Source organism: Parahaliea mediterranea, from assembly GCF_017255185.1.
Taxonomy (GTDB): Bacteria; Pseudomonadota; Gammaproteobacteria; order Pseudomonadales; family Halieaceae; genus JAFKCZ01.
In genome coordinates, this window is sequence record NZ_JAFKCZ010000016.1 from 57,367 (window position 1) to 109,865 (window position 52,499).

Below are 52,499 nucleotides of genomic sequence, written 5' to 3' on the forward strand. Positions count from 1 at the left end.
CACCGATTTCTTCGTGAATCTCACCGACATGTCCAACAGCTGGCACCCGAGCGGCGATGGTCTCTACGAGATCCGTGACCGCGAGAGCGGCAAAGCCAAGTGGACCGCGACCCGCCTGGACCTGGTGTTCGGTTCCAACTCGGTGTTGCGCGCCTACGCGGAGGTCTACGCCCAGGACGATAGCGCAGGGAAGTTCGTGGCGGATTTCGCCGCCGCCTGGACCAAGGTGATGAACGCCGATCGTTTCGATCTGGCGTGACGGGGCCGGCATCGCTCAGCCGCGCGATGCCCCTTCGCCGGCTGCCCACACCGGGGAGCCGGCGACATTATGCGGCAGTGCCGCTTCGGCCTGGCCAGGCTCGGCCAGGCGGCAACCCCCGCCACCTGCGTTCACGGCCTGGGTGTATTCGTGAGCTCCAATGTGTTGCGGTAGATGGATATATCCATGATTTCTCCGGTCATGTGCTGCCCGGCCGGTTGGCGAGCGGGAAGGTAGTTCGACGGATCCGCGGGGAGGGGATGGTCCGGGTCCACGGCCCATATTTTCTCCAACATTGAGCTTTTCGGCTCAAAGAAGATCGCCGCGCCGTTCCGGGCGGTGACACGCAGCGCCTCGCGAACAACGCTCGCCCGATCATTTTCATCGACATGGTGCAATACGCCAAAGAAAAATACCGCGTCAAACTGTTGCGAGCTGAAGGGCATTTTACTGGCGTCGAAGGCCTGGAACTGAATCTTTTCCTGTACGCCAACCTTTTCGGCATTTAACGACCAGTTTTTTCCAGCGTAGGCTGACAGGTCTGTTTCCGGCTCACCCGTAAGGACTTGATAGCCTTGCAATGCAAGGGCGATCGCACAATAGCCATCGCCAGTGCCAACATCCAGAAGCGCCGCATCATGCGGTAGCTCAAGAACTTCCAGCGCGAGAGAGACATCAGCAGAAATAGAAGAAAATATCGGGCCGAGAACAGTTACCATGTCATTACCAAGTATCGAAAGTCATCCATCTATATAGGTGCGTGCGCACGCATATTATTGGGTCGGAACTGATTCTGTCAAGGTATACAATCATGAGCACCTTCCACGAGCTGTTTGATCTCATAGGCGTATTGGCTCACCGCCGATACCGCGCCGCCGAGCGCAACCTTGCTGCGATAGGATTCAATCACTCGGAAGCCCGTATTCTGACGATACTTGGCGGGGAAAGAGAGCTCGCTCAAGATCGCTTGTCGACCATGCTGACGATTGACAGAAGTAACGCTGGCAGGTCGTTGAAGCGGCTTGAGAGCGAAGGCTATGTTGTACGCTATCGATCCAAGCTGGACAAAAGAGCCTATGTTGTGGCGATAAGCGATAAAGGCCTGCAGGCAGTTGCCGAGATCGATAAGGTTAAAGACGGCATAGTTCGTGAATTCTTTGGAAAACTGACCAGGTCGGAAGCCAAGGCCGCGATCGCGCTATTGCAAAAAACCCTCGCCGGGGATGAGACTGCCAAGTAGTCCAGTCGTAGCGTTGGCGCAGAAATCTTGGCCGCGCTGGCAGTGACTGGAAAGTCGTTGAACGTCTCTGTGGCGAGAGCGACTTTGGCGGGAAGCTACGACCCCAATAATGTCTCTGAATTGCGGAGCCTGTATCTGCAGATCAGCGTGTTCAGTATCGCTGTTGGTATTTTCATCGCGGCGATCGGCCCGATGACCAAGGACTGGGAGACAGTAGGGCGAACTTCAAGTTGATGTCGCCAATTTTACGGATGTGCGGCATCAACGATACCGCACATCGACACCCGTCCATCGTCAGGTTTTCAGCTGACCATCCTCCAGTGGGAGTTCGGTGGTGATTTTGATCCGCGATATCGCCGCGTTTGAGTGTATCTCCTGCACCGTGGGCATCTGTGACAGCCTGGTGCGGAACAGCACTTCATAGGCGTCGATATCCCTGGTGACTATCTTCAGCAGGAAGTCGTAGTCGCCCATCACCGTATGGCACTCCAGTACTTCCGGAATGTCGCCGATTTGTTGCTCGAATTCGGGCAGTGATTTTTTACCGTGCGCGGAGAGCTTGACCCGGGCAAAAACCGTGACGTTCAGGCCCAGCAGTCGCTGGTCCAGCAGGGCGACCCGGCGCTGGATCACGCCCGCTTCCTCCAGGCGCTTGATGCGCCGCCAGCAGGGGGGTTGCGACAGGTTGACGCGCTCGGCGATGTCCGACGCGGAAAGGCTGGCGTCCCGTTGCAGCAGGGCCAGAATCTTGCGGTCGGTTTTATCCAGCTTCATACCCCATCCTGTATTCGTGATATTTCGATATGCACGTGCTTTGATGCTCGAAGGTGTCAATATAAGTATAAATAATACTTAAAAATCGGTTTTGGCGCAGCATTTTGCATAAATTTTATCCGCGGCTTTGAATACAGTAATGCAGGTGCCGGCCCGGGCGATCCCCGGGCGGGCGGGAGGCAGCAGGTCCCATCCGGGTTCGCTGCCAGGAACAGGCCGCCCCTCCGTCAAAAGCGCCGGGGCGATTGCAGGGATAACAATATGAATTCATCGGTATCGTCTACCGACGCCGCGCCCGTGGCGTATGCCAGTAAGCTCCACGTGCCCCGGGCTTCTTCGCGCCCGGGGGAGCCCCCCGATTTCCAGTCCCTGATGATTCCCGCGGCGGGCGCTCAGGACAAGCCCGCGTTCGATGTGGCGCCGGCCGCCACCGCTGAGCTGGCCCACGGCCTGGTGCGGGTACTGGACGACGACGGCGCCGCCGTCGGTCCCTGGGCGCCGGCCTTGAGCCCCGCGCGGTTGCGCGATGGCCTGCGCCATATGCTGCACGTGCGTGCCTATGACGATCGCATGTTCCGCATGCAGCGCCAGGGAAAACTGTCTTTCTACATGAAATGCACTGGCGAGGAAGCCGTCGCGGTCGCCCAGGCGATGGCCCTGGACGCCGGCGATATGCTGTTTCCCACCTATCGCCAGCAGGGCCTGCTGTTTGTCCGCGGCCGCCCGTTGGTGGACATGATGTGCCACTGCATTTCCAACGCCGGCGACAATCTCAAGGGGCGCCAGATGCCGGTGTTTTACAGCTGGAAGGAGGGCAACTTTTTCAGCATTTCCGGCAACCTGGCCACGCAGTATAGCCAGGCTGTTGGCTGGGCCATGGCCTCGGCGTACAAGGGTGAGGATCACATCGCCTCGGCCTGGGTCGGCGACGGCAGCACAGCCGAGGCGGATGTGCACAACGCGATGCTGTTTGCCTCGACCTACAAGGCGCCGGTGCTGCTCAATGTGGTCAACAACCAGTGGGCGATTTCCACGCCGCAGAGCTTTGCTTCCACCGGCACCACATTTGCCGCGCGCGGCCTGGGTTTCAACATTCCCAGCGTGCGTGTGGACGGCAACGATTTCCTGGCGGTGTACGCCGTGACCGAGTGGGCCGCCGCTCGTGCTAGGAATGGCCATGGTCCCACCTTTGTCGAACTCCTGACCTATCGCGTTGCCGGGCACTCCACCAGTGACAACCCCGACGGTTACCGCGCCAGTGACGAGGCCGCCGCCTGGCCGCTGGGGGACCCGGTCGCGCGCCTCAAGCAGCACCTGATCCTGTTGGGTGAGTGGAGCGAACAGCAGCACGCCGAGCTGGAAGAGGAACTGAAGGCGTCGGTAGCCGCGGACTGGAAGGCCGCGATTGCCCTGGGCACGCTGGAGGAGGGGCCTCACTGGCCGGTGGCATCGATGTTCGAGGACGTGTTCAAGGAGATGCCCGCATACCTCAAGCGGCAGCAGGCGATCGTGGAGGAGCGGGCATGACGACAATGAGCATGGTGCAGGCGATCAACTCGGCCCTGGACTGCAGTATGGCGCGCGACCCCGGGGTGTTGGTGATGGGGCAGGACGTGGGTTACTTCGGCGGCGTGTTTCGCTGCACCGAGGGGCTTTACGACAAATATGGCGCCCATCGCGCACTGGATACGCCGATCGCCGAGGGCGGTATCGTGGCGGCGGCGATCGGCATGGGTGTTAACGGCTTGCGTCCCGTGGTGGAGATGCAGTTTGCCGATTACATCTATCCGGCCATCGACCAGATCATTTCGGAGCTGGCCCGTTTGCGCCACCGGAGCGGCGGCGAGTTCTGGGCCCCGGTGGTCGTGCGCGCCCCCAGCGGCGGAGGTATCCGTGGCGGGCAGACTCACTCGCAGAGCCCGGAAGGCATCTTTACCCATGTTTGCGGCCTGAAGACGGTCATGCCGTCCAATCCCTACGACGCCAAGGGCTTGCTGATCAGCGCCATCGAGGACGACGACCCGGTGATGTTTTTCGAGCCCAAGCGTATCTACAACGGCCCGTTTTACGGTCACAACAATAGCCACGGAGGGCCGTCCACCTGGGCGACGCACGCCGATGGCGAGGTTCCGGAGGGCCATTACACGGTGCCGCTCGGCAAGGCCAGGGTGGTGCGTGAAGGCCGGGATGTCACGGTGCTGGCCTACGGCACCATGGTTCACGTGGCCGAGGCGGCCATTGCGCACAGCGGCGTTGACGCCGAGTTGCTCGACCTGCGCACCCTGCTGCCGCTGGATGTCGAGAGCGTGGCGGCGTCGGTGCAGAAGACCGGGCGTTGCGTGGTGGTTCACGAAGCGACACGTACCAGCGGCTACGGCGCCGAGCTGGTGGCCGAGGTGCAGGAAACCTGTTTCTGGCATCTGCGCGCGCCGGTGGAGCGGGTGACGGGGTGGGACACGCCCTACCCGCACGCGTTCGAGTGGGAGTACTTTCCCAGCCGGGAGCGTATTTCCGAAGCGCTGAAGCGCGCCGTGGCATGTGATTGAGGAGCTGGTGATGGGAGTGTATTCATTCAAGTTGCCCGATCTCGGCGAAGGTATTGTCGAGTCGGAGGTATCTACCTGGCATGTCAGTGTCGGCGATATGGTTTGTGAGGACGATCCCCTGGCGGATGTACAGACCGATAAAGCCGTCGTGGAAGTCAGCGCGCCCGTTGCCGGTCGCATTGTGGCGCTGGGCTGCTCCGCGGGGGAGGTGCTGGCGGTGGGCGCCGAGCTGGTGTGTTTTGACATCGACGGTGATGGCCCCGGGGCGGAAGGTACCGCGGCCCGGCCCGAGCCAGGCGGGGAAGCCCCTATTGCGGCGCCCCCGGCGAAGTACGCAGGTGCGACACCGTTCCCGGCCACGGACCCGGTCTTCCAGCAGGTGCTGGCGTCACCCTCCCTGCGCAAGCGCGCGCGGGAAGCGGGCATCAACCTGGCCGATGTGCCGGGCAGCGGGCCGAAGGGGCGGATCAGTCATCGCGACTTCGAGGCCTTCCTGGCCGCTGGTGGCGAATTGGCCTCGCGGCCGGGCGAGTCCCGGCAGGCAACGCGCGAGGTCAGGCTCAGCGGCATGCGCCGGGTGATTGCGCGGAAGATGCAGGAGTCCAAGCGCAATATCCCTCACTACTCCTATATCGAGGAGGTGGATGTCACGGAGCTCGAGGCCCTGCGGCAGCACCTTAACACGGAGCGGGAAGACGGGCAGGCGAAGCTGACGCTGCTGCCTTTTTTGGTGTTGGCGCTGGTGAAAATCCTGCCCCGCTTTCCGCACTGCAACGCGCGTTTCGATGACGTGGAACAGGTGCTTACCGAGTTCGACGCGGTGCACGTGGGCGTGGCCACCATGACGGAGGCCGGCCTGATGGTGCCGGTGGTCAGGCATTGCGAAAGCCTGGATGTCTGGCGGGTGGCGTCGGCAATCGGGCGTGTGTCAGCGCTTGCGCGTGACGGCAAGGCGGCGCCCGCCGATCTCGGCGGTTCGACGATTACCATTACCAGCCTGGGAGCCATCGGCGGTATCGCCACCACCCCGGTCATCAACGCGCCGGAGACAACAATCATTGGCGTGAACAAGATGCAGGAACGGCCTGTTGTCCGTGGCGGGAATATCGTGGCGCGCACCATGATGAACCTCAGCGCATCCTTCGATCACCGTATCGTGGACGGTTACGACGGGGCCCAGCTTGTGCAGGCCCTCAAAGCTTCGCTCGAGCATCCGGGCGCCATTTTTGTTTAGGAGTAGGGCATGGAAATCAGATCGCTTGATCTAGGGGCGTACGCGGACTTTGATGCGCACGAACGGGTCGTGGAGTGCAGGGACGGGGCATCGGGGCTGCACGCCCTGATCGCCATCCACAATACCAATCTGGGCCCCGCCCTGGGCGGCTGCCGGATGTGGCCCTATGCGGACCGCGAGGAGGCCGTTCGCGATGTCCTGCGCCTGTCTCGGGGCATGACGTACAAGTCGGCGTTGGCCCGCCTGGCGCTGGGCGGCGGCAAGGCGGTGATCATTGGCAATCCGCACCAGGACAAGAGCCGCGAGATGTTCCTCGCCATGGGGAAATTTATCGATGCGTTGGGGGGTGAATACATCACCGCCGAGGACTCGGGCACTTCGGTCCCCGATATGCAGGTCATTCGCGAGCGCACGGCCCATGCCGCGGGCATCTCGGCGGTCAGTGAGCACGGTGGCGACCCCTCGCCCACGACCGCCTTCGGCACGTTTATCGGCTTGCGCAAGGCGGTCGATTTTCACCTGGGCAGGCGGGATCTTGCCGGTGTCCGGGTCGCCGTTCAGGGTGTTGGCAATGTCGGTTACCATCTCGCCAGGCAGTTGGTGGAGGCGGGCGCGGAGGTACACGTCGCGGATATTCACGCGGGCAATGTCGATCGCGCCGTCGACGATCTCGGGGTAACCGCCGTGCCGGTCGATCAGGTGCACGCGCTGGATGTCGATGTCTTCAGCCCCTGTGCCATGGGCGGCGCCATTAACGACCAGACCTTGCCCGGCTTGCGCGCGAAAGTCGTTGCGGGGGCGGCGAACAACCAGCTGGCCTCGGCCGGGCACGGCGATGAACTCCATCGGCGCGGCATACTTTACGTGCCGGACTATGCGGTCAACGCCGGTGGTATCATCGATATCTACTACCAGCACTGTGGCGGTAATTACGACGATGTGCGCCAGCATGTCGAATCCACCGCCGACACCTTGCTGGAAGTGTTCCGGCGCGCACGCGAGGAAAACCGATCGACGTGCCGTGTGGCGGACGAGCTCGCCGAAGAGCGTTTTTCCCGCCCGAATTCAAGTCCGGCACCATCACTGAGCGAAGCGGGATAACGATCATGCAGCACATCGAAGACAATGTTACCTACCAGAACGTGGGTACCGTCACTGGCGGCCTGTTGACGGACCTGAAGCCGGAGCAGCGAGCGGGGGCCCTGCGCGGCGCGCAATTGCTTGCCAAGGCCTTGCAGGCGGAAGGTGTGGATACCCTGTTCGGGTATCCGGGCGGCGCCAACCTGGAGATCTTTGATGTGCTTCGAGAGTTCGGCATTCGCTGTATCCGGACAGAGCACGAGCAGGGCGCGGTGCATGCCGCGCAGGGGTATGCCCGCGCCTCCGGCAGGGTCGGCGTATGCCTGGCGACCTCGGGCCCGGGCGCGACCAATCTGGTGACCGGTATCGCCGATGCCAACAGCGACTCCACCGCGATTGTCGCAATCACCGGCAATGTGCCTTCCCACCTGCTGGGCAAGAATGCGTTTCAGGAGGTGGATATTGTCGGCATCACCAGGCCGGTGACCAAGAAAAATTACCTGGTGCGCAAGGTGACCGATATTCCGGAAGTGGTCCGCGAGGCGTTTGAGCTGGCGGGCGGCAATCGCCCGGGGCCGGTCCTGATCGATATTCCCAAGGACATCCAGCAGCATTACCCCCGCGATCCCGAGGGCCGCTACGTGGAGCCCAGAATACCGGCGGTGGTGGAGTCTCCCGAGCCCGCCGCGGGCGGCATGACGGCCAACCAGCTGGAGGAGGCTGCCCGCCTGATCGCGGAAGCCCGGCGCCCGGTGATTTACGCCGGCGGGGGCATGATGGCGGGTAACACGCCCGGGCTACTGCTGGCGCTGGCGGAGAAACTGCAATGCCCGGTAACCACGACGCTGATGGGGCATGGCGTGTTTCCCCCCGATCATGCGCTCTTTCTCGATACCCTTGGAATGCACGGCTCCAAGTATGCCAACGTTGCCGTCAACGAGGCGGATTTGGTACTGGCGCTGGGGGTGCGATTCGACGACCGGGTCACGGGCAACGTTGACGCGTTCATCCCCGAAGGGAAAATCATCCATGTCGATATCGACCGCAACGAACTCAATAAAAACAAAACGGTCACCCTGCCGGTCCGCGCGGAGGTGGGTATCGTGCTGCAGCAGTTGTACGACAGCGTGCAGGCAAAACAGCATCAGCCCTGGCTCGACTATCTACAGGGTATTAAACGCGAGTACCCCTATCCGGTTCCGGCCACCAGGGGAATCAGCCCCCAGGAAGCGATAAGACTTTTGAGTGAGATGACGGGTGGGGACGCCATCGTCAGTTTGGGGGTCGGGCAGCATCAAATGTGGGCCATGCAGCACTATCGCTCGCGCCGGCCTCGGTCTTTCCTGTCCAGTTCCGGCTTCGGTACCATGGGCTATGGGTTGCCCGCCGCCATTGGGGCCAAGGTCGCCTGCCCACAGCGGCAGGTTATTGATATTGACGGCGACGGCTCGCTCAACATGACCGTGCACGAGTTGGCGACCTGCCACCGTTTCGGGGTCGGCGTGAAGGTGGTGGTGATCAACAATCAGTGGCTGGGCATGGTCCGCCAGTGGCAGGACATGATTTACCAGAAACACCGGTCCGGCTCGGACCTGTCGGACCCCTGCGCGGTGGGTGAGGGCGACATCTACCCCAACTTCCTGAAAATTGCCGAGGGCTACGGCGTGAAGGCGGAACGGGTTGAAAAGCGCGAAGACCTGGCGGGGGCCTTTGCGCGCCTGCTGGCGGACCCCGACGAACCCTATCTGCTGGATTTGATCGTGGAGGCGGAGGAAAACGTCTATCCAATGATTCCCGCCGGCGGCACCTACCGCGACATCATCATGAACGACAGCGATCTCGCCGGCGTGTCCCGTGACAAGCAGGGGTCCAATGTGTAGCACATGGAGTGCTACCGGCGGGGGTTGGGCGGCGGTGACCGGGATGCGTCTCCCGCTGGCCCCTTGAGTTCCACCACGTTGCCCTCGGGGTCGTTCAGGTAGATCGACGGCCCCTCCCCGCCGGCGCCGTAGCGGGTCTCGACCGGGCCCGGGTCGACCCCGCGCGCGGCCAGCCAGTCGCGCAAGGCTCCGGCGTCGAAAGGGCCGTCGCCAGCGGGCTCAACGCCGAGACAGAAATGGTCGAGATTGCGCCCTTCAATGCCCGGGGCGGCGCCCCCCGCCCGCCCCAGTTTGCCGTCCACCGGCACCAGGTCGATCAGGGCCTCGCCGGCGCGCAGCTGGTAGAGGCCGATGTCGGCCTGCTCCCGTTCCACTGTGCAACCCAAAACCTCGATGTAGAAGCGCTTCATGGCCTCGACGTCGATGACGCGCAGTACCAGGTGATCGAGTCGTTTGAGGGTAAACACGGCCCGGCCTCCTTGCGGGCTCAGCTTTGCCTGGCACCGACCAGCGCAAAGACCGCGCCCTGGGGGTCGAGGCCCTGCAGGGCAAACTCGCCGCCGGGGATTTCGTCGGGACCGTTGAGTACCTGGCCGCCGCCGGCGCGTATCCGCTCGATGGCGACGTCGATGTCGGGCACGCGGAAGTAGTAGTTCCACAGTGGTACCGGAACCTCCTCCGGTTTGGGCATGAGGGCGCCTATGACGCCGTTGTGGCGAATGAACTCGTAGCTGCCGAGCTCACCCAGGGGAATCTCGCCATCCTTGGTCCAGCCGAACTCCGTGCCGTAGAAAGACCAGGCCGCCGCGGGTTCGGGGGTGACCAGTTCGTTCCAGGCACAGTGGCCGGCGCGGGGCCGGTCGAAGGCGAAGGCCAGGCTGGTGGCGTCGCCGACGCCGCGCATGATGTAAAAGGGGGCGCCCTGGGGGTCGCCGAGCAGGGCGATACGGCCGACCTCGGGGATATCAAGGGGGGGCATCAGTACGGTGCCGCCGGCCTCGACCAGGCGCTGGAGGCATTCGTCCACGTTGTCCACGGCGATGTAGCCGAGCCAGGCCGGCCGGGCGCCGCCGTCCTTCATCTCCGCACTCAGGGGCATCATGCCGCCGACCTCGTGTACTTCGCCGCTGTCGCCATCGCGCATCCGCAGCAGCCGGTAATCCATGCCGGGCATGCCGCTGTCTTCGACCTGCCAGCCGAGCAGTTCGCTGTAGAAAGCGGCGGCCGCATCGGCGTCCTCGGTCAGTAGCTCATACCAGATAAATTCGCCGTGTTTGTTGGCCATGGTGGGTCTCCACTGTTTATTGATGGGGCGGGCTGGTCATCGGCGTCAACAGCGCGCTCCCTGGGCGCTGCAAAGCCGTCTGCGTTCCGCGGCGGTTAGTACAGGATAGTCGCGGGCTTGCCGGCTGATTCGACAGGCAGGCAATTTTTTTTGGCAATTTTGTTCAATACGCCACATCGGGTATCGCGCAAGCTGGGCCCATACCCGTCGATGGAAACTCGCAATGACCCTGTCCGCACTGTGGCCGATGGCCGTTTTCGCGCTTGCCGCTTCTATTTCGCCCGGTCCGGTAAACCTGGTGTGCCTCAGCAGCGGTACGCGTTTTCCCGCGGCGCAGGGCCTGGGTTTTGTCACCGGCGCGACACTGGGCTTTATCGCCCTGATGCTGGCGTTATGCCTGGGTCTGCACAATCTGCTGATGTTGCTGCCCGCGTTTGAGGGGGTGCTGCGCTGGTCGGGTGTCGCATTCCTGCTCTACCTGAGCCTGCAACTGGCCCTGGCCGACGGACGGCTGGCCGGGGACGCGGGCGGGGGCGCCCCGGGTTTCCTGCTCGGCGTCGCAATGCAATGGTTGAACCCGAAAGCCTGGCTGGCGATCGTGGCCGGTGTCGGCGCCTATACCGGCGGTCAGTTGTCGCAGGCCCTGGTGTTCGCGGCGCTGTATCTGCCCATTTGCTGGCTGTCGCTGGCCAGCTGGCTGTGCGCCGGCGCTTGGCTGCGCCGGTATGTCCAGCGGCCAGCGGTGTTGGTGGCGGTCAACCGGGTTCTGGCGACGCTGCTGGCCGCCAGTTGCCTGTACCTGATTGCGGGCTAGGCGTCGCGGTACTGGGCCGGCGTCGCCGCGACCAGCCGTTTGAAGGTGCGCTGGAAGTGCGGCTGATCGCTGAAACCGGCGTCCAGGGCAGCCTCGGCGATGGGTTTGCCGGCCTTCAACGCGCGCTGTCCGCGCTGGATGCGGCGATTGACCAGGTAGGCGTGGGGGGTGAGGCCGAAGTGCTGCTTGAAACCGCGGATCAACCGCCCGGCGCTGTAGCCTGAACGCTGGCACAGGGTGTCCAGGGACACCGCTTCGCTGGCGTTGTCATCGAGGTAGGCGGCCACCTCGCGCAGGGCGGCGGGAGGCGGCGTCACCGGCTCCGGCGCCGGGCCCGCCACGGCGGCCATAAAGCCGGACAGGTACTCGACCACCTCGGACTGTTTGTCCAGCAAATCCCGGTCAGGGTCCAGCAGCACCGCGGCGAGTTGGCAATAGCCCGAATACCAGTGCGCGTCGTTGATGGTGGCGGCCGGGATGTCCTCCCAGCGCGGCGCCGCCAGTAGTCCTGCCTCGTGGCGCAGCCGGGTCAGCCACCCGGTCTCGACGTACAGCATGAGGTAGGACCATGGGGTGTCGTCGATCGGGTTGCAGGCGTGTACCCACTGCGGGTTCATCAACACCAGGGCGCCCTCGGCAACGCGGTAGTTGTCATCGCGGTAGCGGAAGGTGCTCACGCCGCCGGTGATGGCCCCCAGTGACCAGTGGGTATGGCTGTGGGGGGCGTAGCAGACCTTGCGCCCGTCCTCGACCTTGCGCAGCTCGACGTGGGGCATTCTCGGGTCTCGCCAGAACAGTGGCTTGTTGGCATCGGCCATGGCGGGCATTTCCGATTGTCTTGGGAGGCACCCATATTGACCGACGGGCGTTTGAAATCAAGCACTTCGGATGCCAGTGGTCCGCGGCGACGAAACCATCGATATAGGGCATGTTGTTCTCCTTGTCTGGGGAATTTACCACCTGGTCGTCCCGCAAGGGGGCGATTCGACAGCGGTGAAGAATTTTCCGGTGTCGTGTAATACAGGTGCCCCCAGGAGCTGGCGTGTCTGCCTGCTTGGTCTAAGATTTGCGTGAGAACCTGCCGACATTCACACTTTGATCAGTGGAGCGAGTCCCCAGTGACACGGTTTGAGAAACAGTTTGAGAAAATGCGCGATGCCAGTGGCTTTATCGCCGCCCTCGACCAGAGCGGCGGCAGCACGCCCAAGGCCCTGCGCCTCTACGGCATCGACGAGGGCGCCTGGAGCAGCGACGCGCAGATGTTCGACCTGGTCCACGCCATGCGCACCCGCATCATGACGGCGCCGGCCTTCGACGGCGACCGCATCCTCGGCGCCATCCTGTTCGAGGACACCATGGAGCGCCAGATGGCCGGGCAGGGCACCGCGCACTACCTGTGGGCGGTGAAGCGCGTGGTGCCCTTCCTCAAGGTCGACAAGGGCCTGGCGGAGGTCGAGCAGGGCGTACAGTTGATGAAGCCCATGCCCGGCCTGGGCGAGCTGCTCGCGCGGGCCAGGGACGCCGGTGTGTTCGGCACCAAGATGCGCTCGTTCATCCGCGAGGCCAATGCCGAGGGTATCCAGGCCGTTGTCGACCAGCAATTCGCCATCGCGCGCGAGATTGCCGCTGCCGGCCTGGTGCCCATCATTGAGCCGGAGGTGGATATCCACTGCCCGCACAAGGCGGCGGCGGAAGGCCAGCTCAAGCGCTGTCTGCTGGCGGCGCTCGATGACCTGGATGACAGTATCCATGTCATGCTCAAGCTGACCCTGCCAGAGGAGGAAGGCCTGCACACAGAGTGCGTGGCGCACCCGCGGGTGCTGCGCGTGGTGGCGCTGAGCGGCGGCTACAGCCGCGACGAGGCCAACGCCCGTTTGCGGCGGCAGCCCGGTGTGGTGGCGAGTTTCTCCCGGGCGCTGACCGAGGGGCTGTCCGTGCACCAGTCCGAGGCCGAGTTCAGCGCCCTGCTGGATGCTTCCATCCAGAGTATTTACGAGGCCTCCCTGACCTGAGGCCGGGGGTCTGCCTCAGAAAAAGCCCAGCGGGTTGACGTCGTAGCTCACCAGCAGGTTCTTGGTCTGCTGGTAGTGTTCCAGCGCCACCTTGTGGGTTTCACGGCCGACCCCGGATTTCTTGTAGCCGCCGAAGGCCGCGTGGGCGGGGTACTGGTGATAGCAGTTGGTCCACACCCGTCCGGCCTGGATGCCGCGGCCCATGCGGTAGGACAGGTTCATGTCCCGGGTCCACACGCCGGCGCCCAGGCCGAAGTCGGTGTCGTTGGCGATGGCCAGCGCCTCCGCCTCGTCGCTGAAAGTGGCGGTGGACACTACCGGGCCAAAGATTTCCTCCTGGAACACGCGCATCTTGTTCATGCCCTTGAGCAGGGTGGGCTGGATGTAGAAGCCGCCCTCGTAGCCGCCGGCGACCTTTTCCGCCTCGCCGCCCATCAGCACGGTGGCGCCCTCCTGCTTGCCGATCTCGATGTAATTGATGATCTTCTCGAACTGCTCCTGGGAGGCCTGGGCGCCGACCATGGTGTCGGTGTCCAGCGGGTTGCCACGCTGGATCTGTTGTGCGCGCTCCATTACCCGGCCGATGAAGTCCTCGTAGATGGATTCCTGTACCAGCAGCCGCGACGGGCAGGTGCAGACCTCGCCCTGGTTGAAGAAGGCCAGCACCGCCCCTTCCACGCACTTGCTGACGAAGGCGTCTTCCTGGTCGAGAATGTCCGCGAAGTAAATGTTGGGGGACTTGCCGCCCAGCTCCACGGTGGAGGGAATGATATTCTGGGCGGCGCAGCGCAGGATGTGCGAACCCACCGGCGTGGAGCCGGTGAAGGCGATCTTGGCGATGCGCTGGCTGCTGGCCAGGGCCTGGCCGGCTTCCCCGCCGTAGCCGTTGACAACGTTAAGCACCCCGGCGGGGAACAGGTCGCCGATCAGTTCCATCAGCAGCAGGATGGTCGCCGGGGTCTGTTCGGCGGGCTTGAGCACCACGCAGTTGCCCGCGGCGAGCGCCGGCGCCAGCTTCCAGGCCGCCATCAGGATGGGGAAGTTCCAGGGGATGATCTGGCCCACCACCCCCAGGGGTTCGTGGAAGTGGTAGGCCACGGTGTGCTCGTCCACCTCGCCGATGCTGCCCTCCTGGGCGCGGATGCAGCCGGCGAAGTAGCGGAAGTGGTCCGCCGCCAGCGGGATGTCCGCCGCCAGGGTTTCGCGCACCGCCTTGCCGTTGTCCCAGGTTTCGGCCACCGCCAGTTGTTCGAGGTTGGCCTCGATGCGGTCGGCCACCCGTAGCAGCGCGCGCGAGCGCTCCGCCACCGGGGTTTTACCCCAGGCCGGGGCCGCGGCGTGAGCGGCGTCCAGGGCCTTGTCGATATCCGCCGCCGAGGAGCGCGGCACCTGGCAGAATACCGCGCCGTTGACCGGCGAGATATTGTCGAAATAGCGGCCGTCCGCCGGGGGCACCCAGTCGCCGCCGATAAAGTTGTCGTAGCGCGGCTTGAAATTGACCACGGCGCCGTCGGTGTTGGGGTTGCTGTAGATCATGATCCGCTCCGCCTTTATTGGAATGAGTGAGAAGCCGATCCTGAGTATAGACCCTCAGCCGGGCAGGCGGTCTCGCGCCCAGCTCGCCAGTGCCAGCTCCCGCGCGGCGGCCACTTCCGGCTCGGGTACCGCGTCCAGCGGCGGCACCGACAGCGGCTCGTCGTGAAAGATGTACAGCCGCGAGGCCAACTGGGGAAAGGGCAGGGAGGACTCGCCGAAGCGCTCGCCGTTGCCCTGGGTGGACACCGTCACCTCCTGGCCCCAGTCCTGGCCGCTGTCGTTGTTGGGGTTGTAGAAATACACCCGCATGGTGCCCGCCTGGTCCAGCGCCACCCGCATCAGCGAGATGGCGTGCCAGCCCACGAAGCGACCCAGGCTGTCGGTCATCGCCAGCCCCGCCGGCTGCGGGTGGATCATCGGCTGGTTGCCGTTGTAGAGCGGGTGGTAGCTGGCGAAGAAGTGGCGCAGGAAGCGGTCGTAGTCCTTGAGCTGGCCGCTGCCCACATCCACCGCGATGGCGAACTCGCGGCCCACCCACCAGCCGTGGAATTCGGGGTTGATCCAGCAGTGGGGGTCTTCGCCGCGGCCGGCGCAGCGCTGGCCCATTTCGTGGTAGATGCGGTCCAGGTGCGGCACCAGCAGGGTGGACACCGGGTCGTTGTCGATCGGCACGCTGAGCCCCAGGCCTGCCGCCAGGGTGCCGGAATTGATCGCCTGGCCCTCGAAGTGCATCAGCAAACTGTCGAAGCGGGCGACCTGGGCGATCATCTGCAGCAGGTAATCCGGGTCGCTGTAGGCCCACATGGAAATCGCCCGGGCCGACTGGCAGGTGGGATTGTTGCCCTGGCCGACGCCCAGCGGCTGGCCCAATACCGCGATCACCGCGGCCAGCAGGTAGACCCCCGGGGGGTGGGCGGTGCCGAACACCACCGCCAGGGTATTGGCGGCCTGGCCGGACAGGGGCAGGGCGATCTGCCGCCACAGCCCCGGGGCGATCGCGGGCATGTACAGGATGCCGCGCTCCAGCAACATGGCCAGGCCGTAGACGGCCTGGGCGGTCTCGGTGTGGATCGCCTCGGTGATCAGGCGGTAGCTGAGCTCGGAATAGCACTGCAGGCAGTCGCGGCCGGTACTGCTCAGGCCCAGGGCGTCCGCGACCAGTTCCTGGCGGCCCACATTCAGCAGCCAGCGCAGGAAGCTGGCGTGGTAGTCCGACACCAGCCCCACGTCGTGCATGGCCCGGGCGAAACCGCCGGCCTCCTGTTGCAGGGCGTTGAAATCCATCGCCTCCAGGCGCTCGCGGTAGGCGGGCAGGCCCGGGTCGTCGATGCAACCCTGGGTGGGGCCGAACAGGGCGGAGATCAGCCGGTCCGCTCCCAGGCGGGCGTCGCCGATCAGGCCCTCGCTGCGAGTCAGGGTGAGGGCGATCTGGGTGATCATGGCCTTGACGTTCTGCACTTGTAACGGCCGCTGCCCGAGTATGCGCCAGATCTCGTCGCAGAGTTTGCCGAGGATGTCCTCGTAGCCGATGTGCTCGACCAGGAACGCGAACAGTTGATCGACCACCGGGGTCAGTTCACTCTGCCGAAGGCGCAGGACCTCGCTGGCGCTGCCGGCGAATACCCGGTTCAGGTTGTGCGCCATGACCTGGGTCAGGAAATGCCGGGCCTGCTCCGGGGAGTAGCCCGGGCAGATGTGCTCGCCGTTGGCCACGGCCAGTGCCCGCAGCAGGCTGATGCACTCGATGGTGACCGACTGCCGGTCGCCCTGCTCGAAGGTATTGGCCACCAGGCCGGCGAGCAGGGTTTCCGGGTGCTGCCAGTCGCTGCCGTGGAAAATGCCCGCGGCGTCCAGCCTGGGCGCCAGACGGTAGAGGCGCGCGATGCCATCCGGCGCCAGCAGCAGGCGCCGGGCCAGTTCCAGCACCGAGGGCGCCATGCCCGGCTTGGCAAAGGGGCGCGCCCGTTCCAGGCGCTGCACGGCGGATTCAATGGAGCGCTCCAGCGAATCCACCGGCGCCGCAGCCTGTCGGCTGCCAGTTTCTTCAGACATAGAAGTCCAGACTCTCCTGGTGCTTGAGCAATTCCCGCATACGATAGGGGTCGTCGCCGAAGAAGTACACCAGGCCCCAGTGGGTGCCGAAGGCGGTGCGCTTGGTGACCTTGTTTTCCAGCGGCGCCTGCAGCTCGTGGTATTCGAAGAAGGGGTCCTGTTCGGTCTCCTCGGGAATCACCAGCTCGCTGACCACCCGGCGGCGGGGGTACACGCCGAAGCAGCCCGCGTGGCCGGTGGCGTCCACTACCTCCTTGGGGAAGAAGTCGGTAATTTCCTCTTCGGTGGTGTGCGGGTCGAAGCACAGCACGGTCGCCTGGTAGGCATTGAAGCCGTAGGCGCGCTCCAGCAGCTCGAACACTTTGAAGCCCGGCGGGCGGTAGGCCACTTCGCCGAAGTACATTTTGCCGTCGCTGGTCACGAAGTACTCCGGGTGGATGAGACCGAAGGAAATGTCGAAGGTATCGATCAGTTTCTCGATCTCCTCGGTGATGCGCGGGCGCCACTTTTCCAGCTCCGGGGAGGCGGGCACGAACACCGAGTACCCCAGGGTGACGTATTCGCTGATGTTGAGGAAGCGGATCTTGCCGTCGTGAATCCAGGCCTCCACCGCGAACTCCCAGCCGTCCAGGTGGCTCTCCATGAGCGAGGGAAATTCCTCGTCGGGGATGCTGTCGACCTCGTCGGGGGTGCGGATCACCCGGTGGCCCAGGCAGCCGGCCTTGTCGAAGGCCTTGAGGTGGATCGGGTCGTTGGGGTCGCCGTCCAGCTTCAGCAGGGCCTGGTTGACCCGCTTGAGAAAGCGGATGACGTCGCTTTTGTCGTGGGCTTCCTCGAAGATGCCCACGCGGATGCCGCCCAGCTGCGCGCGGCGCTTCATCAGCGCCTTGTCGCGGAACAGCAGCGACTGGCCGAGCAGGCGGGGGTTGTCCAGCAGCACCGAGTTGATGGCGCCGGCCCACTCCACGGTCTCCTCAAATAGGGGGATGGCCACGTCCACGCCCTCCTCCTTCAGGCGTTCGGCCAGCTCCACCGAGCGGTCGTTGATGCGCTCGAAATCCCAGGAAATGAAGGGGATGTTGTTGCTTTCGGCGTATTCCCGGGCCCACTCCGGGGCCACCACCACGTAGCGGCGGTCTTCCATGCGGTCCACTGCGTCGATGGCGTTGAGTACCCAGCCCAACAGTGCCACGTAGCCTTTGTTGCCCTTGCTGTTTGCCATACTCGCCTCCTGCTCATTGCGCCAGCGAGCCTGAAGGCATGTCGGCAGGACGCTGGCTCCAGTGATGTGTTACCGGCGCATAGCGGGAGTTACCACCCCTGCATTGCGCACGGGCCCTACAGTCTCTCGCAGTGGGTCTGGATACGCAAATCGGTGGCCGTGAGCCGCCCGGCAAATCGCCGGGCGCCGTGGCCGCCGACTGTGCTACATTGCCGCTGCGTAAATCGCGCTAATCGGGAATTCTTTGATGACAGAACGACGCTGGCCCGCGGAATGGGAAGCCCAGGACGCGGTGCAATTGACCTGGCCCCATGCCGACATGGAGTGGGGCGGCAACCTGCCCGCGGTGGTCGATTTGTACGAACAGCTGGTCGCGCGCCTGGTGACCGCCGGGGCGGTGGTAATCGCGGCGCCGCCGGCGAGTGTGGACGGGTTGCGACGGCGCTTTGCCGACCTGCGGCTGCCCACGGCGCGCATCCGCTGCTACCCGGCGGCCAGCAATGATGTCTGGGCGCGGGATCACGGGCCGATCACGGTGCTGGGCCAGGACGGTCCCCGCCTGCTGGATTTTTGCTTCAACGGCTGGGGCGGCAAGTACCCGGCGGAGCACGACAACGCGATTACCGCCCGGCTGCACCAGCTGGGCGCCTATCCGGGCGCTGAGCTGGAATCTGTCTCGCTGGTGCTGGAGGGCGGCGCCATCGAGAGCGATGGTCGCGGCACGCTGTTGACCACCGAGCGCTGCCTGCTCAACCGCAACCGCAATCCGCGGTTGGACCGGTCCGCCGTCGAGGCGGCGCTGGGCGCCGCGCTGGGGCTGCGCCATGTCAACTGGCTGCGGCACGGCGCGCTGGAAGGGGACGACACCGACAGCCATGTCGATACCCTGGCGCGGCTGTGCCCCGACAACATCATCCTGTACCAGGACTGCGACGACAGCGCGGATAGCCATTACGCGGAGTTGTCGGCGATGGCGGAGGAGCTGCGCGGTTTGCGCGATGCCGACGGGCGCCCCTACCGCCTGCTGCCACTGCCCTGGCCAATGGCCCAGCACGACCCCGACGACGGCCACCGCTTGCCGGCCACCTACGCCAACTTCCTGGTGTTCAACGACCTGGTGCTGGTGCCCACCTACGACGATCCGCGGGATGCCGAGGCGCTGAAACAGGTGAGCCGCGCCTTCCCCGGCCGGCGCATTCAGGGGCTGGATTGCCGGCCGCTGATTCGCCAGCACGGTAGCCTGCACTGTATTACCATGCAATTGCCCAGGGGGGTACTGGCCGCGGGCCAGCCCTCGGGCGGGAGTGAACAACCATGAGCAAGCTGAGTGTCGGCATCGTGCAGCAGGCCTGCGGGGATGACCCCGCGGCCAACCTGCAGCGCAGCATTGACGGCATCCGCGCCACCGCGGCGCGGGGCGCCCGCCTGGTGGTGTTGCAGGAACTGCACCGCAGCCGCTATTTCTGCCAGCAGGAGGACACCGCGGTGTTCGACCTGGCCGAGTCCATTCCCGGGCCGTCCACCGAGGCCCTCGGCGCGGTGGCCCGGGAGCTCGGCGTGGTGCTGGTGACCTCGCTGTTCGAGCGCCGGGCGGCGGGCCTGTACCACAATACCGCGGTGGTCCTGGAAACCGACGGCAGTATCGCCGGCATCTATCGCAAGATGCACATTCCGGACGACCCGGGCTATTACGAGAAATTCTACTTCGCCCCCGGCGACCTCGGCTTCGAGCCGATCCAGACCTCGGTGGGGCGTCTCGGCGTGCTGGTGTGCTGGGACCAGTGGTTTCCCGAGGGCGCCCGCCTGATGGCGATGGCCGGGGCGGAGCTGTTGATCTACCCCACGGCCATTGGCTGGGACCCCAATGACGACAGCGCCGAGCAGGCGCGCCAGCGGGACGCCTGGATCACCATCCAGCGCTCCCACGCGGTGGCCAACGGCCTGCCGGTGATCAGCGTCAACCGCATCGGCCACGAACCGGACCCGGCGGGCGGTGCCGGGGCGCAATTCTGGGGTTCCAGCTTTGTCGCCGGGCCCCAGGGCGAGATTCTGTGGCAGGCCGATGATCACTCGGAGACTTTCCAGGCCGTCGAGGTCGATCTCGCCCGGGGCGAATCGGTGCGCCGGATATGGCCCTACCTGCGAGATCGCCGCATCGACCACTACGGCGACCTGACACGCCTTTACCGCCGCTGAAGGGCCGCTACACCAGCTCCAGCAGGGCCAGCAGGATGGCGTAGCGGGCGCCCTTGCCCGCGCAGGTCAGGGCCAGGAAGACGCTGAAACGGACCCGCATCATGCCGGCGATGAAGGTCAGGGCGTCGCCGCCCACCGGCAGCCAGGCGAACAGCAGGGACCACACCCCGTAGCGCTGGAACCAGCGTTGGGAGGCCCCGAGCTTATCCCGGCGAAAGGGAAACCAGCGGCGGTCCTGGAAGTGCAGCAGGTAGCGTCCCAGCACCCAGTTGACCGCGGAGCCGAGGGTGTTGCCGGCGGTGGCCCAGGCCCACAGCGCCAGGGGGTCGTGGCCGGCCCGCAGCAGGGCGGCGAACACCACTTCCGACCAGGCCGGCACCAGGGTGGCGGCCAGGAAGGCGCTGGCGAACAGCCCCAGGTAGGTCGCCATCAATCCTCGCTGTTGTCAGGTGCCTCGACCAGCGCGCCGAGGGTCTCGCGGGCGTCGCCGGACTGGTTGCGCAGGCGTTCGAGGATATCCCGCTCGGCGGAGGTGAACGATTGCTTCCCCAGGTGTCGGTCAATCAGCTCCGCGAGACGCTGTTCCGCCTCCAGGCGCGGGCGCAGCAGCGCGCGCGGGCTGCCCCCGTCCACCAGCCAGCCGCTCACCCGGTCGACAAATTCCTCCAGGGTCTCGCGGTCGCGGTCCGGCAGTACCGGCAATTCCCCGGCGCGGCGCACCGCCGCCGCCAGCTCCTCGAGCAGGTCGCGCTTGGCGGTGGCGAGGGCGGCCAGGGGCCGCTCCAGCGCCGGGTTGTCGATGCTGGTGGCGAGTTCATCCAGGTGATCCACGCAGGACCAGCCGCTCTCCAGCACTTCCTGGCGCGCTACGGAACGGTCGTCGCGCAGTATGCTCATATCTCGGTCTCCCGTGGGGCGATCACTTCCAGCGCCTCAGGCAGCACTTCCATCTCCGCCGGTGTGTGGGTGGCGGGCTCGCCGTCGGTGTACATTTCCAGGCTCGGCGAGGTGCGAATGCTGAAGCGCCGGCCGGACACGGTGAAGGTGTTGGCCGACTGACGGTGCCTGCCGTTGCGCCACAGGGGCGCCAGCAACAGCAACTGCCAGAAGCCCTGCGGCTCGATACTGTATAGGTGCAGCAGGCCTTCGTCGATCGCGGCTTCTTCGTGAATGACATTGCCGCCGCCGTAAAAACGGCCGTTGCCGACCGCGAGCTGGATCGAACGCAGGCGGAAATGCCGGCCGTCGACATCCAGCGATACGCGAAAGGACTTGCTGCGCGAGAGCGATTCGAGCAGGGCCTTGAGGTAGCTCAATACGCCGAGGTCGCGCTTGACCTCGGCGGTGAGCGAGCGACTGACCTGTACCCCCAGGCCCACGCTGGCCGCGTTGAGGAACAGCTTGCCGTTGACCCGCCCCAGATCGACCAGGCGGCTGTGCCCCCCGGCGATCACCTCGAAGGCCGGCTCCAGTTCAAGTGGAATACCCAGTGATCGGGCGAAGTCGTTGCCGGTGCCCAGGGGCAGCACCGCCAGGGGCAGCTGGCAGCGGTGGAGGACGTCGACGGTGCTGTGCAGGGTGCCGTCGCCGCCCGCCAGGATCACCATGTCGGTGGTGGTCTGCTGGGCCTCAATGGCGTGGATGCTCTGCGCGGGGTTGTCGGATTCGACGCAGTTCACCGTCAGCCCGGCCGCTTCCAGCCGGGCAATGCCCTTCTCCATGTCGGCGCTGTCCGCGGACCGGCTGTTGGGGTTGACGATCAACAGTGCGCGCTTGTGGCTCAATGGGTGCTGCCTCTGTTGCGCAGTGGCGGGTGGGCTTGTTTGTTGCTCGTCGCGGCTGTGGCCGCGAGCCAGCTGTGGAAACTATCGGCCCTATCGCCGTGCCAAGTCAAATCTCCGTGCGCCCCGTCGTGCCCGGGCGCCGGTCTCAACCGGGTTCCGGGTACTGCCGCAGAATAAGCGTGTCGCCGCGCTGGGTAAACTCGATGTGCTTGAGGAAGGACATGCCCAGCAGCACCTCTTCCATCGCCAGCCCGGGGGTTATGGTGGCGGGCACGTTGTCGAGGGCGATGTCGCCCACGCTCACCCGGTCCAGGCGGGTGGCGTAGGCGGTGGCCAGGCCGTTGGCGGTGCGGGTGGTCAATTGACGCCCGGGCTCCAGGTCGAGGGCGCGGGCCAGGTCCTGCGGGACCGCAATGCCGGTGGCGCCGGTATCGAGCATGAACACCACCGGGTGGCCGTTGATGGCGCCGGCGGTCAGGTAGTGTCCGCTGCGGCTGCGCTTGAGCACCACCTCGCGCGCGCCATCGTCCAGATAGTGGGTATCGACGCGCTGGTTGGGGTTGTATTGCCGCTCGAGGCGGCCCGATATCCAGGCGCCCACCAGCGCCATGAATACGACCCAGGCCAGGGCCTGCATTACCAGGCCCATGCGTTTGTGCTGGTGTGACTCGCTATCCAAGGGCTTGGGGGAGGGCGCCTGCGCGCTCAGTGCAGGGCCGTTGTCGGCCCGGCCCGGCCCGGGTCGCCCTCGGGGAACAGGTAATCCAGCCGCAGGCATTCTTCCGCCAGCTGCCGGGTGCCCTCCATGGTCATCACCACGAAGGCGGTAAACTGGTCCCGGGTGAGGCCCGCGCTGGTGGGCAGGAAGCCGGCGATAACCAGTTGCGGGGTGGCGTCGTCCACCACGTCCAGGAATATCTTGAGGGTGGGGAAGTCCATGTTCAGCCGGGTGAGGTCGGCGGACAGGGGCAGCAGGGCCATGGGGCGCACTTCCAGGCCGGTGGAGAACACCAGGCCGTAGTGCTCCAGCATGATGCGGCTGTCCACCACCCCGTCAAGGGCCTGCAGGGCGCGCACGTGCAGGCCCTCGCACTGGCCGCAGAGCTCGAAGTCGACGCGGGTTTCCTTCAGCCAGCGTTCGAGCAGGGGGCGATCGGGTTTTTCGATGGAGGGCATAGCGTAATGGGGTCGGTGAATCGTGCTGCGATTCTACGACAGCGCCCCTCCCGCTGTCACACCGGATCGGCAAACCCGGGGCTTTTCGCGCCCCGGGGCATCCGGGATCGTTCAGCGGGAAATGGTATAACCCAGCTGTTCCAGCACGAAGCGGTCTTCGTCCATGTTCCAGCCGCCGGTGATCTGGTTGTCGTCGTTGAACTCAAAGCGCGTCACGGTCCGGTTGACGTAGGTGATGCCGGTGTCATCCTCGGTTTCAGTGAACTCGTCGACCACGTAGACCACCCGGCCATCGCCGATGACCTCGACGATCCTGCCCTCGTCGACCGGCCACTCGTCGGCATCGCCGAAGGCAATGTTCTCCAGCACGTCGGCCTTGCTGCTCTTGCGGTCGATGACGCCGCGGCGCACCTCGATGGGTATTTCCTTGCCGTCGCGCTTGATCACCGCGGGCACCGGTTCGCCGGGTTTGCCGCGGAAGTTCAAGCGCTCCCGGTTGTCGTCGGTGGCCGGCACACCCGCCACGGAAACGAACACGTCTCCCGCGCGCAGCACCTCCGAGGCCGGGGTGCCCGGTATGACTCCGGCAACCACCACCTGTTCATCGTTTTGGGGGTCCAGGTAGAAGCCGAGGCCAACATAGCGGTCGGGGCTCCAGGAACCGTCGCTGGCCATGTGTTTCTCGACATAGGCGGCGAACGGGGCCTTGCCGGCGTGGGCGGCCTCGACCCAGCCGCGGGCGATCGCCTCGCGATCACTCGCGTCACCGGCCCGGGCGAGCCCGGCGGCGGCAACCAGGACTACGGGTAACAACCACTGATAGCGCTTATTCATGCTCTGCTCCTTGTGAACAGATACCAGATACAGCCGCGGAGGGAATGCCCCGTGGCGGGGCGTCTATGGAGTGTAGACCGGCTTTAAGTGAGCGCAAGCTAGTGGATCGCGCGCATGCTATCCAAGGGTTCGACCCTATTTAATGCCGGACTCGAGAATAAAGGCCTCGAGCTCCTTGTCGATGCCCATGACATGGCGCAGGAACCACTCGGTGAGGAAGGTGGACGCGGCGGGCAGGAAATCGGGGGCGTCGGGGCCGTGGCTGTGGAACAGGCTGTCCACCTCCCGCTGGAAGCGGCGGTGGGCGCGGATATGCTCCTCCAGCCCGGGATAGCCGAGCGCGCGCATGTACTCCTCCTCCAGGGCGAAATGGGTGTTGACATAGTCCTGCAGGCGCTGCAGTACCTCGCGGCCGGCCCCGGGCCGCGCCATCATGTCGAGTGTTTCGAACAGGGCCCGGTGCTGGGTGTCCTGCCAGAGGATATCGCTGGTCTTGGGGATCGTGGACAAAGCCGTCCTCCGCGACCGGGTCGCGTTGCAGTGGGGACAGTCCCCAGCCTGTCAGCAACAGGCCGGGGATGCATTGACCTCGATCAAGGTGCCTACTTGACTTCGATATGTCGTTGCTGCGGCGCCTTTTCCTCCGCCTTGGGCGCCTCCAGGGTCAGTACGCCGTCCTTGAAGCTGGCCTTGATGTCCTCCTGGTGAACATCGCCGCCGAGGTTGAAGCTGCGCAGGAAGCGCCCGTAGCGCCGCTCCTGGCGAATGACCCGGCCCTCTTTTTCCTCCTTGTCTTCCTGGTTCAGCTCCGCCTCGATGGTGAGCAGGCCATTGTTGACGCTCACCTTGATGTCCTTCTTGTCGACCCCCGGCAATTCCGCGGTGATCTCGTAGTGCTTGCCTTTCTCGCGGATGTCGACCCGGGGCGAGAAAAAGCTGCCGACGTTCTGCTCGCGGTTGGCGGGCGCCCAGAAATCGTTGAAGAAACGGTCGATGTCGAACAGGCTATCGCGTGGTATCAGAGACATGTCGCACCTCCAGGGTTGGGTTGATGACCTCTGCCTACCACTATAAATAATGTCTTTGGTGCCGGATTCAATCCCTCCCGCAACGCTGTTTGACCTGGGTCAAGCCCGGGCTGCCGAAAGTGTCGACCTTGGTCGGATGGCAACACCCGTCGCCCGGGGTTACAGTGTCCGGATCGCGTAAAAACGCCGGAGGTTAACAGCATGGCTTATCGGGATGACTATCGCCGTTCCATCGAGGAGCCCGCGGCTTTCTGGGCGGAGCAGGCCGCCGCGCTGGACTGGTTTACGCCGCCGCAAACCGTACTCGGCCGGGACGACAACGGCGTGGACCGCTGGTTTGTCGACGGCGAGCTGAACACCTGCCACCTGGCCCTCGATCACCATGTGGCGCAGGGGCGGGGCGGGCAGGTGGCGGTCTACTATGACTCGCCGGTCGCCGGCGCCAAGCGGGCAATCACCTACGCGGATTTGCAGCGCGAGGTGGCGCGCTTTGCCGGCGCACTGGCCGCCCTCGGCGTGAACAAGGGCGACCGGGTGCTGATCTACATGCCGATGGTGCCCGAGGCCGTCGTGGCGATGCTCGCCTGCGCGCGGCTGGGGGCCATTCACTCGGTGGTGTTCGGGGGCTTCGCCGCCCACGAGCTGGCGGTGCGTATCGACGACGCCCAGCCGGTGGTGGTGGTGTCGGCGTCCTGTGGCATCGAGGTGGACCGGGTCATTCCCTACAAGCCCCTGCTCGACGCCGCGATTGACGCCGCTGCCCACAAGCCGGCGCACACGGTTGTGTTGCAGCGTCCCCAGGCGATGGCCGACCTTCAGGCGGGGCGGGATTTCGATTGGTCGGCGTTGACGCGGGACGCGGAACCCGCGCCCTGCACGCCGGTACTCGCCACCGATCCCCTGTATATCCTCTACACCTCTGGCACCACCGGCCGGCCCAAGGGCGTGGTGCGCGACAACGGCGGTCACGCGGTGGCGATGCACTACAGCATGAAGGCCATCTACGACATGAACCCGGGGGAGGTGTTCTGGGCCGCCTCGGATGTCGGCTGGGTGGTGGGGCACTCCTACATCGTGTACGCGCCGCTGATCGCGGGCCTGTCCACCGTGCTGTACGAGGGCAAACCGGTGCGCACGCCCGACGCTGGCGCCTTCTGGCGGGTGGTGAGCGAATACCGGGTCAAGGCCCTGTTCGCGGCGCCCACCGCCTTTCGCGCCATCCGCAAGGAGGACCCGGAGGGGCGGTGTCTCGCCGATTACGACCTGTCCTGCCTCAAGACCCTGTTCATGGCCGGCGAGCGGCTCGATCCGCCCACCTATCACTGGGCCAGGGACCTGCTGGGGGTGCCGGTGGTGGACCACTGGTGGCAGACCGAAACCGGCTGGGCCATCTGCGGCAATCCCATGGGTATCGAGCCGATGCCCACCAAGGCCGGTTCCGCCACCGTGCCCGCGCCCGGTTTCGACGTGCGGATTCTCGACGGCCGCGGCGAGTCCCTGGGGCCGGGGGAGCAGGGCAGCGTGGCCATCAAGCTGCCCCTGCCGCCCGGTTGCCTGCCCACGGTCTGGGGTAATTTCCCCCGCTTTCGCGACGGCTACCTGTCCACCTATGCCGGCTACTATGTCAGCGGCGATGGCGGCTACCGCGACGAGGACGGTTATGTCTTCATCATGGGCCGCACCGACGATGTCATCAACGTCGCCGGGCACCGCCTGTCCACCGGCGAGATGGAGGAGGTGCTGGCCGGCCACCCGGCGGTGGCGGAGTGCGCGGTGATCGGCGTGCACTGCGCGCTCAAGGGCCAGAAACCCCTCGGCCTGATCCTGTTGCGGGATGACGCCGATATCGACCCGAAGCAGCTGCGGGACGAGCTGGTGGCGCGGGTGCGGCAGGAAATCGGTGCGGTCGCCAGTTTCAAGGAGGTGCTGGTGGTGCCGCGCCTGCCCAAGACCCGCTCCGGGAAAATCCTGCGCAAGGTGCTGCGCCAGATCGCCGATGGCGAGGACTATGCCGTACCCTCCACCATCGACGATCCCGCCAGCCTGCCGGAACTGGCGCGGCTGCTGGCCGAGCGCGCGGCGGGGTAACAGGCGCGCGGCACTCCGCTTGCCGCGGCGCAATTATTTGTACGACCCGTGACTTCAGTCGAGCCCATCCCGGCCGGGTGACTGGGCAGGGAGCTCGCGGCAGGCTACCGTGGTGCCCACATCGTGTCGCAGTGGGGTGCCAGCGTGGACGACTACCGGGCCATAGAAAATTTGATCTACCGCTACGCCGAGCGGATCGACGCCGGCGATCTGGAGGGTGTGGCCGAACTGTTCCGCCACGGCGCGATCACCGCGCCGGCCCACGACAGCCGGGTGGAGGGCTATCGGGCGGTGCTGGACATGTACCGCGCCAGCTGTCGCATCTACCCGGAAACCGGTACGCCCCGCACCCGCCATATCACCACCAACGTACTGGTCGAAGTGGCGGGAGAGGAGGCCATCGCGCGCTCCACTTTTACGGTGCTGCAGGCCACCGAGAGCCTGCCCCTGCAGCCGATCATCACCGGGCGCTACAGCGATCGCTTCCAGCGGCGCGACGGTGCCTGGGTGTTCCGCGAGCGCGCCATGCATGTGGATTTTGTCGGTGACTGCTCCGCCCACCTGCTCTACGAACCGCCGCGGCCGGGATGAATGTCCTTTGTGCCCACCGTTGTCGCGGTCGGCGCGGCTCAGGGCCGCACGATCCGGTCCACCGGGTAGCCCCAGACGCCGACGCCGCGGGAGCGCGCGATTTTCTCCAGGGTCTGGTATTCCACCGACGCGTCCGGCAGTGCCACCGCCCAGCCCTGCCTGAGCAGGTAGGCGGCCAGGTCCTCCCCCTCGTCGAAATGTCCGGCGCCCACCCGGCACCAGCCGTTGAGGCTGCGGTCGGCGTTGCGCGAGAGGATTTCACAGCGCACGAAGCCATCGATTTTGAACTTCAGCGCCAGCGCCGCCCGCGGGCCGCAGACCGGCGGCACGCGGTAGGTCTGGCAGGTGCGCTCGGTGTCGGGGATGTGGATGCCGGAGAGGCGGATGGTGTAGCCATCGATCTTCAGCGTGCCATCGTCGTTCACGCGGGCGTAACTCGATATCTCGCGGGCGTCCGCCTGGGGGGTGTGCAGGGCGGCGAGGGGGCCGGCGGCAAGCGCCAGAATGCAGGCGATGACTCGATGGCTCATGAAGAAGATACGCATTGGGCCTCCCGTCAGATTAGACCACGGGGGCGGGGCGCGCATTTTGACGGCCGTACAACGGGGCGCCGTGCAGCGGGCGCCGTGCAACGCGCCCCGTGCAACGCGCGCCGAGCACATAAGGCTTTTGCTGGGCGCGTCCTTGTGGTAAATATGGCGCCCTGGCATCCACATCGATTGCAGCGCGGGTATCGTATAGTGGTATTACCCAAGCTTCCCAAGCTTGAGAGAGGGGTTCGATTCCCCTTACCCGCTCCACTTTTCCTTAAACTTTCCCCAGCCTTTCCCCCCAGGCTATTCGCCGCCTGGACCCTTGCCCTGTTGCTGGCGTTGTTCGCCGCCCCGGGCCGGGCCGCCTCGCTGGTCACCCCCGAGGGCCGGCAGGCCCCGCTGTGGTCCGAGACGCAGCTGGGGCAGGAGAGCGCCCGCATCGCCCTCTACCGCAATGGCGATATCAGCGCCTGGTACCTGCGCCTGGCGGGCCGCGAGCAGCCCCACGCGCACCGCGAACAGGAGCTGCTGGTGCATGTGCTCGAGGGGCGCGGCGCGATCCATTTCGGCGAGCGCGTGGTGCCCATCGGCCCCGGTGACGTGGTGCTGATTCCCCGCGGCGAGGAACACTGGGCGGAAAGCACCGGCGACAGCGCCCTGGTGGTGTTCGCGGCCTTTACACCGGCAGAATAAAACCCCGTGGCCGCGGGCCACCTATCGAGGAGGATTGAGTCATCCATACCTTTACTGTTGAGAAAACCCTGGAAGCGCCCCTGGACAAGGTCTGGGCGGTGGTGTCGGACTTCGCCAACCTCGACTGGTTCGGGGGCGCCGAGCGCGTGGAGGCGGTGGGCGAGGGTGTCGGCCAGGTGCGGCGCATCTTCATGCCCGGCATGGACGCCCCGGTGGAGGAAAAACTGCTGGCCAGGGATGCGCAGCGCCACTGCGTCGAGTACGCGGTGCTGGAAGGCGGCATGAACGTCATGCGCGACTACCGCGTGGCGGCCAGCCTGTCTGACAACGGCGCCGGCGGCACGCTGGCGCGTTGGGAGGCCGCGTTCAGCGGCGTGTCCGTGGAGGGGGTAGACCCACAGGACATGATCGACGTGATGCAGGGTACCTACGACGGCATGCTCGACGCCATAGCCATCGAGGCGCTCAAGCGCTAGCAGGCTGTTGCAAGACACCCTGCTGGAGCAATAGCGACTACTCCGCCTCCCCGCCCGAGGGGCGCGCGTACTGGTCGTTCAGGGCCTGCACGAAACCGTCGGCCTCCCCGAGCACACTGTCCAGCTGTCGCCGCCGCCAGCGGCCCCAGCCCCGGGGCGTCGTGCTGGCGGAGGAGTCCCACCAGGCGCGCAGGTTCCAGCCGAAGGCGCGCACCAGCGGCGCCTGGTCGCGCGCCAGGGTTTCGTCCTTCTGCAGGCCGCGCAGTACGCTGTTGCCGGCGATGGCGCGCAGTTTTCCGTGCAGCAGCCAGGCGGCAAGGCCCACGGTGGCGACCAGGGCAATCTGCAAGGGCACCGTCAGCTCGGCGAAGGGTGTCAGGTACAGGCCGTCCCAGTGCCCGCCGCTGATGCTCCACCACAGAAAGAGCCCGATCAGCGCCGAGAACACCGGCGCGCTGAGCCAGGCGGTGCGCCGGCGCCACTGTCGCCGGGCCTCGCTCAGGCGCGGCACCTGCACGTCGCGCAGGTGGCGGGCGGTTTTTTCCAGCACGCCCACCACCCGGTAGGCGCGCTCCACTTCCACCTGGTGGATGCGCGCCTCGATGTCGTCCAAATCCTCGTCGCGCTTGCGTTCGAGCCGCTCGCGGACCTGCTCGTTGTCGATGGTGGTGCCCGAATTGCGGGCGTAGATGCGATAGAAGCGCCCGGCGGTCAGGCCGTGCTGGGCCAGCGCGCGCTGCCAGGCGGCAACCACCTCCTCCGGGTTGTCCTCGCGGGCGGTGTTGTCGATCTGGTTGAGTACGTAGAGGAACTTGGTGGCGTCGGGGCGCCGTACCGTGTCCGCCACCAGGTGCTTGAGGGTGTCGGCCATGGCGCCGGGTTCGGGGTGGCGGGCGTCGAAGAACACCAGAACCAGGTCGGACAGGTCGATGATGTGGTCGGTGATGAGCAGGGTGGAGGTGCGCTGCTGGTCGGCGTCGAAGCCCGGGGAATCGATGAAGATCTTGCCCCGCAGGGACTCCGCCTGCACGGTCTTGAGTTGCAGGTAGGAGTCCACCCGCCGGCCCTCGCCCTCGGCGACCCGTTCGATGTCGCGGCTGATCTGGTAGAAGGGGAAGCGGGGGTCGCTGTCCAGGGCGAGGCCCGGCAGGGCGGTGCTGGCGGCGCCGGTGCCGTAGCAGATCACGGTAAACTTGTCGTCCACCGCCTGGTTGCCGGTGCGCTGCAGGTCCTGGCCCACATACTGGTTCATGAAGGTGGATTTACCCGCGGAAAAAGTACCCAGTACTGAAATGACCGGCCACCAGGACACCTGGGTGGCATAGGAGTCCTCGCTGCCCATCAAGCCCAGTTTGCGCGCGATCCTGTCGAGGCGCTGGAAGCTCTGCACGCAGCCCGCCAGTACCGGGTTCTCCCGCTTGAGGTGGGTTTCCAGGCGTTTGATGCGTTCCTGGGTGGTATTGCCCGTCACAGTGAACCTCCTTTCATCCCGTCGGCGCGGGGCATGATGTCAGGGCATGGGTGGCGGCTTGCGCTGGATCAAATCCGCGGCCATGGTTTCCAGCAGGCGGAATGTGGCGGTCGGGTCCTGGCGCTTCATGTCCAGCAGCTGCATCTCGGGGCCCTCGCCCACCGCGATTTCCTCCACGCCGCCGGCGAAACCGTCGGCGATCACGCGGGCGCAGTCGTCGACGTCCATGCCCTCCTCGATGGCCTCGTCGGGCCGATTGAAGGCGGTGCCGTCACCGGCCAGGGCATTGTGGGCCACCGCGGTGCGGATGGAGCCCGGGACGATGGTGGTGACGTTAAGACCCAGATGGGCGATTTCCACCCGCAGGGCGTCGAAAAAGCCCATCACGCCGTGCTTGACCGCGCAGTAGCCGGTGCGCAGGGGCGCGCCGACCTTGCCGGCGACACTGGACGTGACCGCGAGGGTGCCGCTGCCCTGCGCCACCATGGTCGGCAGCACCGCCTTGGTCAGGGCGATCTGGCCCAGCAAGTCGACGTCGATCAGTTTTTTATAAACCGCCAGATCGGTATCGATACACAGTGAGCGCTGCGACAGGCCGGCGTTGTTGACCAGCAGGTCGATACGCCCGAAACGCTCCAGCACCTGCGTCACCGCCGCCGGCATGAGCTCGTGCCGCTCGACATCCAGCGGCAGTACCAGGATCGCCGCGTCCTCCACGCCGGCGTCGACGCATTGCCCGCGCACCGCCTGCAGTTGGCTTTCGCGGCGCGCCGACAATACCAGGCGGGCGCCGCGGCGACCCATTTCCCGGGCCAGCGCGGCGCCGATGCCGGAAGAGGCGCCGGTGATCCAGACCACGGCGTCGGTGAATTCGAAGCGTTTGCTGTTTTCAGGCATGGTTGTTTTCCCGTTGATTATCCGCGCTTGAGGCGCTCGGCGTGGTGGCGTGTCAGTGCCAGGTAGCGGGGTGTCAGCCCCACATCCTCGAAGATCGGGTCGCCCTGCTCGTCGCGGGCGATAACCTTGCTGCCCTGCACATAGGGCAGGTGCGACACCAGTTCATCCAGTGCCACCGCAAGCAGGTCGGTGATCAGTTGTTCCCGGGTGCGGCGGGGAAACATCTCGGCCAGGGCCTCGATCTTGGCGGCGTCCTCCAGGGGCAGTTGCACGCTGTAGTGGTCCCGGGCCAGGTCCCCGGCGGCTTCCTGTTCCCAGTGAGAGACCAGTTCGCTGATTTGCATGGGCATCCTCCGCTTTACCGCGCGGCCGGACCGCCGGCCGTTCAGGCAAATCCTAGCACGTTGATCTCGCGGGTGGTTGAAAAACAGCCGCGTATTCGCCCGCGGCGGCGGCGATTGATTTCCGCGCGCCCCTGCGGCGCCTGCCTTTTGGGGTGTGGGCTTCGGCATTTCGTCTATGCTGTGGAGAGAGGTGGCGCAACGGAACCGGATGACGTCCCCCGGGGTCTCAATCCCCAGGCCAGAGGAGAGAGTTATGCCAGCACCGGAAGAGAACATGAAAGCCACGCCGGAGGACAAGTTGGGTTCCCAGCCATCGCGCTCGGGCGGCTTCCCGGTAAAGGCGGTGTTGATTGTCGCGGTTATCGTCGCGGGCTTGTTCCTGTTGTTCTATCCCAGTGGGGATGAGACAGTTCAGGAGCCCGTGAGTGAGGCGCCAGTGGTGCCCGCGGCGCCCGAACCCGAACCCTTGCCACCGGCCGAGGACATTCCGGCGCCGGTGGAGCCCGTCACCCCCGCGCCGCGGGAGGAGGCACCGCCAGTGGAGGAAGAACCGCCGCTGCCGGCGCCCCGGGATAGCGACCCGCTGATGCGCGAGCAGATTGTGGCCGCCGGGGTGGAGGGCGAGCTGGGGGGCTTTGCCGAGGGCGATAACCTGGTGCAGCGCCTGGTGGCCCTGGTCGATGGCGGCAGTCGGGGTGTGGTACTGCGCAAGATTCTGCCGATGAAGGCGCCCGGCGAGCCGTTTGCGGTGGATGTTCGCGAAGACGGGATGTACCTGGATCCAGCGGGCTACGAGCGCTACGACAGCTACGTGGATGCGGTCGTCGCCCTGGATAGCGCGGCCATTGCCGACAGTTTTCACGCGCTGCGGCCACTGTATGAAACAGCCTACGCGGAACTGGGGCTGCCGGCCGACGACCTCGATAACGCGGTGATCCGGACCCTCGACCGCATTATCGCCACCCCGGATGTCAGCGGGCCCATTGCCCTCGAGCGGAAGTCGGTGATGTACACCTATGCCGACCCGGAACTGGAGGCCCTGCCGGCCATCCAGAAACAGTTGTTGAGAATGGGACCGGACAATATCCAGCGCCTGAAGGCCAAGGCCAGGGAATTGCGCGAGGGCCTGCTCAGCCCCGGCGCCTGAGGGGACGGGCGGTTGGTGCCGGCACTCCAGAAGGGGTGCCGGCGCGCAGGTCCCGCGCTAGCGGTACGCTGCCACGATCTCCGCGATCATGCCGTCGATCCGGCCCTGGTCGAAGTTGCCCAGGCGTTCGCGCACGGCGGGGTCGGTGTCGTAGCTGACCGTGGCGCCGGCGCCGGCGAACATGATGGCATTGGGCAGTAGCGGGTGGTCGATGTCGTCGCGCACCTCCAGTTCGGTGGGGTTGCCCGCCGCCGCGAACCAGCGCTCCAGGTAGTCCTTCCAGCTCAGGTTTTCGTCGCCGATCAGGTAGGCCTGGCCACTCTCGCCGTTTTCCAGCGCCCCCAGCACTGCCTGGGCCACCGAGTGCGAGGTGATGTGATTGGTGCCGCCCTTGGGGGCAAACACCGGCATGTCGGGAATGTTGCCCGCGGCGTAATTGACCAGCGCGGCGATGTGCGGCACCTCGGTGCCGGGAATGTGGCCGAGGACGAAAGGCAAATCCAGGGTGCACACGCGGAAGCTGTCGCTGCTCAGGGCGCGCACGGCGCGGTCGGTGTTGTAGCGCGAGGTGACGTAGGGGCACTCGCCAATGCGGTGCGCGGCCACCTGGGGATAGAAGGTGCCGATATACACCACGCTGCCGATGCCGGCGTCGCGGGCGGCTTCGATGGCCCGTGGCACGGCGATGTCATTGGCCTGGCGGTACACCTCCTCGGGTGTTTTCGAGCCGTCCATGGGCACGTTGCGAATATCCGCCGCGGCGGAGAACACCAGGGCGTCGTAGCCCGCCAGGCGGCCATCGCCCAGGTCGTCGTTGATGTAGTCGCCGGCGACGAAGGGCAGCTCCGCCAGCACCGGGGCGCCGGGGCGCTTGCGCGACATGATGGTGACGTCGTGACCCTGCGCCTTGAGGTGCAGTGCGGCATCGCCGCCGATCAGGCCCGAGCCGCCAATGACCAATACCTTCATTTCCTGTTCTCCTGTTGCAGTTGTTTGAGCAGTTGCGGTGCGTAAACCAGATTCTTGTCGGCGAAAGCGGCGGCGCCTTCCGCGCAGGCCAGCCAGCGGATCACCTCGGCGATCTCTTGTGCGGTAGAGGGCTTGAAGCGGGCGGCGGCCGCCTCGCCGAAGTTGTTGGCGCGCATGACCTCGGTATAGACGAAACCGGGTTCCACGTTGAAGTAGCGCATGCCCGGCCCGGGGTGTTCCACCCGCAGGCTCGGCACCATGCGCATCAATGCCGCCTTGGAGCTGGGGTAGGCGAAGCTCCAGCCTCCGTCCCCGGGCGGGGCGGGTGGGTCGTTGACCGCCGACGCCGAGACCATGTTGATGACCGTGCCGCTGCCCCGTTCCAGCATGCCGGGGAGGGCGGCCTGCACCGCCGCCAGCGGGGTGAGTACATTGCCCTGGTAGATGGCCTGGGCCTGCTGGGCGGTGACCTCCAGCAGGCCTTGCATATTCCCCGGGCCCTGATAGCAGGCATTGTTGAACAGCAGGTCGATACGGCCCAGTTGGCGCTCGGTCTGGCGAATGGCGTCGATCACGGTTTGCGGGTGCAGGATGTCGGAACGCAGGCACAGGCACTGCCGGCCCAGGGCCCGCACCTGCGCGGCGGTTTCCGCCAGGCTGCCCGGCAGTGTCCGGGTGTTGCTGGCGAAACTGCCGTGCTCGTGCCGCTCGCCCTGTTCCAGGGTGCGCGCGGTGATCGCCAGGTCGAAGCCCGCTTGCGCCAGGGCAACGGCGGAAGCCGCGCCGATGCCGCGGCTGGCGCCGGTGATAAAGGCCACGGGGGTGGGGGTAGTGCCGGTCATTGTCGTACCAGTGAGCGCCGCGGGCGCCGTCTGCCGAGTGAGGGACCAGCTTAACGGCCGCCCCATCAGGTCGGTAGGGCGGATACCCGCGGGTCGGTTCGCCGTGTTGTACCCCGGCCGGCTTTGCCCCGCTCCGTTACATGGTTGACAGTGTGCGGCCCGCTGTCCCAAAGTCTTTGACCCTGTTAGCAGCGAATGGACGCGCAGCCATGCCGCACCTCGAATTGTCCCTGGCCCTGGTCCTGGTGATCGCCACTTTGTGCCAGTGGCTGGCCTGGCGGGTACGCCTGCCGGCGATCCTGTTCCTGCTGCTGGCGGGGCTGGTGGCCGGCCCGGTCAGCGGTTGGCTGCAACCCGACGCGGTGTTCGGCGACCTGTTGATGCCCCTGGTGTCCCTGTCGGTGGCGATTATCCTGTTCGAGGGCAGCCTGACCCTGGATTTCGCGGAAATCCGCGGTGTCGGGCGCGTGGTGCAGCGCATGATCACCATCGGCGCGCTGGTCACCTGGGTGATCGTGGCGACGGCGACCCACTATATTTTCGATTTCAGCTGGCAGGTGAGCGCGCTGTTCGGCGCCGTGGTGATTGTCACCGGGCCGACGGTGATCGTGCCCATGCTGCGCTCGGTGCGCCCCACCCGCAAGGTCGCCAATATCCTGCGCTGGGAGGGGATCGCCATCGACCCCATCGGCGCCCTGATGGCGGTGATGACCTACGAGTTCATTTTGGTCAGCACCGACCAGCCGGCTTTTGGGCATGTGCTGGCGCTGTTCCTGGAAACCCTGGCGGTGGGTACCGTCTCGGGTATTGCCGCGGGTTTCCTGCTGGGCCGGTTGCTGACCCGGAACTGGCTGCCGGAATACCTGCACAACATCGCCACCCTGTGCCTGGTGCTGCTGTCCTTCAGCGCGGCCAACGCGGTGGCCCACGAGTCGGGCCTGCTGGCGGTCACCGTCATGGGCATGTGGCTGGCCAACCAGCGCGACGTGGATATCCATCCCATCCTCAACTTCAAGGAGCACCTCAGTCTGTTGCTGATTTCGGTGCTGTTCGTGGTGCTCGCCGCGCGCATTGACCTCGGCCAGCTGGCGGATATCGGCTGGAAGGCCCTGGTGCTGCTCGCGGTGCTGCAACTGGTCGCGCGGCCCGCCAAGGTGTTGGTCAGCACCCTGGGCCTGGACGTGAGTTGGCGCGAACGCGGCCTGCTGGCCTGGATCGCGCCGCGCGGCATCGTGGCCGCGGCGATTTCGGCCCTGTTCGCCGACAGCCTGGTGGCGGTGGGCTATTCCGAAGCCGCGCTGCTGGTGCCGCTTACCTTCACCGTGATCATCGGTACCGTGGTGCTGCAGAGCGCCACCGCGCGCCCGCTGGCGCGCCTGCTGGGGGTGAGCGAGCCCTCGCCGCGGGGCTTCCTGATTGTCGGCGCCAACGCCTTTTCCCGCGCTGTGGCCCAGGCCCTCAAGGAGCACGATTTCCGCTGCGTATTGGCGGACTCCAGCCGGGAGGACATTCGCGCCGCGCGCATGGCGGGCCTGGAGACCTACTACGGCAACCCGGTGTCGGAGCACGCCGAGATCCACCTCGACCTGGCGGGCATCGGCGGTCTGCTGGCCATGTCGCGGCAGCGCTACGTCAACGTGATCGCGGCGATCCACTACCGGCAGGATTTCGGCGAGCGGCGCATCTTCCGCCTGGCCTCGGATCTCACCAGGCGCAAGGCGGAGAAGCACCAGGTCACCCAGGGCTACCAGGGCAGCCAGCTGTTCGGGGAGGACATCACCTACGGCGAGGTGATGACCCGGGTGAACCGCGGCTGGGAGATCCGCAGCACCCGGCTTACCGAGGAGTTTGGGTGGGAGCAGTACCGGGCCCGCAACGGGGAGGACTGCCTGCCGCTGTTCGTGATCGACGGCAAGGGCTGGATCACGCCCTTTACCGAGGGCGGTGACCTCGCGCCCACGGCGGGCTGTACCGTGCTGGCGCTGGTGCCCGACGATACGGTCGCTAACGGTGCGGCCGGCTCAGGTGCGGCCGGCGACGGGATGGCGGACAAGATGGCGGCGGACAAGGGCCTCACTTGACGCCATCCGGCGATCTGCTTTGCTTCAGTACAAGCCCATCGCCGGGGAGGTTTCCATGGAGCCCGCCTTTCATTCCATGAAGGCGCTGTTCGAGCAACTGGGCCTGCCCAGCTCGGACAGCGAGATCACGGCCTTTATTGATCGCCATGTGTTGGCGCCGGGCACCGCGCTGCACCGGGCCAATTTCTGGAGCGAGGCCCAGGCCCGCTTCCTGCGCGACTGCATCGAGGCGGATGCCGACTGGGCCGAGGTGGTCGACCACCTCGACGCCCGATTGCGGCGGTAGCATCGCGCCGCCGATCTGTCGGCAGGGCACGCCCGGGCGGGGTTGATAGCGAAAGCCCGCTCATCGCGCGCGTGCGATGCGATCAGCTGCAAAAAGTCGATATTTTTTACAGTTGATAAGCGCCAGTATTGATATTTCAATCGGTAATTAAAGCTAATTGGCTGATTTTCAACGTAAAAAAGGATGGTGGCGTAGAGCTTGCGTGCGTATTGGGCGGGACTTCAATAATCATGGGAGCCAGAAAAATGATCTTGCGTTCACTCAGCTTGTTGATCTGCCTTGTTGCAACCAGCGCGCACGCCAACCTTATTACGGATAGCCACGACATCGTCTTGTTGGGCCCGAACTCCTCGTCGGTCGATTACACCTATTTCGGTGTGTCCACCGCCGGCAACTTTGATCTTTCGGCGACCAATACCGGCGGCAGTCTCGATACTTTTATCCGTCTTTTTCTGGATGACGGCGGCCTGGACGCCGGCGACCAGATAGCCTTTGACGACGATGGCGGCATTGGCCTCAACTCCCTTATCAGCAGCCTGTTCTTGCCCGTCGGGAACTATATTCTGGCGATGGGTGATTTCTTCCTGGAAGTCGAGGCGGCGGTAAGCGGTGTGAATATCGATGATTCTAGCCCGGAATTCGGTACCGCGGACATTGCGATCAGCTCCGAACAGGGGGTGGCTTTCCTGAGGAGCCCCGCTCCGGTACCGGTGCCGGCCACATTGTGGCTGTTTGGATTAGGCCTGGCCCTGATTGGCTGGCGCCGCCTGGATTAAAGACGCTGTCTTGTAGATCGGCGCGGGGCGGCATGTCGGCGATTTGCGGCGCGGAACTGCAAGTCGAGCGCCAGCGGCAGTCGTCATCGGCCGGTTGACTGGAACCCCGCGTTTTGGCGGGGTTTTTGTTTTTGGGGTTTGCTTCCCGGCGCGAAGGTCGCCACTGGCTTGCGCCGCCCGCAAGCGATAGCTTTGGCTGTCACCGCTGCGAAAAGCGTTTCGCGCCGTAGCTGCGCACCCGCTCCCGGGCATTCTCTCGCACGGACTGGTAAAAGAGGCTGTAGTCGACCAGGTGATAGTCCTGCTCGGGCGACGAACTCAGCTCGGCGAACGGTCCCGAGTCCTGTGCCGCCACATGCAACAGCCCGTCCCGGCACTCCGCCCAGGTCCAGTTTTCCAGCAGCGGGGGCAAGGCCTCCAGCCTGGTGTTGCTCGGCCGATTGAGCAGGTCGTCCAGCACACTGCCGCCGGGGGAGACGTACAGCGCGCCGGGGTGTTCGGCTGCGGAGACGCGCCCGCCGTCGCGCCGCCAGCTCAGGGGGTTGCTGCATAGCAGCGGCTTGCCATCGGACAATTCCGGGCCGGTGGGATACCAGTGCGGTACGCCCTCTCGGCGAACGCCATCCTCGCCGTAGGTGGACCAGTGCACGACGCAGCCGGTGTCCGCCGCGGACTCACAGGGGGCAATGGATTTCAGCGTGCGGTCGAAGGTGTCGAGCGGGAGCCAGTAGCCCACCAGGTAGGCTGCCACCATTTGCCGCTGTACGGGCTGGCCGTCAACATAGTCCGCCAGCAGGCGCAGGGCGTGATAGGTCCCCTGGCTGTGGCTGGCGATGATAAAGGGGCGGCCGGTGTTGCGGGACCGGAAGACCTCAAAGGCGCGGGCGACGTCCGAGTAGGCCAGCTCCAGTGCCGCGATTCCGCTCTTTTCGTTGGGGTTCATAAAGCTCGACAGGGCGGCCTGGCGGTAGTGTGGTGCGTAGACCTCGCAGCAAAAATTGAAGGCGCTGGCCTGGGCGCCGAGGATGATGTCGATCATTTCCCAGGCGCGGCTCCGGGTGAACAGGGGGGCGTTCCAGTCCTCGCCGCTGATATAGGAAGTCGGGTGTATATAGAACACGTCGGCGGGAGCCGGGGCTTCCCGCGACGGCTGCCCCGTGGGCGTCAGGCGCGCCGCGCTCGGTTTGCCGGGTAGCGCGGCCCAATACCGCGGCTGGGTATATTCCGGTTTGTCGGGCAGCCGGGCTTCGTCGAAAGGCCTGGAAGGCTCGATGTAGTAGGCGATCAGCTCGTCGCTCCAGGCATTGAGGAGCGACCACAGCGCGCTGCTGGCCACCAGTCCGATGGCGGCAAACTTCAATAAAAACTTCCGCATTAATTCATGTAAACGACATAAAAATGAAACAAAACCGAGTGTAGCAGGGAGTTTGGGTGCGTGTTGTTAAAATTATGTGACGGACGAGTTTTGCGGCTGGCACCCGAAGCGGAGGAGGCGGAGGAGGCGGGGATAGCTTCGTCTACACGGGAGAGGCGCGCCTGAAAAACCGTGGGAAAAGCGGAATAAAAATCAGCGACTCTGGCGTCGGTGGGCCGCTCCACCCAGGCCTGCCAACAAAAGCGCCATTGCGAGTATTGCCAGGCCAGCAAGCGGGATCGTTGGGACGGCCTTGACGGTGTCTGTATCCGCGGCCGTGCCGGTCCCTGCCAGATAGTTGGCAAAGCTTGAACTGAGCGGGGTCGAGTCCGGGCGGCAACCAACCAGCGCGCCGGGCGGCGGTGCCAGCACGCCTAGCGGAAAAATATCCACGTAGGTACAGGTCACGTCAAGATCGCCCGATTGCAAGCCCGGGCTGGTGGGGGAAAATGCCACGGTCACGCTACAGGGTATGGCGGTGGAAGGCATGCTGGCGATATTGGCGCAGCCGCTGTCATCTATGACGAATGCACTGTTGCTGGAGGTAACGGAGATCGTAATGGTGAGGTTGGAGGCGCCACCGCCGGACAGGTTGTCGAATATCGAGAAGTTAATCGCGCGGGGGGCGCTACTGCTACCTGCCGCTTGATCATCGAACGCATGACCGGACGCGCTGTCGGGCGCGATCGTCATGATCGCGGGGGCGATTTGTGACCATGCCGGGTGACAGTAGAAGCCAATGATTACGGCGAAGTAGGCGCTTAGTCGCAAGGCGTACATTGGATGCTCCATTATTATCGGTATGGCTTATATACACTATACGCAATTGCCGTGACCGTTCAAAACGGATGGAGTACCGCGCGGCAACCGGGCCAATGCGTATATCCCGATCGCGACCGCGACCGGGATTGCCGGTGGCGACGGGTAACGGGGAATACTTGAAAGAAAGCAAAACATACTATATGTTCAAATCCAGTTTTGAGCCGCTACCGGCCGCGCCCGGCGCCCCGGCGCCGCGTCGGCAGCTAAGCTGACAGGTACAGAGCAGAAAACAGGAGAAACTACCCGTGACCGACCTGGACCAATTCCGCGCCGACACCCGCGCGTGGCTGGAGGAGAATTGCCCCCAGTCCATGCGCACGCCGCGACTGAACTTCGACGACGCCTATTGGGGCGGTCGCCGCCCCGATATTGCCCACCCCGACCAGAAGCTCTGGTGCGAGCGCATGGCCGGGCGCGGCTGGACCGTGCCCCAGTGGCCGAAAGAATACGGCGGCGGGGGGCTCGGCAAGGATGAGGCCAAGGTCCTGCGGCAGGAAATGGCGCGCATCAACGCCCGTTCGCCGCTGGAGAGCTTCGGCATCTCCATGCTCGGCCCGGCGCTGCTGAAGTTCGGCAGCGAGGAACAGAAAAAAGAGCACCTGCCGCGCATCGCCCGGGGCGAGATCCGCTGGTGCCAGGGCTACTCCGAGCCCAATGCCGGCTCCGACCTCGCCAGCCTGCAGACCCGGGCCGAGGATCGGGGCGACCACTACCTGATCAATGGCCAGAAGGTGTGGACCTCGTACGCCGACAAGGCCGACTGGATCTTCTGCCTGGTGCGCACCGACAACTCCGGGAGCAAGCACGAAGGCATCAGCTTCGTGCTGTTCGACATGGACCAGCCCGGGGTTACCGTCAAGCCGATCAAGCTGATCAGCGGCTCCTCGCCCTTCTGCGAGACATTTTTTGACGATGCTAAAGCGCTGAAGAAAAATCTCATCGGCGAGGAGGGCAAGGGCTGGACCATCGCCAAGTACCTGTTGACCCACGAGCGGGAGATGATCTCTGCTTTTGGCACCGCGCCGAAGCAGTCGTTGGGTGAAACCGCGCTGGAGACCGTTGGCGCCGATGCCAGCGGTCGCCTGGCCAATGGCGTGCTGCGCCGGGACATCGCCCAGTACCAGCTCGACGCGCTGGCCTTTGGCCACACCATGGCGCGGGTGGGCGACGAGGCCAAGGCGGGGCAAGGCCTGGGGCCGGCGTCCTCGATCTTCAAATACTACGGCACCGAGCTGAACAAGCGCCGCAACGAACTCAACCTGGCGGTGCGCGGCGAGGGCGCCCTGGGTTGGGACGGGGAGGTCTACGACGGCGGCCGCCTGAGTCGCGACTGGCTGCGCTCCAAGGGCAACTCGATCGAGGGCGGCACGTCAGAAGTGCAGCTGAACATCATCGCCAAGCGGGTGTTGGGCCTGCCGGACGCCTGAGGCAAGGGAGAACAGAACATGGCATTGGTATTGAACGAAGAGCAGGTCATGCTCAAGGATTCCGCGGCGGGCTTCCTGGCGCAGAAGGCGGGGGTGCCGCAGCTGCGCGCGCTGCGCGACGGCAATAGCGCGGAGGGTTTTGACCCCGCGGTGTGGCGGGAGATGGTCGATATGGGTTGGGCGGGCATTGCCATTCCCGAAGACTTCGGCGGTCTCGGTTACGGCTATACCGGGTTCGGCCTGGTGCTGGAGCAGGTGGGGCGCCACCTCAGCTGCTCGCCCCTGGAGTCTAGCGTGCTGGTGGCGGCCACCCTGGTCAATGAACTGGGCAGCCCGGCGCAGAAGGCGCGTTGGTTGCCGGCCATCGCCGGCGGCGACTGCCAGATGACCCTGGCGTTGCAGGAGGGCTCCCACCACGCCCCCGAGCGCACCGCCGCCACGGCCCGCGCCGAGGGCGACGGCTTTGTGCTCAACGGTGACAAGGTGCTGGTGCTCGACGCGGCCACCGCCGGGCATTTCCTGGTGGTGGCGCGCACCGCCGGGGAGGCGGGTGATACCGAAGGCCTGGGCGTGTTCCTGGTGGCCGCCGGGACCGAGGGCCTTAGCGTGGAGCCGCGCAGTATGGTGGATTCGCGCAGTGCCGGCGCGCTCGCCCTGCGCGATGTGCGGGTGGACGCCGATGCGGTGCTGGGGGAGCCCGGCGCGGCCTGGGCGGCGCTGGAGCGGACCCTGGATATCGCCAATATCGGCCTGGCGGCGGAGCTGCTGGGGCTGTCAGTGGAGGCCTTCGAGCGCACCGTGGCCTACCTGCAGGAACGCAAGCAGTTCGGCCGGATTATCGGCGGCTTCCAGGGGCTGCAGCACCGGGCGGCGGAACTGTTCGCCGAGCTGGAACTGGCCCGCTCCACCGTGCTCAAGGCCCTGCAGGCCATTGACGGCGATGCCGACAAGCTGTCCCTGTTGGCCAGCGCCGCCAAGGCCAAGTTGTGCGAAGTGGCGGCCCGCGCCACCAACGAGGCCATCCAGATGCACGGCGGCATCGGCATGACCGACGAGCACGAGATCGGCTTTTTCATCAAGCGTGCCCGGGTTGTCCAGCACACCTTCGGGGACTATAACTACCACCTTGACCGCTTTGCCCGGCTTAGCGGCTTCTGATTCGCAACGACGCCTGAATCAATTACCCGATACAAGAGAGCGCACTATGGACCTCGGAATCAGCCCCAAAATCGCCCCGGTACTGGAGCAGGTTAAACAGTTCATCGCCGACGAGATCGAGCCGGTGGAGGAGGAGTACCTGGCCGAGATCGATGTCGGCGACCGCTGGCAGTACACCCAGCGCCAGGCGGACATCCTCGAGGGCCTCAAGAGCAAGGCGAAGGCCGCCGGTCTGTGGAACTTCTTCCTCACCGACGGCGAGCAGGGCTCGGGCCTGAATACGGTGGAGTACGCCTACCTGGCCCAGGAGATGGGCAAGTCGCACATCGCCGCCGAGGTGTTCAACTGCGCGGCCCCGGACACCGGCAACATGGAGGTGCTGCACAAGTACGGCAGCGAGGCGCAGAAAAAGCAGTGGCTGGAGCCCCTGTTGAACGGCGAGATCCGCTCCGCCTACGCGATGACCGAGCCGGAGGTGGCCTCCTCCGACGCCACCAATATCTGCACCAGCGCGGTGCTGGACGGCGACGAGTGGGTGATCAACGGCGAGAAGCACTATATCTCCGGCGCCGGTGACCCCCGCTGCAAGATCATGATCGTCATGGTCAAGACCGACCCCGACGCGCCCAAGCACCTGCAGCAGTCGCAGATCCTGGTGCCCATGGACACCCCCGGGGTGGAGAACATCCGCCCCATGCACGTGTTCGGCATGGACGACGCCCCCCACGGCCACATGCACCAGCGCTTCACCGACGTGCGGGTGCCGAGGGACAACATCATCCTCGGCCCGGGGCGCGGCTTCGAAATCTCCCAGGGCCGCCTGGGGCCGGGCCGTATCCACCACTGCATGCGCGCCATCGGCGCCGCGGAACGGGCCCTCGAGCTGCTGTGCCAGCGCGCGGTGTCGCGCACCGCCTTCGGTAAGCCCCTGGCCCGCCTGGGCGGCAATATCGACATCATCGCCAACGCGCGCATGGATATCGAAATGGCCCGCCTGTTGACCCTGAAAACCGCCTGGATGATGGACAACGTGGACCCCAGGGAGGCCCGGGTGTGGATCTCCATGATCAAGACCGCGGTGCCCAATGTGTCCATCCGCATCGTCGATCAGGCGATTCAGGTGTTCGGCGCCCTGGGCGTGTCCCAGGATACGCCCCTGGCGACCATGTACATGCACCAGCGCACCCTGCGCCTGGCGGACGGCCCCGACGAGGTGCACCGCATGGTGGTGGGGCGCAACGAGCTCAAGCCCTATATGGCGGCGCAGGAAGAGGTCAACGCCACCTTCCGCGATGGCTGAGGTGGCCGCGGCCTGAAAAACCCATCCACAACCCGGGCATTGACGATGATTTCATCCAGCATGGCTTACGCGAAACAGTTCGCGGAGGTGGACGGCAAGCAGATTGCCTATGTCGACACCGGAGCGGGCGACCCGATCGTACTGCTGCACGGCAACCCCACCTCATCCTACCTGTGGCGCAACGTGATCCCGGAACTGGAGGGTTCCGGCCGGGTCATTGTGCCGGACCTGATCGGGCAGGGCGATTCGGAGAAGTTGCCCGCCAGCGACGGGCCCGACCGCTATGGTTTTTTGGTGGCTTACCGCTACCTGGAGGGCCTGCTGCGCAAGCTGGGTATCGATGAGCGGGTGACGCTGGTCATTCACGACTGGGGCAGCGGGCTGGGCTTCTACTGGGCGATGCACCACCCGGCGGCTGTCCGGGGTATTGCCTACATGGAGGCCATTGTCTCGCCGGTGACCTGGGATGACTGGCCGGAGCAGGCGCGCGGTATCTTCCAGGGCTTCCGCTCCCCGAAGGGCGAGGAGCTGATCCTCGATCGCAACATGTTCATCGAGGCTGTACTGCCCAACTCGGTGCTGCGCGAGCTCACCGAGGAAGAGATGTCGGCCTATCGGGCGCCCTTCAAGGAGCGCGAAGACAGGCAGGTGACACTCAACTGGCCCCGGGAGATCCCCATCGATGGCGAGCCAGAGGCGATGGCCCGGCGGGTCGGGGAGTATGCGGCCTTTATGGCTGAAAGCGAGATACCGAAGCTGTTTATCAATGCCGAGCCCGGCTCCATCCTGGTGGGCAAGCAGCGCGAATTCTGCCGCGGCTGGCCCAACCAGCGGGAAGTGACCGTCAAGGGCCTGCACTTTGTCCAGGAAGACTCTCCGGTCGAGATTGGCCGGGCCGTTGTCGCCTGGTTGGCGTCGCTGCACTGAGCGCCGCGATCGGGGTGGGCGTTTGGCGCTGTTGGCACGGGTGTGGGCGCGCCGCGGTGGAGTCCGTCGGCGACGGCGGTGTTTATCGGGCGGCGATTGTCAGCCGCGATTCGATCATCTGCCGCAGCTCCTCTTCGTAGTGCTGCCGAGCCTCATTGTAGAGCGCGTCCCCGAACATGCGGCCGAGCGTGGGCTGTGACACCGCGAAGTAATGCGCCGCGCCCAGGAACTGGTAAATCGCGGCCAGCGCCTGTCCGCGGCTGCGCTCGCGCGCACTGTTGATCGAAAGCAGGGTGTCTACCAGCGTTTCCAGGTAGGGTTTCAGGTACCAGTTGGCGGCGGCGCCGGCTCGGGGCTCATTGTCCAAAAGCTCCCGCATGATCAATCGCGCGGCATCCTGGTCGGCCATCTGCAGGCGATACTGCGCCAGCACGAGTTCGGTCAGGCGTTCAAGCGGGTCGACCCGGCTCGCGATAATCTCGTCTGTGCACGCCATCAGCTCGCCCGATATGCGCTGCAGCACCTCCCCGTAAAGCTTCTCCTTGCTCCCGAAATGGTGCAGCAGCGCCTGCTTGGTCAGCCCCATCTGCTGTGCAATCGCGGCAATACTGACACCGTAGAAGCCCTTGGCGGCGAACAGGCGCTGCGCGGTGGCGATGAACTGGTCTCGGGTAGACATGGGCGGGCGGGGGCTCCGGATATCCAGCGGGCTGGGTCGCCCGGGCTTGACAGCTTACCATGTGGTAAGTATCGTCTGCACTTACCAAGTGGTAAGTGTCCGCCAGGAGGCGAGAATGGACAAGCAAACCCAGGTCGAACTGCTGGACGAACTGGTTCAGCTCCACCAGCGCAAATCGCCCTTCCTGGACGAACACTGGGTCAGGGTCGATTGCGAGCGCTATCGCTCGGAGGTGGTGTTCGCGCGGGAGCGCGAACGCATCCACCGCGGCCTGCCGCAGATCGCCGCCCACGTGTCGGCCCTGCCCGGGCCCGGTTCGTTTGCGACGGTCGAGGTTGTCGGCGCGCCACTGCTGCTGACCCGCGATGCCGAGGGCCGGGCGAGGGCCTTCCACAACATCTGCCGGCACCGCGGCGCGCAATTGGTGCCGGAGGCCTCCGGCTGCAAGCACCGATTCAGTTGTCCCTACCATGCCTGGACCTGGAGCAACACCGGCGATTTGATTGCCGTGCCCCATGAAAAAAGCGGTTTCCCCGGCCTCAACCGGGCCGATCACGGTTTACACGCGGTGCCCTGCGTGGAGCATGCCGGGTGGGTGTGGGTCGACCTGGCGGAGGGGGCGGAAAGGGTCGATGTGCCCGCGCACCTGGGTGGGATGGCCGCTGACATGGAGGCCCTGGCGGCGCGGGACCACGTCGTTTTCGACAGTGTGACCCTGGATATCGCCGCCAACTGGAAACTGCTGGTGGAGGGCGGCCTCGAGGCCTACCACTTTCGCGTCGCGCACCGCGACACCATTGCGCCGCTGTTCCTGGACAACCTGTCCTCCTACCGCTGTTTCGGCCCTCACATCCGCTCCATTTTGCCGCGCAGCACGCTGCCGGAGCTCGCCGATCGGCCGGCCGGCGACTGGTTGCTGGGCGAGCACGCGAATGTGCTGTACTCCGTATTCGCCACCGCCCAGTTCCTTGTCCAGGAAGACCATTTCATCTGGATCCAGAGTCATCCGCTGGACGCCGGCCATACGCGCCTGGTGCTGTCCACGATGATTCCGCGGGCCGACAACACCCCCGAGCGGCAGGGCTACTGGAAGAAAAACCACGCGCTCACCGTCAAGACCCTGATCGAGGACTTCGACCTCGCCGAGGGCATTCAGCGTGGTCTGCGCGGCGGCGCCAACCGGCAGCTGAATTTCGGGCGCTTCGAGGGGGCACTGGCCGCCTTTAACCAGAGCGTGGATGCCGCCATCGCCTGAGGCGCGGGTGGCCTGCGAACCCCGGCCGTGAACTCTCGGGCATGGCTATCGAACCTCGCCGGGCGTTTTTGGCGCGGCGCGGGGTTCCGGTTCAGCCGTCTTCCAGCACGCGTTTGGGGTGCATGCCGTTGACCATGCCGATAAACGGCGGGTGAATGGAATACCCCAGCATCCTGCGAATGTCCTCGGATACCTCCCTGACAACCTCGAGCGGCGTGCCCAGGAAATAGTTTTCCTGGGTGCGAAGCCAGGGCTCGCAATACTGGCAGGTGACCGCCAAACGGGCATTGTCCGAGCGATTGGCGCCGCCGCCATGCCAGAACGTCCCGGGGTAGAAAATCACCGAGCCCGCGGGCATGACCGCGGGCCGCGCCTCGCCGGTTCCGGGGCTGCGGTCGTCGCCCCAGGCGTGAGATCCCGGCACGATGGATGTGGCGCCGTTGCTGGCGGTGAAATCGTCGATCGCCCAGACCGTGGCGGCGCCCAGGGGTGGGCGGGGCCTGGGCAGGGGGTAGAAACTGTCGTCCGCGTGCAGGGCCTGGGCGGTTTCGCCGGGCAGGATGTTGATGATTTGCAACTGGGACAGCAGGTAGTTCGGTTGGAAAAGCCGGTCCAGCAGGGCGAGGATGCGCGGGTGGTCCACCAGGCGGTCCAGCGCGCGGGTCTTGGCCAGTACCGCGTACACCCGCTGGGTTTTCAGGCCCTCGAACTCGTTCCTGCCGGCCTCGCGCAACAGGGGGGCGGCGGCGCCGCGGATATCGTCCAGTTCCCGGTCCGTCAGGAGCTTCTCAATAACCACATAGCCGTGTTCCGCGACGGCCGCCAGATCGGCGTCGACGACCTCGGGCGGCAGCATTTTCGCGGCCTCGCTTTCGGTCCTGCGGTAGGTGCCTGCCAGGTCGGCGGACAGGTATTCGCTGACGTTCTTGCGCGACATGGCAGCCTCCGCGCCCTACAGGGCCTCTTCGATGAATTGGTGGAAACGCACCGCCGGCTCCTCCAGTGAGCCGAACAGCAGCGATTTGTTGGCCCCCGAGCGCAGCCCCTTCTGGGTGCCCACCGATACGAAGATGTCCTCCGCCTCGAACACGCCCTCATCGATCAGCGCGAAGGAGCGCGCGAAGTGGTCCCGCTCCTGTTCGGAGGTCGGCGCCCGCGGGGTCAGCATGCTGTGCACGAACAGAGTGTGGTCCGGGCTTTGGGGAAACAGGCTGATGATGCTGGTGTACTCCGGGTGAAAGATCAGCACCACGTTGGGGAACAGGGTGTAGGAAAAGGTGGCGTGCAGGCGCAGGTCCAGTTGCGGGTCCGCCTGCTCCAGCGCCTCGAAGATCTCGTTGCGCGCCACCGCCGAGCGGATATGGCGGCCGTGGGTGCTGGATTCGGCCAGGGCGTCGGGGAAGAAGGGCCCCACGGTGTTCTTGTGCAGGCGCACCACGTGATAGCCGTCGAGGAAGGCGTCCTGGATGAGTTTCCAGTTGCAATCAATGGCCTTGATGCTCTGCTGGCAAAAGCGGTAGTCGGGCAGGCCGAAGCGGTCGAAGTCGGGCCCCAGTCCCGCGAGGTGTTCATCGAGGTCCATGGGCTGGCCGGGGGTGGCCTGTACCCAGATGATGCCGTGGCGCACCTCGGTGGGCAGGCGCACCAGGCCCAGCTCGGCTGTGTCGAGCGCCTCGAAGCTTTCCGCTCGCGGGATATTGCGCAACTGGCCGTCGAGGCCGTAGGTCCACTGGTGGTAGGGGCAGACCAGCGAGCGCACGTGGGTCTGCCCTTCCTCCTGCAGCAGGCGCATGCCCCGGTGCCGGCACACGTTCATGAAGGTGCCCACCGCGCCGGCTTTGTCGCGCAGAGTCACCAGGGGCAGCCCGAGCCAGTCGTAGACCAGGGCGTCGCCGGGTTCGGGAATCTGCGAGGCGTGGCCGATGACCTGGGGCAGTTGCAGGAACAGCACGTCGCGCTCGCGCTCGCAGCGCGCGGGGTCGGTGTAGACCGCGGTGGGCACGCGCAGGCTGCACGGGCCTGGCGGCGGCACCTCGCCGCCGGCGCGGCGCAGCAGTTGCAGCAGCAGTTGTTCGGGGCCTGTGTGGTGGCTGGCAGTCATCGTTATCGTCTCCTGGGGTACCAGCGGAGCGGCCAGCTTAGCAGGGCGGTGGCGCCGAAAAAATACTTGTGCGGCATATTTTCATACTGTATGTTCAAATCCGCTTCCGGCGGTATCGCCACACCGGGCCGCTTGCCATTATCGCGCTGCGAGACCCGTGTCCGGTTACACTGTGACGAACCCGATCACCCACCCATTCAAGGAGCGCAGCATGGCGTTGCAAGTCATCCCCAAGGACCAGATGATCGAGCAAAAAGGGCGCAAGTTCGAGCCTGGCCCCTGGTCCACCCTGGATCAGGCGCGGATCAATACCTTCGCGGATTGCACCGAGGACCACCAGTTTATCCATATCGACCAGGAAAAGGCCGCCCAGACACCCTTCGGCGGCACCATCGCCCACGGTTTCCTGACCCTGTCCATGCTGGTGAAATTGTGCGAGGACAGCATCGTGATGCCCGAGAATTTGATGATGGGTATCAACTACGGTTTCAATAAGGTGCGCTTTTTGGCACCGGTGCGCGCGGGCAAGCGGGTGCGCGCCCACGTGGAGATCCTGGACGTGGACCGGAAGGACGACAACCGCTTCCTGGTTACCCAGGGCATCACCGTGGAGATCGAGGGCGAGGAGACCCCCGCCCTGGTGGCCGAGTGGCTGTCGATGGTGGTGGCGGCTTAAACTGTAGCAGCGCGACCCACATCGCTTCTGTCAGTCAATTTGAATCATTCCGCGGGCCACCGCGGAATCCATTTCCAACCGATACGGTGACCCGGGGGGAGGGTATTCCCAGTCAAGGGCGCCGGGATTACTGCAAGAGGACATTCTACAATGAGCATTCGCTATGACGGCAAAGTCGCCATCGTCACCGGCGCCGGCCAGGGCCTGGGCCGCTGCCACGCCATTGAGCTGGCCAAGCGCGGCGCCAAAGTCGTGGTCAACGACCTCGGCGGCGCCAAGGACGGCACCGGCGCTTCCAGCGAGGCCGCCCTGGCGGTAGTGGCCGAGATCGAGGCCGCCGGTGGCGAGGCCATCGCCAACGGCGCCAACGTGGCGAAATACGCGGACGTGGAAGCCATGGTCAAGCAGGCCGTGGATACCTGGGGCCGGGTGGACATCCTGGTCAACAACGCCGGCATCCTGCGTGACAAGAGCTTCGCCAAGGGCTCCCTGGAGGACTTCCAGCTGGTGCTGGACGTGCACCTGATGGGTTCCATCAACTGTATCAAGGCCTGCTGGGATGTAATGCGCGAGCAGGAGTACGGCCGCATCGTGGTCACCACCTCCTCCAGTGGCCTGTACGGCAACTTCGGCCAGACCAACTACGGCGCGGCGAAAATGGGCGTGATTGGCGCCATGAACACCCTGGTGCAGGAGGGCGCCAAGTACAACATCAAGGTCAACGCCCTGGCGCCCACCGCCGGCACCCGCATGACCGAGGGCCTGCTGCCCGAGAAGGCCTTCGACCTGCTCACCCCCGAGACAGTGACCCCGGCGGTACTCTACCTGGTGAGCGAGGATGCCCCCAACCGCACCATCCTCTGCGCCGGCGCCGGCGGTTTCTCGGTCGCCAAGATCGTGGAGACTCCGAGCGTGTGGCTGAAGCCGGAGGAGCAGACCCCCGAGGGTATCGCCGCCCACTGGCACGACATCAGCAGCGATGCCGGCGCGAAGGAGTTGGGCGCGGGCTTCGAACAGTCAATGAAAATGTTGACCGTGGCCGCCGAGGGCATGGGAATCAAACTGGATTAAGGGAGCAATACCATGAAAGAAGCAGTAATTGTATCGACCGCCCGCACGCCCATCGGCAAGGCCTATCGCGGCGGCTTCAATAACCTGGGCGGCGCGAGCCTGGGTGCCGCCTCGGTGAGCGAGGCGGTCCGGCGCGCCGGCATCGACCCGGCGGAAGTGGAGGACGTGGTGATGGGCTGCGCCCTGCAGCAGGGTGCGACCGGCTCGAATATCGCGCGGCAGATCGCCCTGCGCGCCGGCCTGCCGGTGACGGTGTCGGGCATGACCCTGGACCGCCAGTGCTCGTCCGGCCTGATGGCGGTGGCCACCGCCGCCAAGCAGGTGATCGACGACGGCATGAACGTGGTGATCGGCGGCGGCCTGGAGTCCATCTCCCTGGTGCAGAACGAGCACATGAACCTGCACCGGGCGTCGGACGAAGAGCTCGTGGCCATGCACCCGGACATCCACATGCCCATGCTGCAGACCGCCGAGGTGGTGGCCAAGCGCTATGGCATTTCCCGTGACGCGATGGACGCCTACGGCCTGCAGTCGCAGCAACGCACCGCCGCCGCCTACGAGGCCGGCCGCTACGCCGACGAGCTGGTGCCGGTGACCTGCAAGCGCATTGTGTGGGACAAGGCGACCGGCGAGCAGTCCGAGGCCGAGGTGACGGTATCCGCGGACGAGGGCCTGCGCGCCACCACCGCCGAGGGCCTGGCGGGCCTGAAGACGGTCATTGAGGGCGGCACCATAACCGCCGGCAACGCCTCGCAGCTGTCCGATGGCTCCTCCGCCCAGGTGGTGATGGATGCCAAGCTGGCCGAGCAGCGCGGCCTGGAGCCCCTGGGCATCTACCGCGGCATCGCGGTGGCGGGCTGCGAACCCGACGAGATGGGTATTGGCCCGGTATTCGCGGTGCCCAAGCTGCTCAAGCAGCACGGCCTGTCGGTGGACGATATCGGCCTGTGGGAGCTGAACGAGGCCTTCGCGGTGCAGGTGCTGTACTGCCGTGACCGGTTGGGCATCGACAACGACAAGCTCAATGTGAGCGGCGGCGCGATCTCCGTGGGCCACCCCTACGGCATGAGCGGCTCGCGCATGATTGGCCACGCGCTGATCGAGGGCAAGCGCCGCGGCGTGAAGTACGTGGTGGTGACCATGTGCGTGGGCGGCGGCATGGGCGCCGCGGGCCTGTTCGAGGTCGCGTGACGGAGCAGGTGCGATGGCCACCCCTGCGGGGTCGAATGCATTCGACCCCGCAGGGAGATCCATGGTCGAATGAATTCGACCCTACAGGTTCGGTGTTTCGTCGCGGGCCCCATGTAGGGTCGAATTCATTCGACCGGCCCCCGCAGTACCGGGGCCCCTGTAGGGTCGAATTCATTCGACCGGCCCCCGCAGTACCGGCCCCTGTAGGGTCGAATTCATTTAAGCGTGGGAAACCACGTCCTACGGACGTGGTCATGAGTGGCAGGCTCTGCCTGTTACGAATAGAAAGGCTCATGCTATCTCTTGAGGTTGAGTTGTGCCCACAACTGACC

The 52,499-nt window shown here is 65.4% G+C and carries 55 protein-coding genes and 1 tRNA gene (1 of these 56 running past the window's edge); 29 read left to right on the top strand and 27 right to left on the bottom strand.

The features are described from left to right. Positions 1 to 259 carry the final stretch of a catalase/peroxidase HPI gene (gene katG, locus JYP50_RS18420; RefSeq protein ID WP_206562031.1) on the top strand. Its footprint begins 1,916 nt before the window's first position, so only the last 259 of its 2,175 coding nucleotides appear in the window; its start codon lies off the left edge, out of view; the stop codon is at positions 257 to 259. A 131-nt stretch (positions 260 to 390) separates the two neighbouring features. On the opposite strand, the gene JYP50_RS18425 is transcribed toward katG, so the two are convergent. Continuing rightward, a complete protein-coding gene (locus tag JYP50_RS18425; protein WP_206562032.1) occupies positions 391 to 978 on the bottom strand; it encodes a class I SAM-dependent methyltransferase in 588 nt (195 codons plus the stop codon). Between the two features lie 92 nt (positions 979 to 1,070). On the opposite strand from JYP50_RS18425, the gene JYP50_RS18430 reads away from it, so the two are divergent. Together JYP50_RS18430 and JYP50_RS18435 are read left to right on the top strand one after the other, a co-directional pair. Beyond that, positions 1,071 to 1,499 carry a MarR family winged helix-turn-helix transcriptional regulator gene (locus JYP50_RS18430; protein ID WP_206562033.1) on the top strand — a complete coding sequence of 143 codons (429 nt, stop codon included), beginning with the start codon at positions 1,071 to 1,073 and terminating at the stop codon, positions 1,497 to 1,499. Positions 1,500 to 1,526: 27 nt separating this feature from the next. Continuing rightward, a complete protein-coding gene (locus tag JYP50_RS18435; RefSeq protein ID WP_206562034.1) occupies positions 1,527 to 1,733 on the top strand; it encodes a hypothetical protein in 207 nt (68 codons plus the stop codon). A 60-nt stretch (positions 1,734 to 1,793) separates the two neighbouring features. On the opposite strand, the gene JYP50_RS18440 is transcribed toward JYP50_RS18435, so the two are convergent. Then, entirely contained in the window at positions 1,794 to 2,273 is a 480-nt protein-coding gene (locus tag JYP50_RS18440; protein WP_206562035.1) for an Lrp/AsnC family transcriptional regulator, read from the bottom strand. Between the two features lie 261 nt (positions 2,274 to 2,534). Here JYP50_RS18440 and JYP50_RS18445 point away from each other — a divergent pair, with 261 nt between their 5' ends. Genes JYP50_RS18445 through ilvB form a run of 5 tightly spaced genes read left to right on the top strand, consistent with a single transcriptional unit; the run spans position 2,535 to position 9,013 of the window. Further along, positions 2,535 to 3,800: a thiamine pyrophosphate-dependent enzyme gene (locus JYP50_RS18445; RefSeq protein WP_206562036.1), complete on the top strand. Its 1,266-nt coding sequence runs from the start codon at positions 2,535 to 2,537 to the stop codon at positions 3,798 to 3,800. Then, a complete protein-coding gene (locus JYP50_RS18450) occupies positions 3,797 to 4,819 on the top strand; it encodes an alpha-ketoacid dehydrogenase subunit beta (RefSeq protein WP_206562037.1) in 1,023 nt (340 codons plus the stop codon). The genes JYP50_RS18445 and JYP50_RS18450 overlap by 4 nt, the downstream gene beginning before the upstream one ends. A 10-nt stretch (positions 4,820 to 4,829) precedes the next feature. After that, a complete protein-coding gene (locus tag JYP50_RS18455; RefSeq protein ID WP_206562038.1) occupies positions 4,830 to 6,053 on the top strand; it encodes a dihydrolipoamide acetyltransferase family protein in 1,224 nt (407 codons plus the stop codon). Between the two features lie 9 nt (positions 6,054 to 6,062). Beyond that, a complete protein-coding gene (locus tag JYP50_RS18460) occupies positions 6,063 to 7,154 on the top strand; it encodes a Glu/Leu/Phe/Val dehydrogenase dimerization domain-containing protein (RefSeq protein WP_206562039.1) in 1,092 nt (363 codons plus the stop codon). Positions 7,155 to 7,159: 5 nt separating this feature from the next. After that, positions 7,160 to 9,013: a biosynthetic-type acetolactate synthase large subunit gene (ilvB, locus tag JYP50_RS18465; protein WP_206562040.1), complete on the top strand. Its 1,854-nt coding sequence runs from the start codon at positions 7,160 to 7,162 to the stop codon at positions 9,011 to 9,013. 11 nt (positions 9,014 to 9,024) lie between these two features. On the opposite strand, the gene JYP50_RS18470 is transcribed toward ilvB, so the two are convergent. Together JYP50_RS18470 and JYP50_RS18475 are read right to left on the bottom strand one after the other, a co-directional pair. Next, a complete protein-coding gene (locus JYP50_RS18470; protein ID WP_206562041.1) occupies positions 9,025 to 9,480 on the bottom strand; it encodes a VOC family protein in 456 nt (151 codons plus the stop codon). A gap of 20 nt (positions 9,481 to 9,500) precedes the next feature. Continuing rightward, positions 9,501 to 10,298 (bottom strand): VOC family protein, encoded by a 798-nt coding sequence (locus tag JYP50_RS18475; RefSeq protein ID WP_206562042.1) that lies wholly within the window; start codon positions 10,296 to 10,298, stop codon positions 9,501 to 9,503. A gap of 223 nt (positions 10,299 to 10,521) precedes the next feature. Here JYP50_RS18475 and JYP50_RS18480 point away from each other — a divergent pair, with 223 nt between their 5' ends. After that, positions 10,522 to 11,112 carry a LysE family translocator gene (locus JYP50_RS18480; RefSeq protein ID WP_206562043.1) on the top strand — a complete coding sequence of 197 codons (591 nt, stop codon included), beginning with the start codon at positions 10,522 to 10,524 and terminating at the stop codon, positions 11,110 to 11,112. Here the strand turns inward: JYP50_RS18480 and JYP50_RS18485 are convergent. Then, positions 11,109 to 11,930: an AraC family transcriptional regulator gene (locus tag JYP50_RS18485; RefSeq protein WP_206562044.1), complete on the bottom strand. Its 822-nt coding sequence runs from the start codon at positions 11,928 to 11,930 to the stop codon at positions 11,109 to 11,111. The two genes, JYP50_RS18480 and JYP50_RS18485, sit on opposite strands and share 4 nt — an antisense overlap. A gap of 300 nt (positions 11,931 to 12,230) precedes the next feature. On the opposite strand from JYP50_RS18485, the gene JYP50_RS18490 reads away from it, so the two are divergent. Further along, complete coding sequence (locus tag JYP50_RS18490) at positions 12,231 to 13,124, top strand: fructose bisphosphate aldolase (protein WP_347136849.1); 894 nt, start codon at positions 12,231 to 12,233, stop codon at positions 13,122 to 13,124. 15 nt (positions 13,125 to 13,139) lie between these two features. Here JYP50_RS18490 and exaC read toward each other — a convergent pair whose 3' ends face one another. From exaC to JYP50_RS18505, 3 genes are read right to left on the bottom strand one after another with little or no spacing between them, the layout of a single operon-like run. Continuing rightward, positions 13,140 to 14,660, bottom strand: a complete 1,521-nt coding sequence (exaC, locus tag JYP50_RS18495; RefSeq protein WP_206562045.1) for an acetaldehyde dehydrogenase ExaC — start codon at positions 14,658 to 14,660, stop codon at positions 13,140 to 13,142. Between the two features lie 54 nt (positions 14,661 to 14,714). Further along, positions 14,715 to 16,712, bottom strand: a complete 1,998-nt coding sequence (locus JYP50_RS18500) for a hypothetical protein (RefSeq protein ID WP_206562046.1) — start codon at positions 16,710 to 16,712, stop codon at positions 14,715 to 14,717. Continuing rightward, positions 16,705 to 17,934 carry an ATP-grasp domain-containing protein gene (locus JYP50_RS18505; RefSeq protein WP_206562047.1) on the bottom strand — a complete coding sequence of 410 codons (1,230 nt, stop codon included), beginning with the start codon at positions 17,932 to 17,934 and terminating at the stop codon, positions 16,705 to 16,707. The genes JYP50_RS18500 and JYP50_RS18505 overlap by 8 nt, the downstream gene beginning before the upstream one ends. Positions 17,935 to 18,181: 247 nt before the next feature. Here JYP50_RS18505 and JYP50_RS18510 point away from each other — a divergent pair, with 247 nt between their 5' ends. Next, positions 18,182 to 19,252: an agmatine deiminase family protein gene (locus tag JYP50_RS18510; RefSeq protein ID WP_241263303.1), complete on the top strand. Its 1,071-nt coding sequence runs from the start codon at positions 18,182 to 18,184 to the stop codon at positions 19,250 to 19,252. Next, positions 19,249 to 20,130, top strand: a complete 882-nt coding sequence (locus JYP50_RS18515) for a carbon-nitrogen hydrolase (protein ID WP_206562048.1) — start codon at positions 19,249 to 19,251, stop codon at positions 20,128 to 20,130. Before JYP50_RS18510 ends, JYP50_RS18515 begins: the two co-directional genes overlap by 4 nt. Positions 20,131 to 20,137: 7 nt before the next feature. On the opposite strand, the gene JYP50_RS18520 is transcribed toward JYP50_RS18515, so the two are convergent. From JYP50_RS18520 to JYP50_RS18555, 8 genes are all read right to left on the bottom strand, one after another. Next, positions 20,138 to 20,560: a YqaA family protein gene (locus JYP50_RS18520; RefSeq protein ID WP_206562049.1), complete on the bottom strand. Its 423-nt coding sequence runs from the start codon at positions 20,558 to 20,560 to the stop codon at positions 20,138 to 20,140. Next, entirely contained in the window at positions 20,560 to 21,027 is a 468-nt protein-coding gene (locus JYP50_RS18525) for a hypothetical protein (protein WP_206562050.1), read from the bottom strand. Before JYP50_RS18525 ends, JYP50_RS18520 begins: the two co-directional genes overlap by 1 nt. After that, positions 21,024 to 21,914 (bottom strand): lipid kinase, encoded by an 891-nt coding sequence (locus tag JYP50_RS18530; protein ID WP_206562051.1) that lies wholly within the window; start codon positions 21,912 to 21,914, stop codon positions 21,024 to 21,026. The genes JYP50_RS18525 and JYP50_RS18530 overlap by 4 nt, the downstream gene beginning before the upstream one ends. A gap of 145 nt (positions 21,915 to 22,059) precedes the next feature. Next, positions 22,060 to 22,563 carry a retropepsin-like aspartic protease family protein gene (locus JYP50_RS18535; RefSeq protein ID WP_241263304.1) on the bottom strand — a complete coding sequence of 168 codons (504 nt, stop codon included), beginning with the start codon at positions 22,561 to 22,563 and terminating at the stop codon, positions 22,060 to 22,062. 56 nt (positions 22,564 to 22,619) lie between these two features. Further along, positions 22,620 to 23,090 (bottom strand): YbjN domain-containing protein, encoded by a 471-nt coding sequence (locus JYP50_RS18540; protein ID WP_206562052.1) that lies wholly within the window; start codon positions 23,088 to 23,090, stop codon positions 22,620 to 22,622. A 111-nt stretch (positions 23,091 to 23,201) separates the two neighbouring features. After that, positions 23,202 to 23,924: a PDZ domain-containing protein gene (locus tag JYP50_RS18545; RefSeq protein ID WP_206562053.1), complete on the bottom strand. Its 723-nt coding sequence runs from the start codon at positions 23,922 to 23,924 to the stop codon at positions 23,202 to 23,204. A gap of 135 nt (positions 23,925 to 24,059) precedes the next feature. Further along, a complete protein-coding gene (locus tag JYP50_RS18550; RefSeq protein WP_206562054.1) occupies positions 24,060 to 24,434 on the bottom strand; it encodes a bacteriohemerythrin in 375 nt (124 codons plus the stop codon). 92 nt (positions 24,435 to 24,526) lie between these two features. Beyond that, a complete protein-coding gene (locus JYP50_RS18555) occupies positions 24,527 to 24,952 on the bottom strand; it encodes an Hsp20/alpha crystallin family protein (RefSeq protein ID WP_206562055.1) in 426 nt (141 codons plus the stop codon). A 201-nt stretch (positions 24,953 to 25,153) separates the two neighbouring features. Between JYP50_RS18555 and JYP50_RS18560 the strand changes: the two genes are divergently transcribed. Together JYP50_RS18560 and JYP50_RS18565 are read left to right on the top strand one after the other, a co-directional pair. Beyond that, the gene (locus tag JYP50_RS18560; protein WP_206562056.1) at positions 25,154 to 27,040 is read left to right on the top strand and encodes a propionyl-CoA synthetase; all 1,887 of its coding nucleotides are present in this window, start codon (positions 25,154 to 25,156) and stop codon (positions 27,038 to 27,040) included. A 123-nt stretch (positions 27,041 to 27,163) separates the two neighbouring features. Beyond that, entirely contained in the window at positions 27,164 to 27,631 is a 468-nt protein-coding gene (locus tag JYP50_RS18565) for a nuclear transport factor 2 family protein (RefSeq protein ID WP_206562057.1), read from the top strand. Between the two features lie 38 nt (positions 27,632 to 27,669). On the opposite strand, the gene JYP50_RS18570 is transcribed toward JYP50_RS18565, so the two are convergent. Further along, the gene (locus tag JYP50_RS18570) at positions 27,670 to 28,176 is read right to left on the bottom strand and encodes a thermonuclease family protein (protein ID WP_206562058.1); all 507 of its coding nucleotides are present in this window, start codon (positions 28,174 to 28,176) and stop codon (positions 27,670 to 27,672) included. Positions 28,177 to 28,357: 181 nt separating this feature from the next. Between JYP50_RS18570 and JYP50_RS18575 the strand changes: the two genes are divergently transcribed. The 3 genes from JYP50_RS18575 to JYP50_RS18585 all read left to right on the top strand — a co-directional run bounded on the left by JYP50_RS18575 (position 28,358) and on the right by JYP50_RS18585 (position 29,333). After that, positions 28,358 to 28,431, top strand: a tRNA-Gly gene (locus JYP50_RS18575). A gap of 63 nt (positions 28,432 to 28,494) precedes the next feature. Then, positions 28,495 to 28,857 (top strand): cupin domain-containing protein, encoded by a 363-nt coding sequence (locus JYP50_RS18580; protein ID WP_206562059.1) that lies wholly within the window; start codon positions 28,495 to 28,497, stop codon positions 28,855 to 28,857. Positions 28,858 to 28,898: 41 nt separating this feature from the next. After that, positions 28,899 to 29,333: an SRPBCC family protein gene (locus JYP50_RS18585; RefSeq protein ID WP_206562085.1), complete on the top strand. Its 435-nt coding sequence runs from the start codon at positions 28,899 to 28,901 to the stop codon at positions 29,331 to 29,333. 37 nt (positions 29,334 to 29,370) lie between these two features. Here JYP50_RS18585 and JYP50_RS18590 read toward each other — a convergent pair whose 3' ends face one another. The 3 genes from JYP50_RS18590 to JYP50_RS18600 are packed head-to-tail and all read right to left on the bottom strand — an operon-like array spanning position 29,371 to position 32,045. Further along, positions 29,371 to 30,804: a dynamin family protein gene (locus tag JYP50_RS18590; RefSeq protein ID WP_206562060.1), complete on the bottom strand. Its 1,434-nt coding sequence runs from the start codon at positions 30,802 to 30,804 to the stop codon at positions 29,371 to 29,373. 39 nt (positions 30,805 to 30,843) lie between these two features. Further along, positions 30,844 to 31,701: an SDR family NAD(P)-dependent oxidoreductase gene (locus tag JYP50_RS18595; RefSeq protein WP_206562061.1), complete on the bottom strand. Its 858-nt coding sequence runs from the start codon at positions 31,699 to 31,701 to the stop codon at positions 30,844 to 30,846. Between the two features lie 17 nt (positions 31,702 to 31,718). Continuing rightward, positions 31,719 to 32,045, bottom strand: a complete 327-nt coding sequence (locus JYP50_RS18600; protein ID WP_206562062.1) for a type 1 pili tip component — start codon at positions 32,043 to 32,045, stop codon at positions 31,719 to 31,721. A 253-nt stretch (positions 32,046 to 32,298) separates the two neighbouring features. Here JYP50_RS18600 and JYP50_RS18605 point away from each other — a divergent pair, with 253 nt between their 5' ends. Continuing rightward, a complete protein-coding gene (locus JYP50_RS18605; RefSeq protein ID WP_206562063.1) occupies positions 32,299 to 33,192 on the top strand; it encodes a DUF3014 domain-containing protein in 894 nt (297 codons plus the stop codon). Positions 33,193 to 33,249: 57 nt separating this feature from the next. Here the strand turns inward: JYP50_RS18605 and JYP50_RS18610 are convergent, their stop codons facing one another. Together JYP50_RS18610 and JYP50_RS18615 are read right to left on the bottom strand one after the other, a co-directional pair. Continuing rightward, entirely contained in the window at positions 33,250 to 34,161 is a 912-nt protein-coding gene (locus JYP50_RS18610; RefSeq protein WP_206562064.1) for an NAD-dependent epimerase/dehydratase family protein, read from the bottom strand. Next, on the bottom strand, positions 34,158 to 35,003 hold the full coding sequence (locus JYP50_RS18615; protein WP_206562065.1) for an SDR family NAD(P)-dependent oxidoreductase: 846 nt from the start codon (positions 35,001 to 35,003) through the stop codon (positions 34,158 to 34,160). The genes JYP50_RS18610 and JYP50_RS18615 overlap by 4 nt, the downstream gene beginning before the upstream one ends. 209 nt (positions 35,004 to 35,212) lie before the next feature. Between JYP50_RS18615 and JYP50_RS18620 the strand changes: the two genes are divergently transcribed. The 3 genes from JYP50_RS18620 (at position 35,213) to JYP50_RS18630 (ending at position 38,146) form a co-directional block, all read left to right on the top strand. Further along, positions 35,213 to 37,084, top strand: a complete 1,872-nt coding sequence (locus JYP50_RS18620; RefSeq protein ID WP_206562066.1) for a cation:proton antiporter — start codon at positions 35,213 to 35,215, stop codon at positions 37,082 to 37,084. 19 nt (positions 37,085 to 37,103) lie between these two features. Continuing rightward, entirely contained in the window at positions 37,104 to 37,370 is a 267-nt protein-coding gene (locus JYP50_RS18625) for a DUF2789 domain-containing protein (RefSeq protein WP_241263305.1), read from the top strand. A gap of 230 nt (positions 37,371 to 37,600) precedes the next feature. Next, the gene (locus JYP50_RS18630) at positions 37,601 to 38,146 is read left to right on the top strand and encodes a DVUA0089 family protein (protein WP_206562087.1); all 546 of its coding nucleotides are present in this window, start codon (positions 37,601 to 37,603) and stop codon (positions 38,144 to 38,146) included. 199 nt (positions 38,147 to 38,345) lie between these two features. Here JYP50_RS18630 and JYP50_RS18635 read toward each other — a convergent pair whose 3' ends face one another. Together JYP50_RS18635 and JYP50_RS18640 are read right to left on the bottom strand one after the other, a co-directional pair. Next, positions 38,346 to 39,506: a DUF3089 domain-containing protein gene (locus tag JYP50_RS18635; RefSeq protein WP_206562067.1), complete on the bottom strand. Its 1,161-nt coding sequence runs from the start codon at positions 39,504 to 39,506 to the stop codon at positions 38,346 to 38,348. 207 nt (positions 39,507 to 39,713) lie between these two features. After that, complete coding sequence (locus JYP50_RS18640; RefSeq protein ID WP_206562068.1) at positions 39,714 to 40,340, bottom strand: hypothetical protein; 627 nt, start codon at positions 40,338 to 40,340, stop codon at positions 39,714 to 39,716. Between the two features lie 287 nt (positions 40,341 to 40,627). Here JYP50_RS18640 and JYP50_RS18645 point away from each other — a divergent pair, with 287 nt between their 5' ends. From JYP50_RS18645 to JYP50_RS18660, 4 genes are read left to right on the top strand one after another with little or no spacing between them, the layout of a single operon-like run. Next, complete coding sequence (locus tag JYP50_RS18645) at positions 40,628 to 41,809, top strand: acyl-CoA dehydrogenase family protein (RefSeq protein ID WP_206562069.1); 1,182 nt, start codon at positions 40,628 to 40,630, stop codon at positions 41,807 to 41,809. An 18-nt stretch (positions 41,810 to 41,827) separates the two neighbouring features. Further along, positions 41,828 to 42,967, top strand: coding sequence for an acyl-CoA dehydrogenase family protein (locus JYP50_RS18650; protein WP_206562070.1), 1,140 nt, complete (start codon positions 41,828 to 41,830; stop codon positions 42,965 to 42,967). A gap of 46 nt (positions 42,968 to 43,013) precedes the next feature. After that, positions 43,014 to 44,267: an acyl-CoA dehydrogenase family protein gene (locus JYP50_RS18655; protein ID WP_206562071.1), complete on the top strand. Its 1,254-nt coding sequence runs from the start codon at positions 43,014 to 43,016 to the stop codon at positions 44,265 to 44,267. 60 nt (positions 44,268 to 44,327) lie between these two features. After that, positions 44,328 to 45,194, top strand: coding sequence for a haloalkane dehalogenase (locus JYP50_RS18660; RefSeq protein WP_241263306.1), 867 nt, complete (start codon positions 44,328 to 44,330; stop codon positions 45,192 to 45,194). 82 nt (positions 45,195 to 45,276) lie between these two features. On the opposite strand, the gene JYP50_RS18665 is transcribed toward JYP50_RS18660, so the two are convergent. Then, the gene (locus JYP50_RS18665; RefSeq protein ID WP_206562073.1) at positions 45,277 to 45,873 is read right to left on the bottom strand and encodes a TetR/AcrR family transcriptional regulator; all 597 of its coding nucleotides are present in this window, start codon (positions 45,871 to 45,873) and stop codon (positions 45,277 to 45,279) included. A gap of 115 nt (positions 45,874 to 45,988) precedes the next feature. Between JYP50_RS18665 and JYP50_RS18670 the strand changes: the two genes are divergently transcribed. Continuing rightward, positions 45,989 to 47,128, top strand: a complete 1,140-nt coding sequence (locus JYP50_RS18670) for an aromatic ring-hydroxylating oxygenase subunit alpha (protein WP_206562074.1) — start codon at positions 45,989 to 45,991, stop codon at positions 47,126 to 47,128. A gap of 91 nt (positions 47,129 to 47,219) precedes the next feature. Here the strand turns inward: JYP50_RS18670 and JYP50_RS18675 are convergent, their stop codons facing one another. Both JYP50_RS18675 and JYP50_RS18680 read right to left on the bottom strand, forming a co-directional pair. Further along, positions 47,220 to 48,065: a phytanoyl-CoA dioxygenase family protein gene (locus tag JYP50_RS18675; protein WP_206562075.1), complete on the bottom strand. Its 846-nt coding sequence runs from the start codon at positions 48,063 to 48,065 to the stop codon at positions 47,220 to 47,222. 15 nt (positions 48,066 to 48,080) lie between these two features. Then, on the bottom strand, positions 48,081 to 49,229 hold the full coding sequence (locus JYP50_RS18680; protein ID WP_206562076.1) for an aromatic ring-hydroxylating oxygenase subunit alpha: 1,149 nt from the start codon (positions 49,227 to 49,229) through the stop codon (positions 48,081 to 48,083). A gap of 211 nt (positions 49,230 to 49,440) precedes the next feature. Between JYP50_RS18680 and JYP50_RS18685 the strand changes: the two genes are divergently transcribed. The 3 genes from JYP50_RS18685 (at position 49,441) to JYP50_RS18695 (ending at position 52,167) form a co-directional block, all read left to right on the top strand. Then, positions 49,441 to 49,905 carry a MaoC family dehydratase gene (locus tag JYP50_RS18685; RefSeq protein WP_206562077.1) on the top strand — a complete coding sequence of 155 codons (465 nt, stop codon included), beginning with the start codon at positions 49,441 to 49,443 and terminating at the stop codon, positions 49,903 to 49,905. 150 nt (positions 49,906 to 50,055) lie between these two features. Then, complete coding sequence (locus JYP50_RS18690) at positions 50,056 to 50,976, top strand: SDR family NAD(P)-dependent oxidoreductase (RefSeq protein WP_206562078.1); 921 nt, start codon at positions 50,056 to 50,058, stop codon at positions 50,974 to 50,976. 12 nt (positions 50,977 to 50,988) lie between these two features. After that, a complete protein-coding gene (locus JYP50_RS18695; RefSeq protein ID WP_206562079.1) occupies positions 50,989 to 52,167 on the top strand; it encodes an acetyl-CoA C-acyltransferase in 1,179 nt (392 codons plus the stop codon). The last annotated feature ends 332 nt before the right edge of the window (positions 52,168 to 52,499 follow it).

What these genes read in the sequence shown, in the direction of transcription:
- JYP50_RS18595 (WP_206562061.1), bottom strand. Translation starts at nt 31,701, where the DNA reads ATGCCTGAAAACAGCAAACGCTTCGAATTCACCGACGCCGTGGTCTGG.
- JYP50_RS18570 (WP_206562058.1), bottom strand. Translation starts at nt 28,176, where the DNA reads ATGCGTATCTTCTTCATGAGCCATCGAGTCATCGCCTGCATTCTGGCG.
- JYP50_RS18535 (WP_241263304.1), bottom strand. Translation starts at nt 22,563, where the DNA reads ATGGGCCTGGTAATGCAGGCCCTGGCCTGGGTCGTATTCATGGCGCTG.
- JYP50_RS18640 (WP_206562068.1), bottom strand. Translation starts at nt 40,340, where the DNA reads ATGTACGCCTTGCGACTAAGCGCCTACTTCGCCGTAATCATTGGCTTC.
- JYP50_RS18695 (WP_206562079.1), top strand. Translation starts at nt 50,989, where the DNA reads ATGAAAGAAGCAGTAATTGTATCGACCGCCCGCACGCCCATCGGCAAG.
- JYP50_RS18430 (WP_206562033.1), top strand. Translation starts at nt 1,071, where the DNA reads ATGAGCACCTTCCACGAGCTGTTTGATCTCATAGGCGTATTGGCTCAC.
- JYP50_RS18650 (WP_206562070.1), top strand. Translation starts at nt 41,828, where the DNA reads ATGGCATTGGTATTGAACGAAGAGCAGGTCATGCTCAAGGATTCCGCG.
- JYP50_RS18555 (WP_206562055.1), bottom strand. Translation starts at nt 24,952, where the DNA reads ATGTCTCTGATACCACGCGATAGCCTGTTCGACATCGACCGTTTCTTC.
- JYP50_RS18450 (WP_206562037.1), top strand. Translation starts at nt 3,797, where the DNA reads ATGACGACAATGAGCATGGTGCAGGCGATCAACTCGGCCCTGGACTGC.
- JYP50_RS18445 (WP_206562036.1), top strand. Translation starts at nt 2,535, where the DNA reads ATGAATTCATCGGTATCGTCTACCGACGCCGCGCCCGTGGCGTATGCC.
- JYP50_RS18690 (WP_206562078.1), top strand. Translation starts at nt 50,056, where the DNA reads ATGAGCATTCGCTATGACGGCAAAGTCGCCATCGTCACCGGCGCCGGC.
- exaC (WP_206562045.1), bottom strand. Translation starts at nt 14,660, where the DNA reads ATGATCTACAGCAACCCCAACACCGACGGCGCCGTGGTCAATTTCAAG.
- JYP50_RS18425 (WP_206562032.1), bottom strand. Translation starts at nt 978, where the DNA reads ATGGTAACTGTTCTCGGCCCGATATTTTCTTCTATTTCTGCTGATGTC.
- JYP50_RS18475 (WP_206562042.1), bottom strand. Translation starts at nt 10,298, where the DNA reads ATGGCCAACAAACACGGCGAATTTATCTGGTATGAGCTACTGACCGAG.
- JYP50_RS18675 (WP_206562075.1), bottom strand. Translation starts at nt 48,065, where the DNA reads ATGTCGCGCAAGAACGTCAGCGAATACCTGTCCGCCGACCTGGCAGGC.
- JYP50_RS18560 (WP_206562056.1), top strand. Translation starts at nt 25,154, where the DNA reads ATGGCTTATCGGGATGACTATCGCCGTTCCATCGAGGAGCCCGCGGCT.
- JYP50_RS18480 (WP_206562043.1), top strand. Translation starts at nt 10,522, where the DNA reads ATGACCCTGTCCGCACTGTGGCCGATGGCCGTTTTCGCGCTTGCCGCT.
- JYP50_RS18685 (WP_206562077.1), top strand. Translation starts at nt 49,441, where the DNA reads ATGGCGTTGCAAGTCATCCCCAAGGACCAGATGATCGAGCAAAAAGGG.
- JYP50_RS18665 (WP_206562073.1), bottom strand. Translation starts at nt 45,873, where the DNA reads ATGTCTACCCGAGACCAGTTCATCGCCACCGCGCAGCGCCTGTTCGCC.
- JYP50_RS18605 (WP_206562063.1), top strand. Translation starts at nt 32,299, where the DNA reads ATGCCAGCACCGGAAGAGAACATGAAAGCCACGCCGGAGGACAAGTTG.
- JYP50_RS18515 (WP_206562048.1), top strand. Translation starts at nt 19,249, where the DNA reads ATGAGCAAGCTGAGTGTCGGCATCGTGCAGCAGGCCTGCGGGGATGAC.
- JYP50_RS18620 (WP_206562066.1), top strand. Translation starts at nt 35,213, where the DNA reads ATGCCGCACCTCGAATTGTCCCTGGCCCTGGTCCTGGTGATCGCCACT.
- JYP50_RS18600 (WP_206562062.1), bottom strand. Translation starts at nt 32,045, where the DNA reads ATGCAAATCAGCGAACTGGTCTCTCACTGGGAACAGGAAGCCGCCGGG.
- JYP50_RS18525 (WP_206562050.1), bottom strand. Translation starts at nt 21,027, where the DNA reads ATGAGCATACTGCGCGACGACCGTTCCGTAGCGCGCCAGGAAGTGCTG.
- JYP50_RS18670 (WP_206562074.1), top strand. Translation starts at nt 45,989, where the DNA reads ATGGACAAGCAAACCCAGGTCGAACTGCTGGACGAACTGGTTCAGCTC.
- JYP50_RS18680 (WP_206562076.1), bottom strand. Translation starts at nt 49,229, where the DNA reads ATGACTGCCAGCCACCACACAGGCCCCGAACAACTGCTGCTGCAACTG.
- JYP50_RS18455 (WP_206562038.1), top strand. Translation starts at nt 4,830, where the DNA reads ATGGGAGTGTATTCATTCAAGTTGCCCGATCTCGGCGAAGGTATTGTC.
- JYP50_RS18630 (WP_206562087.1), top strand. Translation starts at nt 37,601, where the DNA reads ATGGGAGCCAGAAAAATGATCTTGCGTTCACTCAGCTTGTTGATCTGC.
- JYP50_RS18505 (WP_206562047.1), bottom strand. Translation starts at nt 17,934, where the DNA reads ATGGCAAACAGCAAGGGCAACAAAGGCTACGTGGCACTGTTGGGCTGG.
- JYP50_RS18500 (WP_206562046.1), bottom strand. Translation starts at nt 16,712, where the DNA reads ATGTCTGAAGAAACTGGCAGCCGACAGGCTGCGGCGCCGGTGGATTCG.
- JYP50_RS18540 (WP_206562052.1), bottom strand. Translation starts at nt 23,090, where the DNA reads ATGCCCTCCATCGAAAAACCCGATCGCCCCCTGCTCGAACGCTGGCTG.
- JYP50_RS18440 (WP_206562035.1), bottom strand. Translation starts at nt 2,273, where the DNA reads ATGAAGCTGGATAAAACCGACCGCAAGATTCTGGCCCTGCTGCAACGG.
- JYP50_RS18460 (WP_206562039.1), top strand. Translation starts at nt 6,063, where the DNA reads ATGGAAATCAGATCGCTTGATCTAGGGGCGTACGCGGACTTTGATGCG.
- JYP50_RS18655 (WP_206562071.1), top strand. Translation starts at nt 43,014, where the DNA reads ATGGACCTCGGAATCAGCCCCAAAATCGCCCCGGTACTGGAGCAGGTT.
- JYP50_RS18485 (WP_206562044.1), bottom strand. Translation starts at nt 11,930, where the DNA reads ATGGCCGATGCCAACAAGCCACTGTTCTGGCGAGACCCGAGAATGCCC.
- JYP50_RS18510 (WP_241263303.1), top strand. Translation starts at nt 18,182, where the DNA reads ATGACAGAACGACGCTGGCCCGCGGAATGGGAAGCCCAGGACGCGGTG.
- JYP50_RS18520 (WP_206562049.1), bottom strand. Translation starts at nt 20,560, where the DNA reads ATGGCGACCTACCTGGGGCTGTTCGCCAGCGCCTTCCTGGCCGCCACC.
- JYP50_RS18610 (WP_206562064.1), bottom strand. Translation starts at nt 34,161, where the DNA reads ATGAAGGTATTGGTCATTGGCGGCTCGGGCCTGATCGGCGGCGATGCC.
- ilvB (WP_206562040.1), top strand. Translation starts at nt 7,160, where the DNA reads ATGCAGCACATCGAAGACAATGTTACCTACCAGAACGTGGGTACCGTC.
- JYP50_RS18615 (WP_206562065.1), bottom strand. Translation starts at nt 35,003, where the DNA reads ATGACCGGCACTACCCCCACCCCCGTGGCCTTTATCACCGGCGCCAGC.
- JYP50_RS18545 (WP_206562053.1), bottom strand. Translation starts at nt 23,924, where the DNA reads ATGAATAAGCGCTATCAGTGGTTGTTACCCGTAGTCCTGGTTGCCGCC.
- JYP50_RS18660 (WP_241263306.1), top strand. Translation starts at nt 44,328, where the DNA reads ATGGCTTACGCGAAACAGTTCGCGGAGGTGGACGGCAAGCAGATTGCC.